We start from the raw sequence: 52297 nt of genomic DNA, 5'->3' as shown, positions 1-52297 counted from the left end.
AAAGTCGTTTGAATGATTTCTTCTTGGTCTACGTGCCATAAAATACTCCATATATTGATGTTTATAACATCATTTGAGGAGCAGAGTATCACTTATAGGAGTTGTTCAAATTTCCGGATCCATCTCTCTATGCTGGTTTTATATGTGGCACATCTGGACGCTCAACACCTTGATGGTCAAAAAACTTATACACCATTGCCGCCAACTTGATAAACGCCTGTTCAAACGTATCTGCCCAAACATCTAAACGATAGTCATGATAATGCTCTTGGTATAATTTACCACCATCTTCTACTTTATTGAGATGTGAGCCAGTCTCTAAATAAATCACTAATTTCCCCATCATCTTCATCATTATATGCACCGTGATAAACATTTTGGCAATGTCCCCATGTATTCCAGTGCCATGATGGTACACCGCCAGTAACCATCCAAAAAGCTGGGTGTGTATCAATAAAATGATAGGCAGTTAAAAAGTCCGTTGGATTTGCGAGATATGCTTGCTCATTTTCAAAGGCAGTCTGTAAAGCAGATTGTAAATGCTCAAATTTATTTTGATCGGTATAGGAAAACAAACCACTAGAAAGATACTCAGAGGTTTTAAAAAATAGGCAACCATTTTCTTTATCCTCACCAAAATATTGATAAACCTCTGGTGGAATCTGTAAATCTGTCGGTTTGACATGATGGATCTGGTGTTGTACGTCTTTTAAGCTCGCGTGAATTGCTTCCATACGATCGGGGTAAGTGACGACAAGTTTCGTATCTCGCAGTGATAAAATTGCTGGTTCAGTCATTTGGAGTAACTGTTCTAATAACCAGTCTGGTAATTGTTTTAATTCGGTGAGTTGCATTTTTATCCATTCTATTTTTAAACAATTTCAACATATTACATAAGTTTCACAACATAATTTGTGCAAGTTATTTATAGCATTGGCGATATAACGCCCGTACCATCTACTAAATGAAAATGATTATCTGGAATGTTGTAAAGTGCCGTTCTAGATATTTTAAAAAATAGAAAAAATGTGTTTTAACCGGCGGTGTGGGTATCATCCCATTGAGCCATTATAGATTTTTCATCTTGGTTTAGATTTTCAAAAAGCTCGATTTTCCTTTCTTTAGTTTTTCTATATAAGCCTCACATTGAGCAGGCAAACCGAGATGATATTTTAAAGCGCTATCCGCTTTTGCTGTCACATACTCAATATTTTGAATTTCACGCTGCTGAGCAAAAATTTGAATCGCAGGATGTAACTGTTCTGAGCAACTTGCATCATTGCTAAAGTATTTTAACATCTTGGTTTCTGCAAAATAAATTGCAGCAAACAATCGCCCATCCTTAAAAACAATCGCTGATGAAGCATCTAATCTGGTTCCAGACCTACCTTCATAATACAGAGCCTCATCTGTTTTCAGTAAATAGGGCGCTGAGTAATTGTCGAAATTAGATTGAAATTTTAGATAATCATGCTTTAGCAAGGTTTGAAGTTCTGTTTGGATTTTTGGATTCAAAGCAATTTGAGGAATTGATGAAATATCTGAATATTGAATTAGGTCTAGTTTTTGAGCATGAGTAAAAACGGAGAGTGAAAAAAGTAGAAAAAGATAATATTTATTCTTCATATCAAATTTATTATTTTTATGTCCATATTGACTTACTTATGGATTGTTCATTTTATATGGACACTTATGGAGTATCAATAAGGGTAAAACCTTTTTGCATTGTATTCATAAACATTCTCCACAAATGTTTGTTAATTTAATTATAAGCTTTGTAAGCTATTTTATACTTAGCACTAAACGTGCCAACTTTTATTATAGACAATTTACACAGAAAAACAGCACCTTACACATAAAAAATTTTCAACTTTTAAAATTACTGTTTATTTATGTTAAAAAGTGACAATTATTGTCAGTTTAAAATTTTGAATTTAACAAATTTTGTCATTTTTAGAGCAATAGGTCGCATTTTTTATTTTAAAAATAAACCTATCACACATTTATTTGTATTTTTGATATAATTTTCAGCAAATTTAGCTAACGTATAGTAGTTATCTTTTGTGCTGATGTGGCTTCCCTTTTTGAAAAAGTAAGTCAAATGTAGTGAAAGCCACCCATGTTTAAAAAATCTCTCCTAGCCTCTCTTTAAAAAAGAGAGGAACATTCATTATAAAATTGATTTATTGTGCAAACATGCTTTTCAAGCTTCCCCCTTTATCAAAGGGGGATTGAGGGGGATTTAAAAAGATTAAGCCATAGATGGTGCAAGGAGGGGGTTGAAAAAGAGAAGAATACTAACAGCTCTCACCCCAAAATAATCGGCGCATTCCCTAGTTCATTCTGTGTGTCTAGCAACTGGCGGTCATAAAAAGCATCCAAAATTTCACCAATTTCTTTCACACCTGTGATTACCGCTTGCCTATACTGCTGCTGTGCCAAACCCTGCACAATATGTGCACAGACCTCATCCCACACCTGTTGCGTGGTCGCGGTTTTAATGCCACGGTCAATTACAATTTCCACTTTGCGTTCACACAAATTCAGGTACAGTAACACACCGCTGTTTAGTTCAGTATCCCAAATACCTAATTCAGCAAACAACTGACGTGCGCGAGCATGGGTGTCTATTGAATAGGCCAAACGTGACGGTAAGCAGCCTTCAATCACCACTTGAATTTCCCCCACATGCCCATGTTCAGCAGCAGTCACTGCTTCTGCAATGGCATGTTGATCCTGCGCATTAAAAAAACGTTTGCTGGCAGGTAAATAAAAGAAATGCTTCAGCCAACGCTTTACACTCGGACGCACTGTAATGTCCATTTTCGGTTGAGTAATAATTTCTGTTGTATCTGTTGTGGTTACCATGATCCTGATGCTCCTCCCCCACCAAAGCTACCACCGCCGCCGCTATAGCCACCGCCACCCAAACCGCCGCCGCCAAAACCACCACCACGTCCGCCACCACGCCCCGCAGAGGACAAGAAAACTTGGAAAATGGTCTGTGCAATAGCAGTAATGAGTAAAATGAAAATTCCCGCGCCAATCATTAAACTGGTGATTAAGCCTGCACCATTGACCAAACCTGCTACTGTTCCTGCCACGGCGGCGGTTGAAGCACTTAAACGTTTTCCGACAATCAATGAGCCAATCACCCCTGCAATTAAAATAAATAAAGCAGTGCTCAAGGTTTTTTCACGCGCCTGTTGTTCTTGCAAGGCTTGTTCCTGACGCTGTTTTAGTTCTTGCGCCGCCTGTGCAGCAACTTCGGGGTCAAGGTTTAAAATCCGTTCAATTTCTGCCAAGCCAGCATCTATGCCTTGAGCATATTGCGCTTGTTTAAAATACGGCGTAATGCGTTGGTTAATAATCCGACTGACTACAATATCGGGTAGCACGCCCTCTAAACCATAACCTGTTAAAATCTGAATCCGACGGTCATTGACTGCTATTGCCATTAGCAAACCATTGTCTTGCTTGGCAGAACCAAGTTGCCATTGTTCTGCGACCCGCATGGCAAAATCAAAAATATCTTCCTGCCCTGTGGTCGGTACAATCACCACCCCAATTTGTGCTTTGGCTTGTTGATGTAAATTTAAAATTCGCTGACTGATTTGCTGTTTTTCTGTGGCAGTCAGCAGATTGGCTTGATCGACTACGGGCTGATTCAAGGTCGGCAAAGCACGGATAGATTCACCCTCTGCCATATCATTGGCAATTTGCGGTTGCTGAACGGTTGTTTCTACAGGTGCTTGCTGAGTCGTAGATGTAGGCTGGCGTGAATTTGTAAAATCTGGGATGGGGTTGGCACTTTGAGGATGCTGTTGCTGCACAATTTTACCCAGCACTACAGCTTCGGCGGTTTCATCGGTTGCAGTGGCAACTTCACTATATGCCAAGCAGCTGAAACACATCACCATAATGAGCAGCAATATTTGCCCAAGGTTCATGCGGGTCTTGCTGTGCGATTGCAGCATCCAGACATCCTCCTAGGCGTTATTCAAACGAAACTTTCGGTGCGGTTTGTGCGCTTTGCTCGGCACTGAAGTTTGGTTTGGTGTCCATGCCAATCACTTTGGCGGTCATCACTTGCGGGAATTGACGTGCATAGCTGTTAAAGTCTTGCACTGTGCTGATGTAACGGTTACGCGCCACGGCAATACGGTTTTCTGTGCCTTCTAGTTGTACTTGTAAATCACGGAATTGCTCATTGGCTTTTAAGTCTGGATAATTTTCAGACACCGCAATTAAACGTGATAAGGCACTGGTCATTTGCGCCTGTGCTTCCTGATATTTCTGGAATAACGCAGGGTCTTCTAATACCGACTTATCCACTTTTAAGCCTGCGACATTGGCACGTGCCTGAGTGACTTCAGTCAAGACTTGTTCTTCATGTTTGGCATAGCCTTTGACCACATTCACCAAGTTTGGCACTAAATCGGCACGGCGTTGATATTGGTTTTGGACTTCTGACCAAGAAGCAGTCACGGCTTCATCTTTTACTTGTAAGGTGTTATAGCCGCAGCCGCTTAATGTCAAAGTACTGGTTAAAGCCACTGCGAACATGGTTTTTTTTGTGAAATTCATAAATTAACCTCTAAATTTTCTTTGTATTTGTTTGAAATGATTTCATTCTAACGTGAAATTCCGACGTGTTTGTGTATTTTGTTTAATCGCAGTGTATTACCAGAATGCTTACAGCAAATTGAATTGATATTGATGTTCATTCTCTTTGGCCAAATATGGTTCAGGAATGAGGGATATATTCCGCAAGAGGATGAGGGGATTTTATCCACTACAAAAGGTTGTTTTCATAAATTATTTTTGAATCTCTGCAAAGGAAATTCCTTCTCCCAGAGGAAGAAGGAAGTTTCAATATCCATTTAAATATGAATATAACGATCATTTCTTGATTTATGGAAGATATCTATTAAAAAAAGGACTGAATTCCTTAAAAATCAGCCCTTTCAACATCTAAGCAAAAGAAACTCGTTTAGACCTCTAAATAATCTAAAATACCTTCTGCTGCCTGACGACCTTCCCAAATTGCAGTCACGACCAAATCAGAACCACGCACCATATCGCCTCCTGCAAAAATTTTCGGGTTAGACGTTTGGAACTTAAATGTTTGCTGTTCTGCTGCCACTACACGACCTGAACCATCTACCCCAATATTGGCAGAGGCAAACCAATCTGCAGGGCTGGCACGGAAACCAAAAGCAAGCAATACCGCATCGGCAGCTAAAATTTCTTCTGAACCTGGAACAGGCTCTGGGCTGCGACGACCACGACTGTCTGGCTCACCCAATTGCGTGGTGACCACTTTGACACCTGTGACTTTGCCATTTTCACCGACAATTTCAATGGGTTGACGGTTAAATAAGAAGTTCACACCTTCTTCACGGGCATTGGTCACTTCACGGCGTGAACCTGGCATATTGGCTTCATCACGACGATAAGCACAAGTGACTTGCTGCGCACCTTGACGAATTGAAGTACGGTTACAGTCCATGGCAGTATCCCCACCACCCAGTACAATCACTTTTTTGCCTTCAACACTAATGTATTCTGCAGGGTCTTTTTCCCAGCCTTGGCAACGGTTGACATTGGCAATCAAGAAATCCAGCGCATCATAAACACCATCTAAATCTTCACCTGCAAATCCACCTTTCATATAGGTATAAGTGCCCATGCCCATGAATACTGCATCATAATCGGCAAGCAATTGTTCAATCGTGATATCTGTACCAATTTCGGTATTTAAACGGAATTCGACCCCCATGCCAGAAAAAATTTCACGGCGGCGTTTCATCACGTCTTTTTCCATTTTAAATTCTGGAATACCAAAGGTCAGCAAGCCACCAATTTCAGGACGTTTGTCAAAGACTACCGGTTTGACGCCATTACGCACCAAAATATCGGCACAGCCCAAACCTGCAGGGCCTGCACCAATAATCGCAACTTTTTTATCGGTCCATTTCACATGCGACATGTCTGGACGCCAACCCAAGGCAAAAGCAGTATCGTTGATGTACTTTTCGGCATTGCCAATGGTCACTGCACCAAAACCATCATTTAAGGTACATGCGCCTTCACACAAGCGATCTTGTGGACAAACCCGTCCACAAACTTCAGGCAAAGTATTGGTTTGATGACACAATTCTGCTGCCTGAAAAATACGGCCTTCCGAAATCAGTTTAAGCCAGTTCGGAATATAGTTATGCACAGGGCATTTCCATTCACAGTAGGGGTTACCACAGCCCAAACAACGATGGGTCTGATTGGCCGCCACTTCTGCAGTAAATGGTTTATAAATTTCCACAAACTCATTTTTGCGGACATCGAGATCTTTTTTCTCTGGATCTTGGCGTGCTACATCCAGAAATTGAAAGTCATTATGTAGGCGTTCTGCCATGTCTTTCTCCGTAGGTGGATGTGGATAACGCGACATTTACACTGGGTATAAGTCTAAAGTTATCCACATCTGCCGAATGCTGAGTCGTGGATTATTGTGGATCTGCTTGGGTGGTTTTCAACAAAGTCTGCAAGTTGGCAGCTTTTGGTTTTACCAACCAGAATTTACGGCTATAGAAATCAAACTCATGACGGATCTTATACGCCCACGCACTGCCTGTTTCAGCAATGTGTTCATCTAAAATACGTCCTAAGAATGCTTTATGTTCTTCCATCGCTTCAGTCGAAATACGATTCAGCTCAATCAGTTCGTGGTTGTAACGGTCTACAAAGTCATTATCCAAATCCAGTACATAGGCAAATCCACCTGTCATGCCCGCACCAAAGTTGTGTCCCACTTTGCCCAATACCGTGACAATCCCGCCAGTCATATATTCACAGCAGTGGTCGCCTGCCCCTTCAATCACAGCGAAGGCACCTGAGTTACGCACCGCAAAGCGCTCACCTGCCGTACCTGCAGCAAATAATTTACCACCGGTTGCACCATAGAGACAGGTATTACCAATTATCGCTGTGTTTTGAGTTTGGAAAGGCGAACCTTTTGGTGGGAAGATGGAAATTCGTCCCCCCGCCATGCCTTTACCCACATAGTCATTGGCATCACCTTCAAGTTTGATATGCAAACCACCTGCATTCCAAACACCTAAAGATTGTCCCGCAGTACCCGTAAGGTTCAATTTGACAGGATGATGTTCCATGCTCAAGTTACCATAACGACGCGCAATTTCACCTGAAATACGCGCACCAATTGAACGGTCACAGTTGCTCACATTAAAGTAATATTCGCCCCCTGTACCTGCTTCAATTGCAGGCAACATCTCTGCAATCATTTTTTCAGCCAAGATGCCTTTGTCAAATGGCGCATTGCCTTCAACCTGACAGTATTGCGCTTTGCCTTCTGCCGCAGGGTGCGATTCCAACAAGGCGCTTAAATCCAAGTGCGCATGTTTTTCGGTTTCACCCGGTAAAATTTCTAGCAAGTCGGTACGACCAATCAAGTCTTTCAAGCTCGCAACACCCAGTGCAGCTAAACATTCACGGGTTTCTTCCGCAATGAAAGTGAAGAAGTTGATCAGCATTTGTGGTTCACCAATATAGTGTTCCTGACGCAAATGATCTTGCTGCGTTGCTACCCCTGTTGCACAGTTATTTAAGTGACAGATACGCAAGTATTTACAACCTAAGGCAATCATTGGCGTTGAACCAAAACCGAAGCTTTCCGCACCTAAAATTGCCGCTTTCACCACATCTAAACCAGTTTTTAAGCCACCATCGGTTTGCACACGGACTTTGCCACGCAAGTCATTCACACGCAGTGCCTGATGCGCCTCGCTTAAACCCAACTCCCACGGTGAACCTGCATGGTGAATAGAGGACAGTGGCGATGCTGCGGTACCGCCATCATAACCCGAGATGGTAATGAAGTCGGCATAGGCTTTAGCGACACCTGCTGCAATGGTACCCACACCCGGTTCAGACACCAGTTTGACCGATACCATGGCTTGCGGATTGACTTGCTTTAAATCGAAAATCAATTGTGACAAGTCTTCAATCGAATAAATATCGTGGTGCGGTGGTGGTGAAATCAAAGTGACACCCGGCACAGAGTAACGTAAACGGGCAATCAAGCCATTCACTTTACCACCCGGTAACTGACCACCCTCGCCTGGTTTTGCACCCTGTGCCACTTTAATCTGCAAAACTTCTGCAGAGGTTAAGTAAGCAGGTGTGACCCCAAAGCGTCCCGAAGCAATCTGTTTGATTTTCGAGTTACGAATCGTGCCATAACGCGCAGGGTCTTCACCGCCCTCACCTGAGTTTGAACGCCCACCAATGGTGTTCATGGCTATCGCAATGGCTTCATGTGCTTCTGGTGACAACGCACCCAAAGACATGCCCGCAGAGTCGAATCGCGGTAAAATTTGTTCAACCGATTCCACTTGATCTAAGGCAATTGAATGGTCTGTTTTTAACTTGAATAAATCACGAATGGTTGCAATTGGGCGATTATTCACGATTTCTGCATATTCTTTAAAATCTGCATAATTGCCTGAACGCACCGCTTTGTGTAAAGCGTTGATCACATCTGGGTTAAAGGCATGGTATTCCTTGCCAAATACAAATTTCAGCAAACCGCCCTGATCAATTGGTTTACGTGATTTCCATGCAGTATCTGCCAGTTTTTTCTGATCATTTTCCAGATCGGCAAAGGTAGCCCCCTGAATACGGCTTGGCACACCAATAAAGCAAGTATTCACCACTTCAGCAGACAAACCCACCGCTTCAAACAACTGACCACCACGGTAAGAGGCTACAGTTGAAATCCCCATTTTGGACAAGACTTTGAGCAAGCCTTTTTCAATGCCTTTGCGGAAATTGCTTTGCGCATAAACTGGATCGCCCAATAACTCGCCTTTGGCAATCAAATCATTGATCACATCATAAGCCAAATATGGATACACAGCAGTTGCACCAAAACCGAGCAATACTGCAAATTGGTGCGGATCACGGGCAAAACCTGTTTCCACAATAATGTTGGCATCGGTACGTAAACCGACTTGAATTAAGTGGTGATGCACTGCACCAGTCGCCATGACCGCATTGGCAGGCAAGTAACCTTCACGGATTTTTTTATCGGTGAGTACCAATAAAGTTTTACCCTCACGCACCGCTTGTGCAGCAGTTTCACAAATCCGTTGAATCGCAGCTTGTAAACCTTCATTTTCAGCATAGTTCAGATCGATGTCTGCAATTTCATAGCCTTTACGACCCAAAGTGCGAATTTGGTGCATTTTGGAGTTGGTCAACACAGGACTTGAGATAATCAAGCGGTCTGCATGTTCTGGGCCTTGCTCAAATACGTTTTGTTCACGACCCAAACAGGTTTCCAAAGACATCACGATCGATTCACGCAATGGGTCAATCGGTGGATTGGTCACCTGCGCAAACTGCTGACGGAAATAATCCGACACATGACGTACCTGACGTGATAATACTGCCATTGGCGTATCATCACCCATGGAACCAACGGCTTCTTGACCGCTTTCTGCGATTGGACGCAATAATTGATCACGCTCTTCAAAGGTCACCATAAACATTTTTTGTGCAGCTTTTAAGGCATCACCTTTTAAACCCTGATCACACAAATATTCTTCAAGCTCTGGGCTACCTTGTAAACGGATTGAATTTTCACGTAACCATTCACGATAAGGACGCATTCTTTTCAGATGGTTATTTACATCCTGCGTATCGAGCACTTTGCCAGTAAAGGTATCCACCACCAAAATTTGACCAGGACCAACACGTCCTTTAGAAATTACATCTTCAGGCTCATAACCCCACACCCCAATTTCAGAGGCCAAAGTAATGTAGCCATTTTTAGTGATCACCCAACGTGCAGGACGTAAGCCATTACGGTCTAACATACAGATGGCATGACGACCATCCTGAATCACTAAACCTGCAGGGCCATCCCACGCTTCCATATGTTTAGAGTTAAATTCATAGAAAGCGCGTAAATCGGCATCAATGGTTTCGACGTTCTGCCATGCAGGCGGAACCAACATACGCAAGGCACGGAATAAATCCATTCCGCCACCCACCAGAATTTCCAGCATATTGTCTAAGCTTGAGGAGTCTGAACCTGTACGGTTTACAATTGGGTTTAGCTCTGTCAAACCTGGCAATAATGGATTTTCAAATTTTGGGGTACGTGCCATTGCCCAGTTACGGTTGGCGGTAATGGTGTTGATTTCACCATTGTGTGCTAAATAACGGAACGGCTGTGCCAACGGCCAACGTGGCAAAGTGTTGGTCGAGAAGCGCTGATGGAACACCACAATATGTGATGCCAGACGTTCATCGGCAAGGTCGGTATAAAAGTCTGCAATCGCTGCAGGCATCATCAAACCTTTATAGCTGATCACGGTTGAGCATAGCGTGGTCACATAAAAATATGGATCGGCAGTCAATTGCTGCTCGGCACGACGGCGCGCCAAAAATAGTTTGCGGTTAAATTCAACTTCAGTCACACCCAATGGGCAATTGACAATAATTTGCTCAAAAGCAGGCAAAGACTGCATGGCAATTTCGCCCAATACCTCATTATTGGTTGGCACCACACGCCAAGCCAATACTTTACAGCCTTCTGCTTCAATTTCTTTGGTCAGGATATTTTTTGCATGCGCCGCTAAGGCAGGGTCGAGGTTCAGAAATACTGTACCCACTGCAAAAATTTCGCTCAGAGTAATGTCACTTAAGCGTTTTGCTTCTTCGCGGAAAAATTGCTTTGGCATTGCCAACAGCAAACCACATCCATCGCCCGTTTTACCGTCTGCGGCAATACCACCACGGTGGGTCATGCAACTTAAACTATGAATGGCAGTCTTGACGAGATCATGGCTTGCATCACCCTGCATATGGGCAATTAAACCGAAACCACAGTTATCTTTAAACTCATCCGGTTGGTATAAACCTTGAGCGGGAGCTACAGTATTAGGCGATGGCATGTGCATAGCGTACCCTTCTTTTACTTGCCCAATTGGGCCAATTAAACAATCTGTTTTTGCGATTTAACTCAATTTACAACTCTAAACATCAACCTTGGGTAAATGAAATATCACACATTTATTTCAATCAATACCGATTAAAAAGCCTGAGTGACCGATTCATCATTTACGCAACTTTTACACTTTAATGTAGCAGGCAAATTTGACAGTTTCGCACAATCATTGAATCTTTTTTGCGCCAAAATAGGGACAACAACTCAATTCACGCACCAATAAAAGCAAAAACAATGCCAACTTTATTTTTTATTCGCACATGAGCCAAATCTCAGCTTTAACCCTAAAAATGTAAAATCAGATCACATTTTTAAGTCAAATTCGCACTATTTTTGTGCATTTCATTATTTTTATACACCATGCTGCGCCATTTTAGAACGCATTTTTTAGTGAGAAGAATAATTTTTTTAGATCAAATTGGTGCAATTGAGCCAAAATAGCTCAATGCAAATAATAGACAAAAAGGATAGAACAAATAAAGGCAAGCGATGGTTTGAATGACTAAAATGAAGCTAAAATAATATTGGAAGTGTTTATGATTAGTTAAAAGGATCGCGCACTTCAGGTTCAGGTGCATCTGGCTGAGCAGGTGCTGTACCACTTTGTGATTTTTGTACATCAACGACATTACCCTCCTGATCACGGCGGGTAATTGTAGTGCTGGTGGTACTATTTTGCGGTGCAACTGCCTGCGTAGTCGGTGCAGTCGTTGTGGTTGCAGGTGGTCGTGCCAAAGCACTTTCATCTATTTTAGGCACAGCTGCTGGACGTAAATTTACCGCATATAGCTTAGTGCTCAGCCCCATTTCATCCGCCCCTAAATCATTGACATAAGGACGATAGTCAGCAAATTGCACCACAACAGGCTGAATCGTTTCAGGAAATTTGAATGGCAATGCGGTCAAAGTCTGTGCAGCGTCGCGTTTATTGCCAAAACTGCCATATAACATCACATATTGTTCAGCCTGCCCCTCACCGCTTAAACGGATATAAAACAGCTTGCTCCGATCTGTTTGCTTTTTAATAAAACTTTTAATGATGTTTTCATCATTGACCCGAAACAGTTCAATCGTGCTATTATTTTTTTGTTCCTGAATAAATTTAGTACCGCGAAACTCAGCCTCATGCAAACCAGAAGCCGTTAAACGCGTGGTGAGTTCCAAAGGTCTGACTTCTTCTTGCAAGCCACCCAAATAGGTGGTTGCAGCAACCTTCTCGGGTTGAATTTGTAATTCAATTTCAGACTCTGGTTGTTTTTCAATTTCAACCAGTTCTTCACGGTCTGTCACCGCCCAAAAAATCAGTGCCGCCAATAAACACAGCACCGCGCCCAGCAACCAAATTGACTGTTGAATTTTTTGCCAGTGTGTACGCAGTGCTGTCATATGCTGCCTTTTATGCTTGATTGGCTAAAATCGCCTGTTTCATCAATTCTAAGTCAAACTCTTTGGTGATGATGGCTTGACCCAATTGCTTCATGAGCACCAAACGTAATTGACCATTCAGCACTTTTTTATCGTGTGCCATATAAGCCAAAAACTGATCCAGTGGAATTTGCGGACATACTATCGGTAAATTGGCGCGAGAAATGATATTTTTTGTACGCTCTACATCTTCGGCAGAAATCCAGCCCATACGCTGTGATAAATCGGCTGCCATCACCATCCCTGTCGCAACAGCTTCACCATGTAACCATTTACCATAGCCCAAATAAGATTCAATTGCGTGCCCAAAAGTATGCCCAAGATTCAATAAAGCGCGTTCACCTTGCTCTTTTTCATCATTAGCAACAATACGTGCTTTATGTGCACATGAACGATATACCGCTTCTGCCAGTACAGCAGGATCACGCGCCACTAATGCTTCCATGTGCGTTTCAAGCCATTCTAGAAACTCGACATCACCCAAAAGCGCATATTTAATGATTTCGGCTAGGCCTGCAGACAACTCGCGCTCAGGTAAAGTATTCAGTTGCGACATATCGGCCAGCACCACTTGGGGTTGCTGAAACGCGCCAATCATGTTTTTACCCAATGGATGATTAATCCCTGTTTTGCCACCGACACTTGAATCGACCTGCGACAATAAAGTGGTCGGTACTTGAATGAAGTACACTCCACGCTGAAAACTTGCCGAAGCAAAACCTGCCATATCGCCAATCACGCCACCGCCCAAAGCCAGCACCGTACAATCACGGTTAAAACCAGCTTCCAGCAAGGCATCAAAAATAAGAGTGAGATGCTGAATATCTTTGTATTTTTCTCCATCAGGCAAAATACAGGTTGCCACTTTCTTACCAAGTGCTTCAACAGCCGTCACATAATGACTTAAATACAAAGGTGCAACCGTGGTATTGGTCACAATCATGACTTGCTGACCTTTAATATAAGGTGCAAGTAATTCTTGAGGCTGAAGATCACTGCCAATAAAAATTGGGTAACGGCGATCACCGAGTTCAACGTGTAAAGTCTGCATGAAAAAGTCGCTTTCTACCTAAGATATTTGCTCTGAAACAATCGTATTTAAGATTTTTTGCGCCAAATCTCGCGCAGCACCCTGATTGGTTTCAATAATATAATGTGCCACCTCACGATACAACGGATCACGCACTGCAAGCAAATCACGTAATCTTTGTTCGGGGTTTTCGACTTGAAGTAAAGGACGGTTTTTATCGCGATAGGTTCGCTGAAGTTGAATTTCGACAGGGGTATATAGATAAACAACAATACCACGTTGTTTTAAGAAGTCTCGATTCGGGGCTTGAGTCACCGCGCCGCCACCTGTAGCAAGTACAAGTTTATGCCGTGTGGTTAACTCATCAATAACCGCTGTTTCACGACTACGAAACCCTTGTTCACCTTCTTTTTCAAAGATCCAAGGAATCGTAGCGCCAGTTTTGCGTTCAATTTCATGATCACTGTCTAGAAATTCACGCCCTAACAATTCCGCCAAATGGCGTCCTACAGTGGTCTTGCCTGCCCCCATCGGCCCTACCAAATAGATATTTGGTAGGGTGTCAAACTCTTTGCTTAGCAAGGAGTCACCTATAAATTTTGTTTAAATTGAAAATATATTAATGATTTCTTGAAACACTGTCATTAACAATTCGTGGTGTAACAAAAATCAGCAACTCACGTTTGTTGTCCGACTTGATATCTTTACGGAATAAACGTCCGATATAAGGAATATCGCCCAAGAATGGAACTTTGGTTTGTGAGTTAGCCGTTTGTTGCTCAAAAATACCACCCAAGACCACAGTTTCACCATTATCTACCAAAACGTTGGTATTCACCGCGTTCTTGTTAATGGTGAGCTGACCTGTAGGTGTAGGTGCACCTGGTGAGTCACTGGTGATATTTAATTGCATTTGGACTTTACCGTCAGGCGTAATACTTGGGGTCACATCCAAACTTAAAGTCGCATCAATGAATTCTGTGGTAGATACGGCATTGACACCACCACCTTCAGAAGATTGATACGGAATTTGCGTACCCGATGCCACTTTGGCATTTTGCTTATCTGCAGTCAGGACTTTTGGTGTCGAAATCACTTCACCGTAACCATCTGCTTGTAATGCCGACAACTCCAAATCGAGCATAAAGTCAGACAAGCTGATTAAACCAAATGCAATACGGCTGGCACCTGGACTGGTCACACCTAAATCGACATTCAAGTTTTGTGGCCGTTCAATTTCGTACTTCCAACCACCTAAATCATCATTTTTTTCTGGTTCACGTAAGTTCCACAAAGTCGTATCGCTACCACCCACCAACAAGTGGTTATTGTTGGTAATCCCTTGTGACAAGATGCCCCACTTCACCCCCATTTCCTTGGTGAAATCTGTGGTTGCACGAACAATACGTGCTTCAATCATCACCTGCTTCACAGATACATCTAGCAAATCAATCATTTGACGAATCTGATCAATTTTTGCCGATGTATCGTTGATGATTAAGGTATTGGTACGTGGATCTACCGACACTGTACCGCGTGGACTCAACAAGCTACCAACGCTATCGCCTAATGGATCAGTACCTGTATTGGTATTTGAACCACCACGTGATGCATTCTTGCCTTGCGTAATTAGTTTTTCAATATCTGCCGCTTTGGCATAGTTCAATTGAATATATTCAGTTTGTAGTGGCGCCAGTTTCACACTTTGCGCAATCGCTTTGGCTTCTTCTTCTTCGGCTTTAATCAATTCAGAAACAGGTGCAATCCAAATCACGTTGCCATTACGACGCTTATCTAAATTTTTGGTTTTCAGGATAATATCTAAAGCCTGATCCCAAGGTACATCTTTTAAACGTAAGGTAATGTTGCCTTGCACAGTGTCTGCTGCCACCATGTTAATGCCTGTGAAATCAGCCAATAACTGCAATACACGACGCACTTCGATGTCTTGGAAATCCAGTGAAATCTTTTTGCCTGTATAGCTTTGCGCTGCACGTGGTTTAAACGGGTTTTTATCGACAGGGCGTTTTAGGCTAATGGTTAGCTTGTCTTCTGCCTGATATGCCATATATTCATAGCTGCCTGCAGCCTGAATGGTAATCACGCCATTGCTGCCGTCATTGTGTGCATCAATGGTCGATACAGGTGTGGCAAAGTCATTTACATTTAAACGGCGTGCCAAATGTGTTGGTACTTTATTGCCTAAAGTACGCACCACAATTTTGCTGCCTTGCTGCTGCACATCTACAGGAGTATTGCTACCGAGTAGATCAATCACCACCTGACCTTCGCCTTCACCGCCACGCTGGAAACCAATATTGGATACGCCTTGTGCGCTACGTTGAGCAGTCACGGCAGCCACAGGCGTTGCCGTTGTTGAGTTAATTTTTAAAATAAAGGTGTTGCCTTCAACACGCGTGGTAAATGCACCCGCATCGGCCAAGTTCACAGTTAAACGTGAACGCTGTGCATCTGAGCTTACCTCTACAGAGCTGGCTTCTTTGGTCGCGACTGCAACGCTGTTTTGCTTCAGCGTTTGTTGCGCTTTGTCAAAATCTAAAATCAGGCGGGAAGGTTGTTCCAGCTGATATGCAGCAGGTTGAGGTGGCAAACCATTAAACATGACACGAATTTCGGTGCCCTGTCCCGGAATTTGCATGGGTACGATGTTGGTAATGCTGACTTGGGCATTGGCAACTTGCATCACTGCCATTGCGACTGCGCCCATTGAAAACTGACGGAACAAATTGTTCATTGTATTACCATCCCCAAAAATAAAATCTTTCACACTGTTATTCATTTTTATTCCTTTAATTTATGGCGCAGGCCCAATTAAAACTAAACTTCTTGGACGTTCTACATAACCTTCACGACCATCTGGAATAATTTCGATTAAATCAATTTGTGTAGGTGTAATATTCACCACACGACCATGATTTACCCCCATATAGCTACCACGCTGGATACGCTCAATTTCACCGTCAGGTGTTTGAATCAATGCCAAAATTTGACCATTTTGACGCATACTGCCTTTCATAGTCAGTGACTCAAGTGCGTAATTTTCCAGTGGTTGTAACTGGCGAGCAAGGTTCGGATAAACGCGCTTCCCTGCCATAATTTTAAGCTCTGCCGCCAATGAACTTGGCATAAATGGGCTTTTGAGCTGGTGTGCTGCATAGTTAAAGGTTGGTGCAGGCTCAAACACAGGTGCAGGTTCAATGGGTAGTGGTGGCTGATTACGAATTTCAGCCATTTGTGCATTTACCGCATCAATACGCGAATCACAACCAACCATTAATACAGTTGCCAACAGGGCTAACGAAAGCTTTTCAATTTTCATTTTTTACCCCTTTTCGCAGTATTATTTACTCTTTTATTACTCTTCTCGCTATTCGCAGCAGTATCGGTTGCACCGCTTTCCATTGTAGTTTGCGCATCTGCACTGCCCACATAACGATAAGTTTTTGCTTGTGCTTTATAGGTCACTTGCGGAATATCGGTTTTCTTGTCTTTATTTTCAGTCGCCACAATTTCAAAGTCGTGCATGGTCACAATACGTGGCAATGCTGCTGTACCGCTTACGAATGAACCAAAAGCGTGATAATCGCCTGTCGCTTCAATTGAAATTGGCTGCTCAATAAAGAACTCTTGTTTAATTTCGTTCTCTAAACGAATGTTTTTAAACTTCAAGCCTGAATTAACACCTGTTACGTTGATGTCTTCAACTAAGCCTGGAATTTCAGTTTCTTTCGGCAATTGCTCAAGCTGCTGGTTAAAGTTAGCTTCCATTTCTTGTAATTGCGCTTGGTATTGCTGCAAATTACGCAATTTAGAATCTTTTTCACGGAACTCGTTTAATAAATTCTGTTCTTGTGCATGCGCTGCAGCAATGGCATCTAACTTCGGCTTAATTACGACAAAATAGCCTAGTGCCGCAATTAAGAAAATAATGAAAATCCAGCAGGTAATTTTGACCGAAAGTGGCCAACCACCATAGTTATTTGGATCAAGGGTATTAAACTGCTGAAAAAACTTCTCAACGGTCATTTTCTTTTTCGGAGCAACAGCAGCTTCCTGATTTACTTCATCAAATTCATCGAGACTCATTGTGCTGCCCCCGCTGCTGATGTTGAATTAGGATCTGTAGCGGTCACTGGAATTGCGATTTCTTCTAAATCAGAAGTCACCACAAATGTGCCATAACTTTCCTCAACACGAGGAACTACAGAACTTGGTGCTTTATCTTTATTTTCTTCTTTGGCTAAGAATGAATTCATAAATGCATTGCGATACCACGGCGATGCTTCCAAATTACGTAAGAATTCTGCAACCGTATTTGGACTTTCTGCCTTGCCTTCAAAGGTAAATTTATTGCCAGTACGCGTCACTTTAGTCAAATACATATTGCTTGGTGTCACACGCACAAGCTCATCCACCAAACGTACTGCAATTGGACGTTGGCTTTGTAAGCCCTGAATCAGCTTCATACGCTCTACAATTGCATTACGCTGTTCTTGTAAGCCTTCCAAAGATTTTAATTGTACATCTAGGTTTTGGTTGGTACTGATGACCAATTGATTGGCTTGTTCTTGATCTGCCAATTTTGCATTGTAGAAAAACCACGCCAATGCAACGGCCAACACCCCTACAGCAGCTGCTGCAATACAAAATACAATAAATTCTTTTTTACGTTTTTCTCTTAGCTCATCGCGCCAAGGGAGTAAGTTAATCTTTGCCATTAATCAAAACTCCTCATTGCTAAACCACATGCCACCATCAATGACGGCGCATCACTTTCAATTCTTTTAATGTCGATTTGTGGAGAGAAGCCCATTTGTAAGAATGGATTGGCAATGGTCACACGGTAGCCCAGTTTTTGCTGCAACAACTTCGCAAGACCTGGAATATTGGCATTCCCCCCTGCCAATAAAATGTGATCAATTTCGTTAAATTGTGAAGATGAGAAAAAGAACTGCAATGAACGTGCCGCTTGTTGCACCACCGCTTCTAAGAACGGTTCGAGCACCTCTACATCGTAGTCATCTGGCAAGGTACGGCTCTTTTTGGCACGACCCGCTTCTTCATACGATAAACCATAACGGTTTTGAATTTCTTGAGTCAGCTGTTTGCCGCCAAAGGTTTGCTCACGGGTGTAAATAATTTTGTTATTTTGCAGTACCGACAAGGTGGTCATGGTATGACCAATATCCAAAATACCAATGGTGTTCACACCCATTGGCAGGGTATCGGAGAACACTTTAAAGGCATTTTCGATGGCAAAACTTTCGACATCGGCAATTTTGGCTGTCAAGCCGCCCAACTCCAATGCTTCTACTCGTGCTTCTACGTTTTCTAAACGTGTTGCAACCAGTAACACATTGACTCGGTTTGGATTGGCTAAACGGTCTGGTTGGACTTCAAAGTCTAGGCTGACTTCATCTAATGGGAATGGAATATATTGCTCGGCGTCCATACGAATTTGAACTTCACGCTCATCGCTAGTCATATCTGCATCCATTTCAATGATTTTGGTAATCACCATTGAGGTTGGAATTGCTAATGCTGCAGATGTAGATTGCGTGTTTGCTAAGTTCAATGCACGTTCAAGCGCATCCCCGACTGCTTCTGGATTGAGAATGTTTTTTTCAACCACACTGCCTTCTGGAAGTGGGACCAGCGCATAGCTCTCGACCCAGTATCTACCATTCTTCACAGAGAGTTCTAATAACTTAACAGAAGTAGAACTAATATCTACACCTATTAACCCCTTACTTGGCTTACGATATAACCTACGCACAATAGTACCATTCCTATTATTTTTTTATCCCCAAAAAAATTTAACCTACTAATCCGCGCTGGTCTATAATTTTTTACGGATACAATAATTCATCTAACAATCCGTAAATCTACTCGCTATACTGACCAGCAATTAGTTTGCTATTAGCGCTTATTAAAACGCACTTGTTATGAAAAAGCTATCTTGTTCGGGTCGTGTTCATCCATTTTTTTTGATCATAATTATAATTTTGGTCGCAATACCGATGGGTTTCTATGGCATGTATCTCTATATTGCCCCATCTTTGCCAGAAATGACCACCTTAAAAAAAGCGCCATTATTAAAACCATTACAGGTTTATAGTGCCGATAATGAGCTAATTGCTGAGTATGGCGGTAAGCTTTCTGTGCCTGTCGATTATGAACATATTCCTGAAAAATTCATTTTTGCGTTCTTAGCAGCCGAAGATTCTGCCTTTTTTGAACACAGTGGGATTAGCTTCAAAGGCTTGGGGCGCGCGGTGAGCGAGGCGGTAACAGGCTCCAATGTGCAAACTGGTGGCTCAACCATTACCATGCAAGTAGCAAAAAACTATTATCTCAGTCCTGAACGTACCTTAAAGCGTAAACTCACCGAAATCTTTTTAGCGCGTAAAATTGAACAGAACCTGAGCAAAGAAGAAATTTTGACTTTATACGTCAATAAAATCTTTTTGGGTAAAAATGCCTATGGCATCGCGGCAGCTGCCAAAATTTATTACAACAAAAGCTTAGAAGAGCTGACAATTGCACAAATGGCGATGATTGCAGGCTTACCTAAAGCACCTTCACGCTACAATCCAGTGGTGAATCCTGAGCGTGCTTTGGAGCGTCGCAACTGGATTTTGGGACGTATGCTGCAACTGGGCTATATCAACCAAAATGAATACCAAAAAGCCATTGCTGAACCGATTAATTTAGATATGCCAGACCGCAGCATCAGCAATAAACATCCGTATATTGGTGAAATGGTGCGTGCTGAACTGGTCAGTAAATTTGGTGAACAAGCGGTTGATTCGGGCTATAAAGTTTATACCACAGTAGACAGCAAACGTCAGATGTATGCAGAACAGGCGGTGCAAGAAGGCTTAGAAGCCTATGACCGTCGCCACGGTTGGCGTGGTGCAGAGGCACACGACAAACCACTGAATGAGTTTCGTGCTTATGCCAACACCTACCCTGCGCAAGTCAGCAAAGTGCTGAATAACTCTTTTGAAGCGTTAATGCAAGATGGCACAACGGTTACTGTACCGTGGTCAGGCATGTCTTGGGCACGTCCCTATCGCAATGCCAACAGTGTAGGCAATGCGCCAAGTCGTGCGGCACAGATTGTAAAAGTCAAAGATATTGTCCGTTTACGTCCAAATGAAAATAAAACCGCTTGGTCATTAGTACAAGTACCAAAAGTGCAAGGTCAATTGGTGGCAATTAACCCGAATAACGGCGCCATTGAAGCGTTGGTCGGTGGCTATAACTTCTATCAATCCAAGTTCAACCGTACTTTACAAGGTTGGCGTCAACCGGGTTCGACCATTAAACCTTTTGTCTATGCACTGGCTTTAGAGCGCGGTATGACACCACACACCATGGTCAATGACAGTCCAATCACCATTGGCAAATGGACGCCACGTAACTCCGATGGTCGCCATTTAGGCATGATTCCGTTACGACGTGCACTCTATTTATCTCGTAACACGGTTTCGGTACGTTTATTACAAGAAGTCGGTATTGAGCGTACCCGCCAACTGTTCATGGATTTTGGTTTGCAGGAAGATCAAATTCCGCGTAACTACACCATTGCATTGGGTACGCCACAAGTTTTGCCTATTCAAATGGCAACGGGCTATGCCACTTTTGCCAATGGGGGTTACCGTATTCAACCGCACTTCATTAACCGTATTGAAGATGCTTATGGCAAGGTGATTTATCAAGCCAATCCTGAATATGCGTGTATTGCTTGTATTAATGCCAAAGAACAAACGACTGAAAGCGCCGAAGCCACCACGCCAGATGATGAAATAATTGAAGTGACCAATAAAAAACTGGCACAAGCTGAACAGGATCCACAATTATTGGCAGAGCGTAGTCAGTACAAACAGGCACAACGTATTTTAAAATCTAGCTCGGCGTATGATATGTCCAATATTTTACGTGACGTAATTCAACATGGTACTGGACGTGCTGCGCTCAGAATTGGTCGTGGTGATATTGGCGGTAAAACAGGAACCACCAACGATGCAAAAGACGCTTGGTTCGCAGGTTTCAACGGCAAACTGGTGACTGTGGCTTGGGTGGGCTTTGACCAACCAACAACTTTAGGACGTCGTGAATATGGGGGGGTTGCAGCGCTGCCAATTTGGACAGACTTTATGGGCAATGCACTTAAAGGCACACCTGAAGCATGGGTCAGTTTAGACAGCAAAGACAAAGCGCCACAACGTGAACTCAATCAAATGAATGCAGAACAGAAGCAGGATTATCGTGCTTCACCGCCATTGGCACGTCCACTGTATCGACCTGCACCTGTTGCGCCAGCACGTGCGCCTGAGCGAGATTTTGACGATTTACCAGGCGATGAGGTATTAATTCCTGAAAACGCTGCACCGCCTGCCATGCACGCGCCAAACAACAGCCCTGCCAAACCCAATGCAGCCAAACCTGCTCCCGATGCATTAGAAAACTTAATTGATGAAGTCTTATAACCGCAGATAAGCAGTCAGAAAAAATCCCTCATTTACAAAAATGAGGGATTTTTTTATGGGCATTCAGTTTTTGCAAAAGTATGAATTTTACAGAAGCACTCAAACTTATTTTTTCTGAAACAGATAAATTTGATGCTGTGCTGTCACATCAAATTGGGTTTGTTGTTCCAATGCCTGACGGCGCTCTGCTTTGGCTTTATAGGCATAAGGTGTCATAGCAATTAAATGAATTAAATCGCTTTGATTGAGCTGTAATGGTGTTTCCACCACGCTGGCATCAATCAAATCAAAAGTAGTTTGTAATTGGGTGATAAATTTTTCGGGTTCATGTGGCTTTACCTCTTCGAACAACGCTTGACGCATCGCCAATAAATGCTCAGGCGCAGGCGTCACCACCAACAAATAACCTTGTGGTTTTAAAACCCGTAAAATTTCCTGTTGCGGAATTGGGCTAAACAGGCTGGTACATAAATCAATACAATGTTCCAACACAGGCAAAGTTGCCCCTGTCCCCACCACCCAAGTCACTGCGGGATTCAGTTTCGCCGCCACTTGTACGGCATTCTTGGCAATATCCACCCCGACACACTGCAACACTTCGCCTTGCATGGCAGCGGTGTAATAGCCTTCACCACAGCCAATATCCAACAAATTTTCGATGCGTAAGGTGCGAATTTTTTGCACCACTGCCTGTTGCAAGGGCGCATAATGCCCTGCACTTAAAAATGCACGACGTGCCTGCACCGAAGCAGGTGTATCCCCCGGATTTTTACTGTGCTTATGCTGCACCACATGCAAATTGACGTAGCCTTGTTTCGCAACATCATAGCTGTGATTGCTGGCACAACGCCACGTTCGATCATGCAGTTGCAATACCTGACGACACACAGGACACATCAGCAAATTCATCATTTTCTCCAGAGTGAACCACATAAAAAAGTCGGCGAGTGCCGACTTTTAAAATTTTCGGTTGGATAGGCTTAACGTAATTTTAAAGTCATTAAACCTAAAACCACCAGCATAATTGTGATAATCCAGAAACGAATCACCACTTGAGTTTCACGCCAGCCTTTCTTTTCATAGTGGTGATGCAACGGCGCCATTAAGAATACCCGTTTATTGCGCATACGTAGTGAGCCAATTTGCAGGAATACCGAAATCGCTTCAACCACAAACACTCCGCCCATAATCGCAAACACGATTTCCTGACGTACCATCACGGCAATCGTACCCAGCATTGCCCCCAAAGACAGTGCACCGACATCGCCCATAAAGACTTGTGCAGGATGCGCGTTATACCACAGGAAGGCTAAGCCTGCTCCAATCATCGCGGCACAGATTACCACCAACTCAGACGCATATTTCACATAAGGGATATGCAAATAATCAGCAAAACGAACATCCCCCGCCAAGTAGGCAAAGACGCCCAAACCTGCCGCAACCAACACGATTGGCATAATTGCCAAGCCATCTAAACCATCAGTTAGGTTCACCGCATTTGAGGCACCATTAATCACCAAATAGGTAAAGATAATGAAGCCAATACCGAGTGGAATCAACGACAATGGAATGCTGAAATCTTTAAAAAATGGAATCAACACATCCAGCATATCTGCAGTTTGTGCAGGATTTGGCTGTTGGGTTGCAATCACATACAATGCAATACCCGCACCCAATGATGCTACCGAAGTCCAGAAGAATTTTTTACGCGCTGGCAAACCCGCATTGTCTTTGTAGCGAATTTTAATCCAGTCATCTGCCCAGCCTACAGCGCCAAAAATGACCATAACTGCCAGTACAATCCAGACGTAAGGGTTAGATAGATCTGCCCATAATAGAGTCGAAATACCAATGGAAAGCAGGATTAATACCCCGCCCATGGTTGGCGTACCCATTTTTTTGGCATGCCCTTCAGGTGCATAAGAGCTGACTGCTTGACCGTATTTTAATGCTTGTAATTTACGAATCATCACAGGGCCTAGCACCAAACCGATGCCAAGCGCAGTCAATACACTCAGTAATGAACGTAATGTTAAATAGCGAACCACCTGAAACGAGCTGTTATAGCCCGCCAGCTGTTCAAATAACCATAACAGCATTTAAATTTTCTCCATCAATGCAGCCATCAACGTTTCCATATGGGTATAACGAGAACCTTTAAATAGGAAACTCATGGACTGAGGTTGATGTGTTTTTACCAGATCAATTAAAAACGGCAAGGCTTGTTCTTGAGTGACAAAAGCCTGTAATTTTTTTCCATATTGGGTACTGCGCGCACCTTCTTGGGTCGCAGGTGCAAATTCACCGACTGCCACCACAAAGTTGATGCCACGAATAGACACCAAATCACGCCCCAACATATAGTGCTGTTGTGCTGCGCTATTGCCCAGCTCACCAATATCACCAATTACCATAACTCGCACACCTGTTTGCTGTGCAAGGACTTCACCTGCAGCACGCATAGAGGTTGGATTGGCATTATAGGTGTCATCAATGAATAAATGTGTGCCTTGCTGAATAAAGTTCAAACGGCCTTTTGCCCCCTGTGCCTGTTCCAAGCCTGCGACAATATCATCTAAACTCACACCAATTGCCAGTGCAAAAGCAGCAGCAGCCATAGCATTTTGTACATTGTGTTCACCTGCAAATGGCAAATGAATCTGACGCACACCATGCGTGGTATTTAAACAAAAACTTGCCGATTGTGGCTGCAACTGAATGTCTGTCGCAAACACATCACCGCCTTCACCAAAACTTAGACGCTGTTCTGACTGAACCGCTTGCTGAATCTGTTCGGCAAAATCATCGGCAGCAGGGACAATCGCTGTACCTTGCGAGGCAATATGTGCATAAATTTCAGACTTGGCCCGACAAATACCATCACGCCCACCAAACTCACCCAAATGCGCAGTACCAATATTGATAATGCCTGCCACCTGCGGCTGCACCAAGTTTGAGGTGTAATCGATTTCACCTTGATGACTGGCGCCCAATTCCATCACTGCATATTGATGGCTAGCATTCAACTCCAATAACATCATCGGCACACCCAAGTCATTATTCAGGTTGCCACGGGTAATTAAAGTCGGTGCCAAACGTGACAAAATACTACCGAGCATTTCTTTAGTGGTGGTTTTACCGCTACTGCCTGTTAACGCAATCACTTTTAATTGAGGATGTTGCTGACGACGAAATGCGCCCAAGTGTCCTAAAGCTAAACGGGTATCAGGCACGACCAATTGGCAAATATCTGCGTCTACAGGCTGGCTGACAATTGCCATAGAACAGCCCTGAGTCGCTACTTGTGCCACAAAATCATGCGCATCAAAACGCTCACCTTTTAAAGCCAAAAAGGCATCGCCTGCTTCGGCATGACGTGAATCGGTTAAAATACGTTTAATCTCGCCTTGCGGTGCTTGCCCATTGAACCAATAACCCTGTGTTGCCTGTTTGAGTTGTTCGGCAGTCCAAGGTTCTAAAATTGCGGTACTGGTGGTGGAAGTGTGCATACAAATTCCTTATTGGGCAGGATAAGCAGAAGGTGAACAATGCTGTGCATCTATCGCAGATTGCACTTCAACCACATCGTCAAACCAGTGTCTTACCCCATCTATTTCTTGATAGTTTTCATGACCTTTGCCTGCAATCAAGACAATATCGCCTGACTGTGCATGTTTGACTGCATATTTAATCGCTTCACGACGATCATGAATTTCATGGCTCTGTGCCACCGACAAATCGACACCTGCCTGCATATCGGCAAAAATTTGCAAAGGATCTTCTGTACGTGGGTTATCTGAAGTCAAAAGCACAACATTGGCATAGTCCAATACCGCTTGGGTCATCAGTGGGCGCTTACCACGATCCCGATCTCCACCGCAGCCAAACACCGCCCAAAGCTGTGCGCTAACATGGCGTTTTAAGGTTTGCAACACTTGAATTAGGGCGTCTGGCGTGTGTGCATAATCCACCACAAATAAACGCTCTGCATCACGCAACACTTGCATACGCCCCGGTGCGCCTTTGAGTTGTGCAGTCGTGTGTATTAAATCCTGTAATGCAAAACCTGCTTGCTCTGCTGCGATTAAACTCGCGACCAAGTTTTCAACATTAAAATGTCCGAGCAACGGACTTTGCACCACATATTCTGCCGTAGCAGTTTGTAGATGGAAACGTACACCATTCAGACTGTATTCAATCTGCTGTACTTGATAGTCTGCCGCTTGCTGCGTGGAATAAGTCAAAATTTTCGGTTGCGCAGGGTTCTGTTGCGCCGCTTGCAACATGATCCCAGCATATTCATCATCTAAATTGACAATTGCAACTTTTAAACTGGCAAACTGAAACAGCATGGCTTTGGCTGCAGCATACGCCTCTAAAGTACCGTGATAATCCAAATGATCACGGCTCAGGTTGCTATATACCGCAATTTCAATATCGCAGCCATTTAAGCGCCCTTGCTCCAAACCATGTGAACTGGCTTCAATTGCGGCAAATTTTGCCCCCTGTTGTGCATAGCTGTATAAAGCATTTTGCAGTTGTAAGGCATCTAAAGTGGTATGTGTTGAAGCTTCCAAATTAGGCAAAATTCCGTTGCCTGTGGTGCCCATTACCGCACAGCGTTGGGCTTGTAACATTAACAACTCAGCAATTAAGCGGGAAATCGTGGTTTTACCATTGGTGCCCGTGACTGCAAGCATACGCGCTATAGGTACAGGCTGTCGTGCTTGTAAATATTGTTTTTGCCACTGTCCCATGCGCTGACGCACATCTGGCACCACCAAATTATTGGCAACTGCCAGTTCAGTTTCCGAAATCACCGCCAAAGCACCTTGATCTAAAGCTGCTTGTGCAAATTGTGCGGTTTTTTCAGGCTGCGACAAACTGGTCAGGGCAATAAAAATTTGCCCTGCTGTCACATGGCGGCTGTCAAGTTGAAAGCCCTGAAAGTCTTGTATCATCCAATCTGCAACGCGAGAACTGCGATAAATATGTTGAAAGCTGATAGACATGCGTCACCTGTTATTGGATGTTGGGAGTTTCTAAAGGTTTATCTAAAGGTACGTTCATTAAACGTAAAGATTCTTGCATCACACGAGCAAATACAGGCGCTGCCACCAAACCACCATAATACTGTCCTGTTGGATTTTCCACCACGACAACCATGGCTAAACGCGGATCACTGACTGGCGCAACCCCAGCAAACAAGGCACGATATTCAGTCTGTGAATAGCCTTTGCGGTCTGCACGAAGTTTATGCGCTGTTCCCGTTTTACCTGCAACCCGATAGCCTGGAATATTGGCTTGACGTGCCGTACCACCGGGTAACGTTACGGCTTCCATCATCAGTAGAACTTGATCGGCAATTTTAGCATCAACAATTTGTTCGCCTTTAGGCTGTTCTTCTAATTTGTATAAACTCAGCGGCATTTTTACGCCTTTATTGGCAAGCATGGCATAGGCATCTGCCAATTGCAGCACAGTGGCGTTCAAACCATAACCATAAGACATGGTCGCCACTTCCGACACATTCCACTTGCTTGGCGGCAAAATTAAACCTGCACTTTCACCCGGAAATTTCACTGCAGAACGCGCACCAAACCCTAAACGCTTATAAAAAGTCGGTAAGGTTGCATACGGTAAAGATAAAGCAATTTTCGCCACACCCACGTTTGACGATTTTTGGATAATTCCCGCCAAAGTCAGTGAGCCATAATTGTGGGTATCACGAATGGTGTGATTACCCACCCGCATTGAACCACCACTTAAATTGACCACGGTATTCGGTGAATATTTGCCACTTTCCAGTGCCATTGCCACCGTCATAGGCTTCATGGTCGAACCCGGCTCAAAGGAATCCACCGCACCACGGTTACGCATGGCATCTTTATTGGACAAACTTTTTTTGTCATTCGGGTTATACGACGGCCAACTGGTCATCGCCAAAATTTCACCCGTTTTCACATCTACCGCAATTGCTGTGGCTGAACGGGCATTATTTGCCACCCCTGCTGCAGTCAATTCACGATACATAATGTATTGCAAACGTGAGTCGATACTCAGGGTAATATTTTCGCCCGGTTCAACCTCTCTCACCACTTCTGGGTCTTTGACACGGTTACCCTTTTTATCGCGCACGATTTGCTGTTCACCATCCACGCCTGCCAAGCGGGTATTTAGCTGCATTTCCAAGCCTTCAATGCCTGTGCCTTCACTATTGGTTAAACCAATAATTTGTGCATTCGGCTGTGGCTGCGGGTAATAACGCTTATAGTTTTTCTCGGTATATACCCCTTGGAAATTACGTTTTAGAATCAGCTCTGCCTGTTGCGGCGGCACTTCTTTTTGTAAAACCAAATAACGTGAACGCGGACGCTCGTTCATTTTATTTTTCAGTTCTTGGCGATCCATCCCAACTGCATCGGCAAGTTCATCTAAATTCAAGTTTTTATCTGGCAATTGACGCTGCAATTTACGACTGGTCGGATTTTTTTCCAACTCGGCTGTAATTTCTTCAAACAGTTTTTTATTGTCAAAATAATCACGTGGATCAATCACCACTTTCATTACAGGGGTACTAATTGCCAAAGGCACACCGTGGCGATCATAAATCACCCCGCGCATAGCTTTGAGCTTTTCTGTTCTTAAAATATTGGCATTGGCTTTATTTTGTAAAAAGTCATGGTTCACAATTTGCACATAAAAAGCACGTCCCACCAGTGCCACGAACACCAGCAGTACCACAGCCCACATTAAGTAAAAACGCCACATTTCTACATGAATGGCATTTTTTCCAGTTACCGATTGCTGTTTCTTTCGGGTTTGCTTTTTACGCGTATCGACCATGTGCAACTCGCCTTATTGTTGTTCTGAGGTTGTCGGCAAAGAAATCACCACTGTTTGCGGTGCAGGCGGTGAATACATACGCAGTTGCGTCACCGCACGGGTGCCAATTTGTGCAGTTGCACCAAAGGTCTGCTGTTCAATTAACAAACGTCCCCATTCGGCATTTAAGTCATCTCGCTCGCGCATATAAGAACTCAGCTCACGATAATCATGGCGATATTCAAACACTTGAAACACCACCATAATCGCGCTGATAAACACCAGCGCCAATAAAATAAAATAGGCGACCATTTTTTTCAGTCGCACTTGAGATTGATTTTTTTTAACGGTTTCAGTTTTCATTATTGGCCTTTTCAAGCTAATCGTTCTGCAACACGTAGCCATGCGCTGCGTGAGCGTGGATTGGCTTTGACTTCTTCATCACTGGCACGCACACGTGAGATTTTTTTCAATCGACGTGTATCTTGTTGCTGTTGTGGCAAGCCCCAACCTGAATCTTCAGGCAGGCTCGATTCTTTTTGAATAAACTGTTTAATTAAACGATCTTCCAAAGAGTGGAAGCTAATTACAGCCAAACGACCTTCGGGTTTTAATACCTCAACCGCCTGCGGTAAGAAGTTTTCAATATCTTCTAATTCTTTATTAATCGCAATACGAATTGCCTGAAAAGTACGCGTTGCAGCGTGTTTGTTTTTTTCCCACTTCGGATGGGCAACTTTTACAATTTCAGCCAATTGTGCGGTAGTTTCAATATAACCCGCCTGTTTAATGGCTTTGGCAATACGGCGGCTATAACGCTCTTCACCATATTGAAAAATCACATTGGCTAAGGCTTCTTCTTCAATATCCACCAGCCATTCTGCCGCAGTCGGGCCTTGTGAGTTGTCCATACGCATATCAAGCGGGCCATCTTTCATAAAGCTAAAACCGCGTTCTGCCTGATCTAGCTGTGGTGACGACACGCCTAAATCAGCCATCACACCATCGACCTGAGTGACGCCCAAATCATTCAACGCTTGCTGCATATCGGCAAAACTGGCATGAATAATCTGAAAGCGCGAATCTTGCTGCGCCAATTCTGCTGCCACGGCCAAAGCTTGTGGATCTTTATCAAAGGCATAGACTCGTGCCTGCGCATCCAATTTGGATAACAACAAACGCGTGTGTCCACCTCGTCCAAAGGTAGCATCGACATAAATTCCTGTATTGCGATCTGCCAACACGGCATCAACAGTTTCATGAAGTAATACAGAAATATGCGACATAAGGTTCAATCAATACAGCTAAAATGTAACTGCACATTATTACCTTGTTTTGGCAAAGCTCCAAACGTCTTTTTGTAGATAAATATTACTTTCCATAGGGAAAACCGTTTTTGACTTTTTTAAAGCACAAAAAAATCTCCGTAGAGATTTTTTTGTGTGCCAATCCAATAAAAGATTAGCCGAAAATGGATATCTGTTTAACGCTTAGTATTATAAATTTGGTCGAAAATCGCACCATTCACAAAATGTGTTTTTTGTGCATTTTCCCAGCCACCGAACACTTCATCAATCGTGAAGGTTTTTAATTTCGGGAATTGTGCTGCATATTTTGCAAGGACTTTTTCATTACGTGGACGGTAGAAATGCTTAGCCGCCATTTCCTGACCTAAAGGTGAATATAAATAGTTGATATAGCCTGTCGCTAACCATTTATTGCCATTTTTTTCTACTGTGCGGTCTACGATTGCCACCGAAGGTTCAGTCAAAATAGAAATAGATGGATAAACAATATCAAACTTGTCTTTGCCTAAGGTTTTTAAAGTTACAAGGGCTTCATTTTCCCAAGTCAACAACACATCACCAATGCCACGTTCAGCAAATGTAGTCATCGACGCACGTGCTGCCGAATCCATCACTTTTACATTGTGGTACATCTTGCCCACAAATTCTTGCGCTTTGGCCTTAGAGCCGCCCGGCTGCTTTTCTGCATACCCCCAAGCCGATAAATACACCCAACGTGGCAAACCACCTGTTTTCGGGTTAGGGGTAATAATTTGTACGCTTGGTTTGGTTAAGTCATTCCAGTCTTTAATGTTTTTCGGATTGCCTTTACGCACCATAAAGACGATGGTCGAGGTATAAGGCGCAGAGTTATGAGGAAATTCTTTTTGCCAACCTGCTTGGATTTGACCTGACTTTACAATTTCTTCAATGTCATTCGCCAATGCCAAAGTTACGACATCGCCCTTTAAACCATCGACCACAGAACGCGCTTGCTTGCCTGAACCACCATGTGATTGTTTAAAGTTGACGTCTAAACCTGTACGTTTTTTCCAGTACTGACCAAACGACTTGTTAAATTCATCATAAAATTCGCGGGTCGCATCATACGATACATTTAAAAACTGACGATCTGCAGCCTGAGCAGTCGTTGCAGCAAAACCTGTTGCCAATAGCGCAGCAGCCAATAAAGCTTTCAATTGAGTTTTCATTACAGCACACATCACCTTTAATCTGTCGCTCAATATATGCAATGCTCAGGCGCTGCGCAATTTGTAAAAAACATGCAAAAAATGATTAAATTCAAATAATTTAGCTTTAATTAATTGTTTTTAATCAATTTAATTCAAGATGCGGCGTTTATTCCAAATTTATACCTTTTTATGGATTAGATATATAAAAAGTGAATAAAACTTTGATCCGTTTTTAGACTCAACGGTAAAATAAGCGACATCACAGCAATCAAACCCGCTTCAAAACTATTTTATTGTGACTTTTGTAACAATTTTCACGATATCTCCACAGTTGTTTGTTACAACATGTTCTAAATCAAAGATCATCTGAAAAATCGGTATATAGTGAGTAAATGATGATAAAGATCTTATTAAGAGTGTGACGCAAATCTACTTTTGTTATGATTTTTGTGATTAAATATTAAAGTGATTAAAACAATTTATAAATTGTGAGTTCACTCATAAAGGAAAGGGGGAATCAAGATGAAATCTAAACTCATATGCGCAGCATTACTCACTTTAAGCACAGTCAGTCACAGTGCTGTGATCAAGTCTACTGAAAGTAAAACCCATTTAACTGCGGAAAAGGGGTCTTTAATTGAAAAAGCCCTTACCCAACAAAAACAGGCAGACAAGCAAAAGTTTGAATCAAATAATGATTTAAAAGTGCTGACTTCCATTCATGTCGCTCCAACTCAAAATTTCTTTGCCTTGCAAAATCAGCGTTTTAGCCGTTTTGTACAAGCCTTATTCCCGCAAGATAACTCATAACTCCGCATTAAATTCACTGCCTTTGATCCCCTTTTCAAATGCAGTTGAAACGCCCAAGTACAGAATGTTGAATTTAACATTAAGTACTTGGGCTTTTTCGTTATAATGGTTGCAATTTACATTTTGAATTAATTTTTGCTTATGACTGTTCGTACTCGTATCGCGCCTTCTCCTACTGGTTTCCCGCACGTGGGAACAGCGTATATCGCCTTGTTTAACTTATGTTTTGCCAAACAACACGGTGGTGAGTTTATTCTTCGTATTGAAGATACTGACCAACTGCGTTCAACCCCTGAATCTGAAAAAATGATTTTGGATTCATTGCGTTGGTTAGGCTTAAATTGGGCAGAAGGTCCAGATGTCGGCGGCCCGCATGCACCGTATCGTCAGTCTGAACGTATGGATATTTATAAGCAATACGCCTTGCAATTGGTTGAACAAGGACATGCTTTCTATTGCTTCGCTACTAGCGAAGAACTCGATCAAATGCGTGCAGAACAGCAAGCACGTGGTGAAAGCCCGCGCTACGATGGTCGTGGTTTAAACTTGTCTGCAGATGAAGTACAGCGTCGTTTAGCGGCAGGCGAAGCGCATGTCATTCGTATGAAAGTACCAACCGAAGGCGTATGTAAATTTAATGATATGCTGCGCGGTGAAGTGGAAATTCCATGGGCGCAAGTCGATATGCAAATTCTGCTGAAAACAGATGGCTTACCAACTTACCATTTGGCGAATGTGGTCGATGACCATTTGATGCAAATCACCCACGTGATTCGTGGTGAAGAATGGATTCCATCGGCACCGAAACACCAATTGCTTTATCAATATTTTGGTTGGGATATGCCTGTGTTATGCCACATGCCATTGTTGCGTAACCCAGACAAATCAAAATTATCTAAACGTAAAAACCCAACTTCAATCAACTACTACAAAGACATTGGCGTATTACCTGAAGCTTTGCTGAACTATTTAGGTCGCATGGGTTGGTCAATGCCAGATGAAAGTGAAAAATTCACCTTAGCCGAAATGATTGAACACTTTGATATTCAACGTGTTTCACTAGGCGGCCCGATCTTTGATGTGGAAAAACTCAATTGGCTGAATGGTCAATGGATTAAAGCGCTTTCACCTGCTGAGCTGTTAGATACCTTATTGGCTTGGAAAGCAGATCGTGCCAAATTGGAAGAGATTGCTGCCGCGATTCAACCGCGTATTAATTTACTCTCAGAAGCGGTCAATTGGTCTGCACATTACTTCAACCATTTCCCAAGCTTGAGCAAGGAACAGTTTGAAAGTAAAAAACTGTCTGAAGAACAAGTGCGTCAAAGCCTACAATTTGCAATTTGGCGTTTAGAAAGTCTATTTACTTGGAACAACGACACGGTGAGCCAAACCCTAATGGATTTAGCCAACCAAATGGAAATCAAATTGCGTGATTTCATGCCTGCGTTCTTTATTGCAATTGCAGGTTCAACCGCATCTACACCTGTGATGCAAACCATGGTCACCATTGGTCCTGACCTGACCTTTGCGCGTTTGCGTCATGCCTTAGAAGTGGTTGGCGGACCAAGCAAAAAAGAAGTTAAAGTCTGGGAAAAACTGAATGAAAGCATCAAATTGCCGAAAAATGATGCAATTGATCCAGCTTAATTCATTTTTTTGTTGACGTGTGCGCGCAATAGCCCTAATATTGCGCTCACACAGACTGGGGTCATAGCTCAGTTGGTAGAGCGCTACAATGGCATTGTAGAGGTCAGCGGTTCGATCCCGCTTGACTCCACCAAGTTTAAATAAGGCTTTACCTGTGTTGCCTCATCAAGTCCCTATCGTCTAGAGGCCTAGGACATCGCCCTTTCACGGCGGTAACCGGGGTTCGAATCCCCGTAGGGACGCCATATTCAAGATGAATATAAATTCACTTATCTTCATCTTATAATAAAGCTCAAGCAATGACTTGGGCTTTTTTATTGCCCTGTTTTCTGACAGACTGTTTTTGATTTGCCGTACATTTGGTTAGAATAACGATCAGATTAGAATTTTGGAGTTGTAATGCAATACCGATGCCCTAAATGTCAAAGCCCAAAAATCATGCCTGTTGCGCAGGCAGGTCAAACAACACCGCGTCCTGTGGTGCCAAAAAGCTTGGTGATGCTTATTCCAGCGGTATTTGTCTTATTACTTCTTGTCTTGATCAGTATCGCCATGTGGATTTTTGGTGATGGTGCAGGCACAACCTTACAAAGCATTACTGTGGCTGTATTTGTGCTGTGTGTAATTGCAGGTTTCTTGTTTTATCGTGATTTGCCTGATTTCAAAATTTCTATGCAAGCCTTTATGCAGTCACAAAAAAAATGGAAGTGCCGTGAATGTGCACATGAGTGGGAAGTTTAAACCTCACTGGTCTACATCTAGATTAAGAAAAAATGTTGCTAGGTTGATCACAAGACCACATCATCGAGCAAATATAAAAAAACCAGCCTTCTCGGCTGGTTTTTTTAATGAGAACTCAAGTTTTTAGACTTAAGCGCCAATTTTACGGTATTTGCTACGTTTGGTTGCCAGATCATCACCATATTTCTTACGGCGATATTCTTCAAACTCAGTATAGTTACCTGTAAAGAATTCTGGTTGCTCATCTTCGAATGACAAGATGTGCGTTGCAATACGGTCTAGGAACCAACGGTCGTGCGATACCACCATCACTGTACCTGGGAAGACTAAAATTGCATCTTCCAGTGCACGTAAAGTTTCAATATCCAAGTCGTTTGATGGCTCATCCAGCAAGATCACGTTTGCGCCCTGCTGTAGAATTTTTGCCAGTTGTAAACGGTTACGCTCACCACCCGACAATTCACCAACGCGTTTTTGCTGATCCTGACCTTTAAAGTTAAAGCGACCAATATAAGCACGCGATGCAATTTCATAATCGCCCACTTTCAAAATGTCTAAACCGCCAGAAACTTCTTCCCAAACAGTTTTGTCATCATCTAGAGTGTCACGAATCTGACCGACATAAGCCACTTTTACCGAGTCACCTAAAGTCACGCTGCCCGTATCAGGTTGCTGCTCGCCAGTCATCATACGGAATAAAGTCGTTTTACCCGCACCGTTTGGACCGACAATCCCCACAATCGCTGCAGGCGGCACAGTAAAGGAAAGGTTTTCGTAAAGTAAGCGATCACCAAATGACTTGCTGATGTTTTCCACTTCCACCACTTTGTTCCCTAAACGTGGGCCAGGTGGAATATAAATTTCAGAAGTTTCGTTACGCTGTTGGAATTCACGCGAGTTAAGCTCTTCAAAACGCTCCATACGCGCTTTGTTTTTCTTTTGCTGGCCTTTCGCATTGGAACGTACCCATTCCAATTCTTTTTTCAAGGCTTTAGCAAAAGATTCTTCTTGCTTCTGTTCTTGCTCTAAACGGTTATTTTTCTGCTCTAACCATGAAGAGTAGTTACCTTGATATGGAATACCATGTCCACGGTCAAGTTCTAAAATCCATTCTGCAACGTTATCCAAGAAGTAACGGTCGTGGGTAATTGCCACAATCGTACCCGGGAAGTCTTTTAAGAAACGCTCTAACCAAGATACAGATTCTGCATCCAAGTGGTTCGTCGGCTCGTCTAGAAGCAGCATGTCTGGTTTAGACAATAACAAACGGCATAAAGCCACACGACGACGCTCACCACCCGATAATTTGTTAACATCAGCATCCCAAGCTGGCAAATTTAATGCTGCCGCTGCTTGTTCAAGCTGATTGTTCAGGTTGTGTGCATCCCAAGTTTGGATAATCGCTTCTAACTTCTCTTGCTCTTTTGCAAGTTTGTCGAAATCTGCATCTGGATCTGCATATTCTGCAAAAACTTGGTCTAAACGCTCTAAAGCATCTAAAGCTTCACGCACACCATCTTCCACGTTGCCGCGTACATCTTTGCTCGGGTCTAGTGGTGGTTCTTGCTCAAGATAACCAATTTTGATGCCTGGCTGTGCACGAGCTTCACCAGAGAAATCTTTATCTACGCCCGCCATAATACGGAGCAAAGTCGATTTACCTGCACCGTTTAAACCAAGCACACCAATTTTCGCACCTGGGAAAAATGATAAGGAGATGTCTTTCAAGATTTCGCGCTTAGGCGGAACCATTTTCGACACTCGGTTCATCGTATAAATATATTGGGCCACGTAGGACTCCTCAATAGAAAACCAAATCTGGGGCTCAGATGAGCAGCCCCTGCTCTAATGAGCGAAAAAATAATCGGGTATTATACCTGAATACGGAGAAAAAATAAGACACCACAAACATCTTGCATGCTTTGTTACAACTCTAGCGATCAGCGGATAAGCACAGGACTTTTTGCCTGCTATATCAAATTTACAGCTAAATATTGCAGCATTTTTACACTTTCTTTCATATTTAAAAGTGCTAGACTCAAACCAATTTAACTCACGAAGATGAAGTAAACATGACCTATAAAGACGAAACTTTGGCCATTCATGCAGGCTATAGCCCAGAACCAACCACCAAAGCCGTGGCTGTGCCTATTTACCAAACCACTTCTTATGCCTTTGATAATACGCAACATGGTGCCGATTTATTTGATTTAAAAGTACAAGGCAATATTTACACCCGTATTATGAACCCAACCACTGCAGTATTGGAGCAACGTGTTGCAGCACTTGAAGGCGGGATTGGCGCATTGGCTTTAGCATCGGGTATGGCTGCAATTACCTACGCAATTCAGACCATTACCGAAGCAGGCGATAACATTGCTTCAGTATCAACTTTATACGGCGGTACTTACAACTTATTTGCCCACACCTTGCCTAAACAAGGCATTGAAGTACGTTTCTTCGATTATCAACAGCCTGAAAGCTTACGCGACCTGATTGATGACAAAACCAAACTGGTCTTTGTAGAATCCATTGGTAACCCATTGGGCAATATTATTGACCTTGAAGCGATTGCGAAAATTGCGCACGAATACGGCATTCCAGTGGTGGTGGATAACACTGTAGCCACGCCTGTCTTGCAAAAATCATTTGATTTTGGCGCAGACATCATCATTCACTCACTGACCAAATATATTGGTGGTCACGGTACGTCTATTGGCGGCATTATTGTCGATAGCGGTAAATTCCCTTGGGGCAAATATCCTGAACGTTTTAAAGCCTTAAATACACCTGACCCAAGTTACCATGGTGTGAACTATGTAGAAGCCTTAGGCGCTGCAGCATTTATTGCACGTGCACGTGTAGTACCACTACGCAATACAGGTGCAGCGATTAGCCCGCATAACGTATTCCTAATTTTACAAGGTTTAGAAACCTTAAGCCTGCGTATGGAACGCCATACTGAAAACGCGCAAAAAGTAGCGGAATATTTACAGGCACATCCAAAAGTGAAATGGGTCAATTACGCAGGTTTGAAAGATCACCCGCAACATGCGTTGGCACAAAAATATGTGAAAGGTAAACCTTCTGCAATTCTGTCTTTTGGTGTGCAAGATGGCCGTGAAGGCGGAACCCGCTTTATTGATGCACTGCAATTATTCACACGCTTGGTCAATATTGGCGATGCCAAGAGCCTGGCTTGCCACCCTGCAACCACCACTCACCGTCAGTTGAGTGCAGATGAACTCAAAGCGGCTGGTGTGAGTGAAGATATGGTGCGTTTATCCATCGGGATTGAACATGCCGATGACTTAATTGCCGATTTAGAGCAAGCTTTAGCAGCCGTCTAAAAACTCATCAGTTCAAACTTTGTACTGGCATCCTGCTGATTAATTTCAACAGGATGCTTTTTTATTTTAATTTTTCTTTGTATGTCTTTGCATTAGCTTTATTTCATGGTAAAAATAAAGATATACAGCTCACAAAAATAGAGCAATTACTCTAAATTCATTTTTAAATTCAACCACTTATTCCATAGCTTTTTTTGTGCAATCGGCTATCATAAAGCCAAGTAAAACAGTTCAAATTCAGTCTGAAATTTGAATCGTCAATCTCAATAAAAATGACAACTCAGGAATCTAAATCAGGAATATTAGCGTGAAGCCAAAATTAGAGAAACTTTTTCAACAGCGTGTAAATGGTAAAGTTGCCCTTATTACAGGTGCATCGAGTGGTATTGGTTTAACCGTGGCACATAAGCTAGCCGATGCAGGTGCGCATGTGCTTTTGGTGGCACGCACTCAGGAAACGCTCGAACAAGTCAAAGCTGAAATTGAAGCACGTGGTGGCAAGGCTTCAGTTTTCCCTTGTGATCTAAACGATATGGACTCTATTGATGCTGTATCGCAACAAATTCTTGCCTCTGTCGATCATATTGATATTCTAATTAACAACGCAGGCCGCTCAATCCGTCGTGCAGTACATGAGTCGGTTGATCGTTTCCACGACTTTGAACGTACCATGCAGCTCAACTATTTTGGTGCTGTGCGTTTGGTACTCAATATTTTGCCGCAGATGATGCACCGTAAAGATGGTCACATCATCAACATCAGCTCGATTGGTGTATTAGCCAACGCAACGCGTTTCTCGGCTTATGTGGCATCTAAAGCCGCATTGGATGCGTTTAGTCGCTGTCTATCTGCAGAAGCGCATACACACAAAATTGCGATTACTTCGGTGTATATGCCATTGGTTCGTACCCCAATGATCGCACCAACCAAAATTTATAAGTACGTGCCCACCCTTTCACCTGAGCAAGCGGCAGATTTAATTGCTTATGCGATTGTGAAACGTCCGAAGAAAATTGCGACACATTTGGGTCGTTTGGCTTCAATCACTTATGCGATTGCACCAGACATTAACAACAAACTCATGTCGATTGGTTATAACTTATTCCCAAGCTCTACCGCTTCTGTGGGCGAGCAGCAAAAACTGAACTGGGTACAAAAAGCGTATGCGCGCTTGTTCCCAGGTGAACACTGGTAATTTATACACAATTCAAGTTTTGCTTTAGGCGACCTACGGGTCGCCTATTTGTTTTTACAGCTTAGGTTGAACAGCGCACAACAATACAACATCACTTCAACAATTTTTAAATTGTGCAGCCGCAACTTTTCATGTGATTTTAATATTGGTTTAAGAAATAGCATTCAAAATGACATTACAATAATGAAAGGTACAACACATGAAAACTCTGTATCTGTTTAAGCTATTTTGTTTTTCTGCTGCGGGCTTAAGTTTTTATCACTTATATACTGAGCTTACGCGCAATCATGTAGACACATTTCAAGTGATGACACTGACAGGCCTGGTGGTCTTGTTAGTCGAATTGGGCTATCGCAGCCAACTTGCCGTGTCCATGTCGCATTCATCTGGTGCGATGTCCGAAGTTTCTGCCTCTTCTAATTACAGTTATTTCATGTCTAAATTGGCAGCAGGCAGTATTGCCACAAGTTTTGTTCTGCAAGGCTTAATCCGTTAATTACTTATTTAAGATCCACAATCTCAACCATAACAAAACATTCAATTGCACCGCATTTTTATGCTATAACACAGCTGTTTTAAGTATTTTGAATGGATTATGCGAGCACTGGCCCTCATTTTACAGTATGGCTGTTTTGCCTTTGCCTTGTTTCTGAGTTATCAGGTTGCAACGGCGCTTTATCAGCAAGAATATGAACTTTTAGAGGTTGTTGCCGATGTCGGCACGATTTTAATTTGTATTGATTTGGGCGTATTTTTATTTAGCAGCAAAGCCTCACAAGGTTTAAATCTTCAGGAATATGCTCGCCAACTTGAAGCACCACCGTCAAAACTAGTCGCAGTGACTCGTAAACTTGGACATTTGGGAATTATGCTGATTTTGGTGAGTTGGATTGTACCGTTGATTTAAAATCCATCAAAAAATCTGTATATAAAAATGTTCCTGCAAAACAAAAAGCTCCCGAATTTCGGGAGCTTTTTGTTAGAGCAATTCAAAATTACTTCGAACCTTTAATCCCTGCTTGTAACAACAATGCACCTAAACCACCAATTTTATTTTCTTGTGGTTTAGCGGCTTGTGGTTTTTTCGCTTGTGGACGCTCAGTCTGAGGACGTGACTGCTGTGGACGTTTCGCTTGTGGCTTACGCTCTGTACGCTGTTCTTGATCACGACGTGGTGCACGCGCTGCTTTTGCAGGTGCAGCCGAACCTTCAGGACGCATCGATAAATTCACACGGTTACGCTCTACATCAACCTGCAACACACGCACTTGAACAATTTGACCTGGTTTCACCACTTTATGCGGATCAGCCACAAATTCATTGGCCAACTCAGAAATATGCACCAAACCATCCTGATGTACGCCCACATCCACGAAAGCACCAAAGTTGGTCACGTTGGTTACAACACCTTCAAGCTGCATGCCTTCAGTCAACTGCGCCACTTCAGTAATATCTTCACGGAATTTAGCCGTACGGAATTCAGGACGTGGGTCACGACCTGGTTTTTCCAATTCAGACAAAACATCCTGAATAGTTGGTAAGCCGACTTGCTCATCCACAAATTCTTCAGCATTCACCGAACGGATAATTTCAGTATTACCAATAATATCTTTAACCGTGGTCGCTTTGGCAGCCACAATTTTTTCTACTAAACCATAAGATTCAGGGTGCACTGCAGAAGCATCCAAAGGCTCAGAACCTGCCTGAATACGTAAGAAACCTGCTGCTTGTTCAAAAGTACGTTCGCCTAAACGCGGTACGTTTTTCAAAGCTTGGCGATTGTCAAAACGGCCATGTTCTTTACGGTATTCAACAATTTGCTGTGCAATGGCTTTATTCAAACCTGCGATATAACCCAAAATTGCTGAAGATGCCGTGTTGACATCGACACCGACCGAGTTCACACAGTCTTCTACCACAGCTTCTAAGGTTTTTGCTAAACCTGCCTGATTCACGTCATGTTGATACTGACCCACACCGATTGATTTTGGATCAATTTTTACCAACTCTGCCAATGGGTCTTGCAAACGACGTGCAATCGACACTGCACCACGAATCGACACATCTAGTTCTGGCAACTCTTGCGATGCCAATTCAGAAGCTGAATACACAGATGCACCCGCTTCAGATACAGACACACGTGTTAATTTCAAGTCACTGTGCGCCGCCATCATTTCTGCCACAACCGCTTCAGTTTCACGGCTTGCAGTCCCGTTACCAATCGCGATTAAATCAACATTGTGCTCACGGCATAAACGTGCAAGTTCTTCAATCGCGCCTGCTTTGTCTTCTTTAGGTGCAAATGGATAAACCGTGCTATGTGCAACCACATCGCCAGATTGGTTCACCACAGCCAGTTTGACACCTGTACGGATGCCAGGGTCTACGCCCAGCGTACAACGCGCACCTGCAGGTGCAGAGAGCAATAAATGACGCAAGTTTTCTGCAAAGACATCCATCGCTTCAGCTTCGGCAGCCAAACGCTTTTCAGTCAATAATGAATGTTCGATTTGTGGACGCACTTTGCCCAACCAGAACAATTTTGCCGTTTGCTTTAAAAAGTCCTGACGTGCTTGCGGCTGAATTTGATCTAAATTGTATTCAGTTTCAATACGTGCCAAAGGTGCACTGTCTTCACCATCAACTTTTAAACCCAAGACGTTTTCTTGGCGACCACGCAACATCGCCAATAGGCGATGTGAAGGCACTTTGTTGAGGTTTTCTGAAAAATCGAAGTAATCACGGAATTTTTTGCCCACTTCTTTTTTCTCTTCAGAAGCAACCAAGCTTTTTAATACCGCTGTTTTGGCAAAAATTTCTTTTAATTCTGTGGTTAAGGCAATATTTTGTGCCCATTCATCAATCAGAATGTGTTGTACCGCATCTAGCTGACTGTCTGCATCAGGATAGTCTGCATGACTAAAGCCTGCTAAAGCTTCGCTTGGCTCAACCTGTTCTGCAAAAATTTGCGCTGCAATTGGGCCTAAACCTGCTTCTTTAGCTTTAAACGATTTACTGGTGCGTTTTGGACGGTAAGGCGCGTAAATTTCTTCTAAAGCATTTTTGGTTTCAGCAGCGTTAACCCGTGCCAATAAATCATCAGATAATTTATCTTGTTCTTTGAGTGATTCTATTACTTTTTCGCGACGCTCATATAAATCACGTAAATACGATAAACGTGTATCGAGCTGACGTAGCTGCGTGTCATCTAAACCTTGCGTCACTTCTTTACGGTAACGTGCAATAAATGGAACGCTAGCACCTTCATCAATAAGTTTGATGGCAGCTTCTACTTGATTTGGTCGTACGGCAAGTTCTTTTGCTAACTGCTGAACTAAGTCAGTCATCGTGTGTGATCCTACAAGGATAAGTACTAAAAGCCATGATTATAAAGACCAAGACTATAAAATCCACAATTGTTTTATGAATTTTATAAATGGTGGATTTTTGGCGATTTTTGCCAATTCGGCTAAATTTTATAAATCTAAATAAAATTCAGGCTTATGTTAGACTCAAACGGACAAATATGTCAGTTTTTCGCATGGGAATGCTGTATATATTTGGTATCTATGTCTTGATTTTATCTGCAATATTTGTTGCTTTAGAGCATAGGCAATAGATACCAATGAATCGTATACTCAAAGCCAACTCAACTTTTTGTTTACGATGACAATAAAGAATAAAGGAGCACATCATGAGTTTAGTTGTACCTGCTGAAAAAACAGATGCCGTACACAGCGAAACTGACCGCGTTGAACGCATTCTCGTTGTCGATGATGATGTGCGTTTACGTACCCTGTTACAGCGTTTCTTGGAAGATAAGGGTTTTGTGGTCAAAACTGCCCACGATGCGACACAAATGGATCGTTTGTTACAGCGTGAACTGTTCTCTTTAATCGTGCTTGATTTTATGCTGCCTGTTGAAGATGGTTTAAGTATTTGCCGTCGTTTACGTCAATCTAACATCGACACGCCAATTATTATGCTGACGGCTCGCGGCAGTGACTCTGACCGTATTGCAGGACTTGAAGCAGGTGCAGATGATTATTTACCAAAACCGTTTAATCCAAATGAGCTGTTAGCGCGTATTCGTGCTGTATTGCGTCGTCAAGTGCGCGAGGTACCAGGTGCACCAAGTCAGCAAATGGAAGTGGTTGGTTTTGGCCCATGGTCACTAGATTTATCGACCCGTACTTTGACACGTGAAGGTCAGGTCGTGACCCTAACTACAGGTGAATTTGCAGTACTCAAAGCGTTGGTACAACATCCTCGTGAGCCTTTAACCCGTGACAAGTTAATGAATTTGGCGCGTGGTCGTGAATGGGGTGCGATGGAGCGTTCGATTGATGTTCAGGTTTCACGTTTACGTCGTTTAATTGAAGAAAACCCTGCCCGTGCACGTTATATTCAAACGGTTTGGGGTGTCGGTTATGTATTTGTTCCAGATGGTGCGGAATAAGTTGAAAATGATGTGAGGCTTCAGCCTCACATCTTCATGCAATGATCAACATTTATGCACACCGATCATTGTGCTAGATTTAAAGAACAGACATTCCAATAACAAGTATATTCATCATAAAATTTCACTTACTAAATTCGCTTTACAACCTCTGCCACAGGACAAGATGTGAAACTCGAACCCATCGACCCACAAGAATTTACCGACTATGTGGCGTATTCTGAAAAGAAACGTACCCGCTGGGAGCGTTTTCTGGACAAAATCAAACCACGCTCTGCAGCCATGCGCACCACGGTACTGGTGGTTTTTGTGGTGTTGTTTAGCCTGTTTATGTCGTTGTGGTTCTTTTGGCGCACCTTGTATTTACCTGAAATTCAACAACACGCCCGCTATTTAGCGGTTGAACTGGAAATTTTAAACAATCCAGATTTGCGCATTTTTCACAATGAAGCCGAAGTCGATGTCGATGCGTGGCTTAAAAATCGGGTCGGCATTGAATATGTAACCGATCCACGTGAGTTTCCTAATGTACGGGAAAAAGTCATTGCAGAGTTTTTTACCCAACAAATAGAAAAGAAACTGGCAACTGAATTAAAAATGCAGGATGTCACGGTCTATTTCCAGTTCAAACCAAGCCCGCGTATTTGGATTCAAACCCCAGAAATGAATGGCAACTGGGTACGTGAACCCCTTAAAACCTATGCCAACTACAGCCCTGAATTGGTCTTTGGCTGGCTTTTGGGTATTCCACTGTTAGCTGCAGCAATTATTTTAACTCTAGTACGTCAGCTGAATCGTCCTTTGCGTCGTCTGCAAAATGCCGCCAATAGCTACAGTAAAACAGGCAAAGCACCTTATTTAGAAACCAATCACGGTCCGCAGGAAATTCGTGAGGTCAACCAAGCCTTTAATCACATGATTTATACCTTGGAACAGACTGAACGTGACCGTCGTATCATGTTGGCAGGTATTTCACACGACCTGCGCACGCCACTGACACGGATTCGTTTAAGTGCCGAAATGATGCCCGATGATGATTTTTTAAAAGAAGGCTTAATTTACGATGTAGAAGATATGGATGCGATTTTAAATCAATTCATTTCTTATATGCGTGATGGTTCCGATGAAGAATTACAAGAAACCGATTTAAATGTTTTGCTGCAGGAATTGATTATTCAATTTAAACCGTTGGATATTCGCTTTAACGCACAAGAATTACCTTTAATTCAGGCGCGCAGTTTGTCGCTGAAACGTCTGATTGGCAACCTGATTAATAACTCGAAACGCTATGGTGCAGAGCCAATTGAGTTGTCTGCAGAAGTGCTGGATGAACACATTCGGATTAGCGTGGCAGACAACGGTACAGGCATTCCAGAAGACCAAATTGCGGATTTAATGCAGCCTTTTGTACGCGGCAATGAAGCACGTACTGTACAAGGCAGTGGCTTAGGTTTGGCAATTGTAAAACGTATTGTCGATATTCATCAGGGCGAGCTCACCATTCAAAACCGTGAACACGGTGGTCTTGAAGCCATCATTACCCTGCCGTTACAACCTGAAATCGTTGAAGAAAAAAATAATGTTGGCACGCTGGAAAAAATCAAACAAAGTTTGAGTGAACACTTCTAAACGGCTGACGCTTTTGATCTCTATCTGGCTTGCTATATACCAATTTCAGACCAACAGCAAATCGGATGGACGATCAAAGTAAAAAATTCAGATGGTGCATATCAAAATTGTATAAAAATATATCAAACAAATTGTAATATTTACCTTTTGATATATAAATAAACGATTAAATTCAATTATTTATGTATTATTTTATATTTTTATACCACCATTTAGGCAAAAAATTAGACCTTAGCCTAACACCTATGCAAAATACCTTTTTTGATCGGTACAATCGGTATCAGTCTAGTATTTTACGAGAGTTCGCCATGTCTTTAGATCGCATCCGTTTAGCCTCCCTCCACGACAAAGTAATCAGCGCAGAACAAGCTGCTGAATTCGTTCAAGATGGTATGACCGTAGGTATGAGTGGCTTTACTCGTGCGGGTGAAGCAAAAGCTGTTCCACTTGCATTGGTGGCACGCGCTAAAACCAACCCTTTAAAAATTGACTTAATTACTGGCGCAAGTCTTGGTAATGATTTAGACAAGCAATTGACTGAAGCAGGTGTTTTGGCTCGTCGTATGCCGTTCCAAGTAGACAACACCTTGCGTAAAGCAATTAACCAAGGTCAAGTTATGTTCATTGACCAACACTTGTCTGAAACTGTTGAGCAAATGCGTAACAACACGCTAAAACGCCCAGACATCGCGATTGTTGAAGCAGTTGCAATTACTGAAGACAGCTTAATTATTCCAACAACTTCTGTAGGTAACTCTGCAAGCTTTGTTGAATATGCAGATAAAGTCATTATCGAAATCAACACCACTGTAAGCACAGAATTTGAAGGCCTACACGACATTTATATTCCTGAAGCACGTCCAACACGTGGCCCAGTGCCATTAACTCACGTTGAACAACGTATTGGAACCAAAGGTATTCAGTTAGACCCTGCAAAAGTTGTGGGTATTGTATTTAACGATACCTTGCTTGACTCTCCATCTAACGTGACCGATCCAGATGACGAAACTCAAGCAATTGCCGATCACTTGATCGCATTCTTTGAAAACGAAGTAGCTCAAGGTCGTTTACCGAAAAACTTGGCACCTTTACAAGCAGGTATCGGTTCAATTGCAAATGCAGTATTAACAGGCTTCAAACACTCTAACTTTGAAGACTTGGTGATGTACTCAGAAGTACTCCAAGACTGTACGTTTGAATTGATTGATGCAGGCAAAATGAAGTTCGCTTCTGGCTGTTCAATGACCTTGTCTGAAAAATGTGGCGATCGCGTATTTGGTAATCTTGCACACTACAAAGACAAATTCATTTTACGTCCACAAGAAATCTCTAACTTCCCTGAGTTAGTACGTCGTTTAGGCATCATTGGCATTAACACTGCACTTGAGTTTGATATTTACGGTAACGTGAACTCAACCCACGTATGCGGTACCAAAATGATGAACGGTATTGGTGGTTCAGGTGACTTCGCGCGTAACGCACACTTGGCGATTTTCGTGACTAAATCAATTGCGAAAGGCGGTGACATTTCATCTATCGTTCCAATGGCTGCGCACGTAGACCACAACGAACACGACGTTGACATTTTGGTTACTGAGCAAGGTTTAGCAGATTTACGCGGTCTTGCACCACGTGAACGCGCTCGTGCGATTATCGACAACTGTGTACACCCAATGTACCGCAATGCATTGAATGATTACTTTGAGCGTGCATGTGCAAAAGGTGGTCACACTCCTCACCTACTTCGTGAAGCATTATCTTGGCATGCAAACTTCGAAGAACACGGTCACATGTTGACTCCTGCACAACAAGAATCTGCGCAACCAGCATAATTCGCGTGCAATAAAAAACGCCCTGATTTTTCAGGGCGTTTTTTTATGTCTTAAGTTTTTATGTCTTAGATTGTCACAAGGTCATTTGCGACAACGCACTCCATTTTACTCAAATGCCAAAGCTTTAAATTCATCTATAAAATGCTGCCCTAACTGGCGTAAACCATCCACACTGAGTGTGGTTTCAATCACACCCAAAGACACCACATCACGTTGAATTTGCAGCACAGTTTGACCTTGCGGGTTGATATAAAAACGAGAACCCAAAGTTGCAAATTTGCTTGCTAAGTCTAGGTTTTGTTCAGCTCGAACTTGATTCACCACATCTTGCGCGGTAAAACGGTATTGATCATGCAGCAAATTTAAGCTGTTGGATTGCCCATATTCTGCACTTAATGCACAATCATCCAAGACCTGTAAAGGCTGATCAAGATTGGCAAAAGCAGTCGCAGGGAGACTCAGCGCAAGACTGAATAAAATAGGGAGAGAAAATTTTAACATTGGACACCTCGCACATAGGTAAATTACACCTGTGGAGAAACATCCTTTTTTCACCAACTTATATTTTAAGTTCAAAAATCACTCAATACATTGACTTTTTATACCAAGCGACCTAAACGCAGCAAAACTGGAAACTGAATTTCCAAGCCCTGAGCAGGTTGCTGCTGCAACAATTGCTGTAATTCAAGCAAGGGCGTATCAGTATGTTGCTTTAAATAATGCTGCAGTCCCGACCAAGTGTTTAAATAATTCAGCAATTGTGCTGCCGACCAACGATATTTCAGGCAAAGTTCGGGTGTCACGATTTCTTGAAATGGGAAAGGAATCGTGCGATATAAGTCATCAATATAACGACGTTCAGCATCCCAACAACCTTTTAAGGTCTGAAAATACAAGCGTTGAATTGCGGTATTCACCTCAGGATCTACAGCTTGAATCAGACCGTAGCCCACCGCAGCAAATATTCCACTCGGTTTTAGCACCCGATGCACTTCGGCATAAAAGGCATCAAACTTGAACCAGTGAATCGCTTGTGCAACGGTAATTAAATCCACACTCGCATCTGCCAATCCGCTGTCTTGCGCCAAACAAGCGCGATAACGCACATTTTCCCACTGTGGTGCTTGATCCAGCTGTGTCTGACTTAAATCCGTGGCTAAAATCTGCTGAAAATGTGGCGTTAATAACTGGGTAAACTGCCCTGAACCTGCACCGCAGTCCCATGTCAAACCGCGCTCTGGCACATGTTGTAAAATCGTATCGACAATCGCGGTTGAATACTGCGGACGTGCCTGACGATATAAATCGCTGCCCTGCGAAAACAAATCTTTCATGCTGCATTCCCTGACCATGATCGCTTGATTTTAATTCAGCTTGTTTAATACGTATTGTGGACTTTAGATGAAGATGCAAAGCGGGTTTGAATACAAGATTTTATTTTAGACATAAAAAATTTTGCGCATAAAAAAGCCCCAAACATTGTTTGAGGCTTTTTGAATATGGTGGCGAGACCCAGGATCGAACTGGGGACACACGGATTTTCAATCCGTTGCTCTACCGACTGAGCTATCACGCCAATGCCGTGTATTAAGCCGTATCTCGGCTGAATAGTCAATAAAAATCATCACTTTTTTATTTGATCGCATAAATTTTATGCAAAAAAAATCCCTGATGGGATCAGGGATTGAAAACGTTTAACCGTTTTGAATATGGTGGCGAGACCCAGGATCGAACTGGGGACACACGGATTTTCAATCCGTTGCTCTACCGACTGAGCTATCACGCCAATGACGCGTATTAAACAGTTTCAGCTGTAAATCGTCAATAGTCTTTTTCGCTTTTCAGTGCAAATGTTTACTTTTACAGCAATCTCATTCTATTTCTGCTGAAATATCACCCAAAAATTTAAAAATGAGTTCTTTTCCAATTAAATTTTGACAAACTTCCGATACGCGAATGTGGGGCACGGATGCCCCACGTTACCCATCACGACAAGGATGTCGTGTATGGGTAACAAAAGACTTTTGCCTACTTTGGGTCTTGCCAAAGTAGGAAGATGCCTACGCAAAGCTATTTAAACCTTAGCTAAAAATTGTGGCTGTGCAAGCACAAAAAACAATATAGGATTTAGATAAACTTCTTTCACAAATCCGATTAAAACCATACTTCAATCCCCCATCATCCTCTTACGGAAGATATTCCTCATCCCTGAGCCATATATGGCGCAAGAGAAGGGATTTTCGATACTAATTTAATTTTGACCTATACGGATAAACTGAAAAGACAGACACAACGTCAGCTTTTTAAAAACTCACAACTTACCCAAATGCGCCAAACAACGATGAATCGCACCACAACCCGGCTGAAAGTGCTGCACACCTTTGGCTTCTTCCATACGGCACACCTCACTCACCAAACGATCTGCCACACCTCGACCACGGTTTGCAGGATGCACCACAATATATTCAAGCGTACGATGATCATCTTGCCCTGTGCACCAAATCGCACCAATCACTTTAGTATTAAATTCTGCCGTGTAAAGTAGGGTATACTGAGCCAAGTTCTGCTCAAGTTGGCTTACCGCATCTTGCCCATCGCCAAATTCAGGGCTGGTATCATACAGTCGCTCAAGCTGGCTGCGCACTTCGGTATTTTCCAGTGAAGTATAGGCATGTACGGTAATAGGCATTGATTAACCCTCCTGAGCAATCTAATATGCTGAGACTTCGTCACAGCGAAAACATTTTACATCAATCATTTTTGACGTTTTTTGAGGAACGTGTCTATGACCCAACGTATCAGTGAAGTGGTGAGAAATACCAACGAAACTAAAATTCGAGTTCGTGTGAATCTGGACGGTACGGGTCAAGGCACACTCAACACTGGAGTTCCATTTTTAGACCATATGATTGATCAAATCAAGCGACACGGTTTGTTTGATATTGATATTCATTGTGATGGCGACTTGGAAATTGATGATCACCACACTGTAGAAGACTGTGGTATCACGCTTGGACAAGCTTTTGCTCAAGCTTTGGGCGATAAAAAAGGTTTACGACGCTACGGTCACTTTTACGCACCACTTGATGAATCTTTAAGCCGTGTGATTGTCGATTTATCGGGTCGTCCGGGTTTATTTATGGATATTCCATTTACCCGCGCACGTATTGGTACTTTTGATGTGGATTTATTCTCAGAATTCTTCCAAGGCTTTGTCAACCATGCATTAATGACACTGCACATCGACAACCTCAAAGGTAAAAACAGCCACCACCAAATTGAAAGCGTATTTAAAGCATTTGCACGTGCTTTACGCATGGCATGTGAAGTCGATCCGCGTGCTGAAAATACAGTGGCATCAACCAAAGGAACACTCTAATGACCCGAATTGCCCTTCTTGACTATGGCATGGGAAATTTACACTCTGCAGCGAAAGCTTTAGAGCATGTGGGTGCAACGGTAGATGTGACCAATGACCCAAAACTGATTGCACAAGCCGATAAAATTGTGTTTCCAGGTGTGGGTGCTATGCGTGATTGTATGCAAGGCATGCATGAAGCTGGCATTGATGACGTGGTACGCAACGCGGTCTTTAATAAACCTGTACTTGCAATTTGTGTAGGCATGCAGGCGCTGATGCAACATTCCGAAGAAAATGGCGGAGCAGATGCACTGGGCATTTTTGCAGGTACAGTCAAACGCTTTCCTGAAGTAGCAGGTTTAAAAGTGCCACACATGGGTTGGAATCAGGTACATCAACGTGACCCGAGCCACCCTATGTGGAACAACATTGAACAAGATGCGCGTTTTTACTTCGTGCATAGTTTTTATGTTGAACCGCAAGATGAAAAAATCGTGGCCGCGACCTGTGATTATGGTTTAACTTTCTGTACAGCCCTGCATCAAGACAACTTGTTTGCAACGCAGTTCCACCCAGAAAAAAGTCACACTGTTGGTTTGCAGTTACTAAAAAACTTTGTGGAATGGAATATCTAATATTCAGGATGCTTCAATCAATAAAGCCGAGTTAATCTCGGCTTTATTTTTGCGTGAATGTTTTTCACTTTTATTGCACATTGATTTGTGTTTAAAATTAAAGCGTTTTTTATACCTTTTATTCAAAATAAACTAAGAGTCTGTCGATAATTGGTCTATGTTTGCGATGTGAGAGAGATATCTCACAAGATTTTTGAGCAAATATAGGGTATGCGACAGAAAATTCAAAAAATCTAGGAATTACAACAATGAGTCAATATGTAGAAGATTCTGCACTCAGTGCAGCGGGGCGTTTTGGTCGATTATCATTTTTAGCGTGGAACTGTTTGCTCAGCTTGGGGCTTGCAGTACTGATTGCAATTATTGCCGTTGTTGCACCCAATTTATTGCTAGAGCTCGGCTCTGGCTCTATGGGCATCGGCATGATCTTGCTCGTGATCATTTATATCGTTGCGTTCTATTTTAGCTTTATTTTCACCATCCGCCGCTTGCATGACCGCAATCATACTGGCTGGTTATCTTTGCTGATTTTGGTGCCTTTGGTGAATATTATTATGGGTTTATATTTGGTATTTGCACCTGGCGATGATCGTCAAAATAGCTATGGTGCGGTACGTGAAACTGCAGGTTGGGAAAAAGTACTGGCTTGGATTTTTATTGTGCTGATGATTTTGGCGATTATTGGCAGCTTCTTGTCAGGTATATTCAGCAACGTCTAAGCAAAAATATTCCACTTGGTTGATATTTCGAAATAGCCCATCTATTGGGCTATTTTTTCAGGATATTCGCTGCAATCTTTGTCCTGCACAGCATTTTCAATCTTTTAAACTTTGCCAAATTCCGCAAAACGCTTTAGGCTAAAACCGCTTCTTTACCGCTTTGAATGTTATGGATCTCACTCGTCTGCGTACCCTGCCTAGCCCTGATGAAATTCGGCAATTGCCACTGTTTGAAAATATTGCGCGTCAAAATATTGTACTGATTCAAAATCTAGAGCAATGTCTAGCAATTGAAGCTGAACTGAAAACCGCAGCTGTCTTGGGTTTCGATTCTGAATCTAAACCCACGTTTAATGTAGGCGAAGTTTCTACAGGCCCGCATTTAATTCAGCTCGCAACCTTAGAAAAAGCCTATCTATTTCAGCTCAATGATGACATTTGGCAATTTTTGCAGCCAGTTTTTGCCAATCGCGATCAAATTAAAGTAGGTTTTGGGCTGAAAAATGATGCCCATTTATTTCGTAAAAAAGGTATACAACTGAATAGCGTGATTGAACTATCCAAATGTTTTGGCAGTTTTGGTTTTAAAAGTCCGCTTGGGCTTAA

General features: G+C 42.8%; 44 protein-coding genes and 4 tRNA genes (1 of these 48 running past the window's edge). 17 read left to right on the top strand and 31 right to left on the bottom strand.

Going from position 1 to position 52297, the window contains the following annotated elements:
- Window positions 1-127: 127 nt before the first annotated feature.
- The 16 genes from FTT91_RS14785 to FTT91_RS09050 all read right to left on the bottom strand — a co-directional run bounded on the left by FTT91_RS14785 (window position 128) and on the right by FTT91_RS09050 (window position 19287).
- Window positions 128-331, bottom strand: a complete 204-nt coding sequence (locus tag FTT91_RS14785) for a hypothetical protein (RefSeq protein ID WP_257229588.1) — start codon at window positions 329-331, stop codon at window positions 128-130.
- On the bottom strand, window positions 297-854 hold the full coding sequence (locus tag FTT91_RS09120; RefSeq protein ID WP_257229587.1) for a hypothetical protein: 558 nt from the start codon (window positions 852-854) through the stop codon (window positions 297-299). The genes FTT91_RS14785 and FTT91_RS09120 overlap by 35 nt, the downstream gene beginning before the upstream one ends.
- A gap of 235 nt (window positions 855-1089) precedes the next feature.
- Window positions 1090-1626, bottom strand: a complete 537-nt coding sequence (locus FTT91_RS09115; protein WP_180169292.1) for a hypothetical protein — start codon at window positions 1624-1626, stop codon at window positions 1090-1092.
- A 681-nt stretch (window positions 1627-2307) separates the two neighbouring features.
- Window positions 2308-2868, bottom strand: a complete 561-nt coding sequence (locus tag FTT91_RS09110; protein ID WP_180169291.1) for a TPM domain-containing protein — start codon at window positions 2866-2868, stop codon at window positions 2308-2310.
- Entirely contained in the window at window positions 2862-3977 is a 1116-nt protein-coding gene (locus FTT91_RS09105; protein WP_180169290.1) for a TPM domain-containing protein, read from the bottom strand. The genes FTT91_RS09110 and FTT91_RS09105 overlap by 7 nt, the downstream gene beginning before the upstream one ends.
- A gap of 19 nt (window positions 3978-3996) precedes the next feature.
- A complete protein-coding gene (locus FTT91_RS09100; RefSeq protein WP_180169289.1) occupies window positions 3997-4587 on the bottom strand; it encodes a LemA family protein in 591 nt (196 codons plus the stop codon).
- Between the two features lie 406 nt (window positions 4588-4993).
- Window positions 4994-6415, bottom strand: coding sequence for an FAD-dependent oxidoreductase (locus FTT91_RS09095; protein WP_180050951.1), 1422 nt, complete (start codon window positions 6413-6415; stop codon window positions 4994-4996).
- A gap of 91 nt (window positions 6416-6506) precedes the next feature.
- The gene (gltB, locus tag FTT91_RS09090) at window positions 6507-10982 is read right to left on the bottom strand and encodes a glutamate synthase large subunit (RefSeq protein ID WP_180169288.1); all 4476 of its coding nucleotides are present in this window, start codon (window positions 10980-10982) and stop codon (window positions 6507-6509) included.
- 593 nt (window positions 10983-11575) lie between these two features.
- Window positions 11576-12421 carry a hypothetical protein gene (locus tag FTT91_RS09085; protein ID WP_136143922.1) on the bottom strand — a complete coding sequence of 282 codons (846 nt, stop codon included), beginning with the start codon at window positions 12419-12421 and terminating at the stop codon, window positions 11576-11578.
- Between the two features lie 10 nt (window positions 12422-12431).
- On the bottom strand, window positions 12432-13511 hold the full coding sequence (aroB, locus tag FTT91_RS09080; protein ID WP_180169287.1) for a 3-dehydroquinate synthase: 1080 nt from the start codon (window positions 13509-13511) through the stop codon (window positions 12432-12434).
- 18 nt (window positions 13512-13529) lie between these two features.
- Entirely contained in the window at window positions 13530-14072 is a 543-nt protein-coding gene (aroK, locus tag FTT91_RS09075) for a shikimate kinase AroK (RefSeq protein ID WP_004974468.1), read from the bottom strand.
- A gap of 37 nt (window positions 14073-14109) precedes the next feature.
- Window positions 14110-16245 (bottom strand): type IV pilus secretin PilQ, encoded by a 2136-nt coding sequence (locus FTT91_RS09070; protein ID WP_167538857.1) that lies wholly within the window; start codon window positions 16243-16245, stop codon window positions 14110-14112.
- Between the two features lie 60 nt (window positions 16246-16305).
- Complete coding sequence (locus FTT91_RS09065; RefSeq protein ID WP_104852650.1) at window positions 16306-16830, bottom strand: pilus assembly protein PilP; 525 nt, start codon at window positions 16828-16830, stop codon at window positions 16306-16308.
- Window positions 16827-17597 carry a type 4a pilus biogenesis protein PilO gene (locus tag FTT91_RS09060; RefSeq protein ID WP_180169286.1) on the bottom strand — a complete coding sequence of 257 codons (771 nt, stop codon included), beginning with the start codon at window positions 17595-17597 and terminating at the stop codon, window positions 16827-16829. The genes FTT91_RS09065 and FTT91_RS09060 overlap by 4 nt, the downstream gene beginning before the upstream one ends.
- Window positions 17594-18229, bottom strand: coding sequence for a PilN domain-containing protein (locus tag FTT91_RS09055; RefSeq protein WP_104852652.1), 636 nt, complete (start codon window positions 18227-18229; stop codon window positions 17594-17596). Before FTT91_RS09055 ends, FTT91_RS09060 begins: the two co-directional genes overlap by 4 nt.
- Entirely contained in the window at window positions 18229-19287 is a 1059-nt protein-coding gene (locus FTT91_RS09050) for a pilus assembly protein PilM (RefSeq protein ID WP_004974460.1), read from the bottom strand. The genes FTT91_RS09055 and FTT91_RS09050 overlap by 1 nt, the downstream gene beginning before the upstream one ends.
- Window positions 19288-19456: 169 nt before the next feature.
- Between FTT91_RS09050 and ponA the strand changes: the two genes are divergently transcribed.
- The gene (ponA, locus tag FTT91_RS09045; RefSeq protein WP_180169285.1) at window positions 19457-22006 is read left to right on the top strand and encodes a penicillin-binding protein PBP1a; all 2550 of its coding nucleotides are present in this window, start codon (window positions 19457-19459) and stop codon (window positions 22004-22006) included.
- Between the two features lie 105 nt (window positions 22007-22111).
- Here the strand turns inward: ponA and FTT91_RS09040 are convergent, their stop codons facing one another.
- The 8 genes from FTT91_RS09040 to FTT91_RS09005 form a co-directional block, all read right to left on the bottom strand.
- Complete coding sequence (locus tag FTT91_RS09040; RefSeq protein ID WP_180169284.1) at window positions 22112-22915, bottom strand: putative RNA methyltransferase; 804 nt, start codon at window positions 22913-22915, stop codon at window positions 22112-22114.
- A gap of 71 nt (window positions 22916-22986) precedes the next feature.
- Window positions 22987-24105, bottom strand: coding sequence for a phospho-N-acetylmuramoyl-pentapeptide-transferase (gene mraY, locus FTT91_RS09035; RefSeq protein WP_019836136.1), 1119 nt, complete (start codon window positions 24103-24105; stop codon window positions 22987-22989).
- On the bottom strand, window positions 24106-25515 hold the full coding sequence (gene murF / locus FTT91_RS09030; protein WP_180072750.1) for a UDP-N-acetylmuramoyl-tripeptide--D-alanyl-D-alanine ligase: 1410 nt from the start codon (window positions 25513-25515) through the stop codon (window positions 24106-24108).
- 9 nt (window positions 25516-25524) lie between these two features.
- On the bottom strand, window positions 25525-27018 hold the full coding sequence (locus FTT91_RS09025; protein WP_180169283.1) for a UDP-N-acetylmuramoyl-L-alanyl-D-glutamate--2,6-diaminopimelate ligase: 1494 nt from the start codon (window positions 27016-27018) through the stop codon (window positions 25525-25527).
- Between the two features lie 10 nt (window positions 27019-27028).
- Window positions 27029-28852, bottom strand: a complete 1824-nt coding sequence (gene ftsI / locus FTT91_RS09020) for a penicillin-binding protein PBP3 (RefSeq protein WP_131260649.1) — start codon at window positions 28850-28852, stop codon at window positions 27029-27031.
- Between the two features lie 12 nt (window positions 28853-28864).
- Window positions 28865-29194, bottom strand: a complete 330-nt coding sequence (ftsL, locus tag FTT91_RS09015) for a cell division protein FtsL (protein ID WP_136144459.1) — start codon at window positions 29192-29194, stop codon at window positions 28865-28867.
- Window positions 29195-29205: 11 nt separating this feature from the next.
- Window positions 29206-30117, bottom strand: a complete 912-nt coding sequence (gene rsmH / locus FTT91_RS09010; RefSeq protein WP_004974437.1) for a 16S rRNA (cytosine(1402)-N(4))-methyltransferase RsmH — start codon at window positions 30115-30117, stop codon at window positions 29206-29208.
- A 197-nt stretch (window positions 30118-30314) separates the two neighbouring features.
- On the bottom strand, window positions 30315-31328 hold the full coding sequence (locus FTT91_RS09005; protein ID WP_180169282.1) for a sulfate ABC transporter substrate-binding protein: 1014 nt from the start codon (window positions 31326-31328) through the stop codon (window positions 30315-30317).
- Between the two features lie 504 nt (window positions 31329-31832).
- Here FTT91_RS09005 and FTT91_RS09000 point away from each other — a divergent pair.
- From FTT91_RS09000 to FTT91_RS08980, 5 genes are all read left to right on the top strand, one after another.
- Window positions 31833-32120 carry a hypothetical protein gene (locus FTT91_RS09000; RefSeq protein WP_019838212.1) on the top strand — a complete coding sequence of 96 codons (288 nt, stop codon included), beginning with the start codon at window positions 31833-31835 and terminating at the stop codon, window positions 32118-32120.
- Between the two features lie 141 nt (window positions 32121-32261).
- Window positions 32262-33770: a glutamate--tRNA ligase gene (gene gltX, locus FTT91_RS08995; RefSeq protein WP_154320243.1), complete on the top strand. Its 1509-nt coding sequence runs from the start codon at window positions 32262-32264 to the stop codon at window positions 33768-33770.
- 57 nt (window positions 33771-33827) lie between these two features.
- A tRNA-Ala gene (locus tag FTT91_RS08990) sits at window positions 33828-33903 on the top strand.
- 36 nt (window positions 33904-33939) lie between these two features.
- Window positions 33940-34015 (top strand) — tRNA-Glu (locus FTT91_RS08985).
- Between the two features lie 154 nt (window positions 34016-34169).
- A complete protein-coding gene (locus tag FTT91_RS08980; protein WP_004974430.1) occupies window positions 34170-34511 on the top strand; it encodes a hypothetical protein in 342 nt (113 codons plus the stop codon).
- A 129-nt stretch (window positions 34512-34640) separates the two neighbouring features.
- Here FTT91_RS08980 and ettA read toward each other — a convergent pair whose 3' ends face one another.
- On the bottom strand, window positions 34641-36302 hold the full coding sequence (gene ettA / locus FTT91_RS08975; protein ID WP_004974427.1) for an energy-dependent translational throttle protein EttA: 1662 nt from the start codon (window positions 36300-36302) through the stop codon (window positions 34641-34643).
- Window positions 36303-36583: 281 nt separating this feature from the next.
- Here ettA and FTT91_RS08970 point away from each other — a divergent pair, with 281 nt between their 5' ends.
- From FTT91_RS08970 to FTT91_RS08955, 4 genes are all read left to right on the top strand, one after another.
- Window positions 36584-37861 carry an O-acetylhomoserine aminocarboxypropyltransferase/cysteine synthase family protein gene (locus FTT91_RS08970; RefSeq protein ID WP_004974425.1) on the top strand — a complete coding sequence of 426 codons (1278 nt, stop codon included), beginning with the start codon at window positions 36584-36586 and terminating at the stop codon, window positions 37859-37861.
- Between the two features lie 307 nt (window positions 37862-38168).
- Window positions 38169-39056 (top strand): SDR family NAD(P)-dependent oxidoreductase, encoded by an 888-nt coding sequence (locus tag FTT91_RS08965; RefSeq protein ID WP_004974423.1) that lies wholly within the window; start codon window positions 38169-38171, stop codon window positions 39054-39056.
- Between the two features lie 199 nt (window positions 39057-39255).
- Window positions 39256-39552: a hypothetical protein gene (locus FTT91_RS08960; RefSeq protein ID WP_004974421.1), complete on the top strand. Its 297-nt coding sequence runs from the start codon at window positions 39256-39258 to the stop codon at window positions 39550-39552.
- Window positions 39553-39651: 99 nt separating this feature from the next.
- Window positions 39652-39963, top strand: coding sequence for a hypothetical protein (locus tag FTT91_RS08955; RefSeq protein ID WP_019838218.1), 312 nt, complete (start codon window positions 39652-39654; stop codon window positions 39961-39963).
- Window positions 39964-40051: 88 nt separating this feature from the next.
- On the opposite strand, the gene FTT91_RS08950 is transcribed toward FTT91_RS08955, so the two are convergent.
- The gene (locus FTT91_RS08950; RefSeq protein ID WP_096901295.1) at window positions 40052-42403 is read right to left on the bottom strand and encodes a Tex family protein; all 2352 of its coding nucleotides are present in this window, start codon (window positions 42401-42403) and stop codon (window positions 40052-40054) included.
- Between the two features lie 347 nt (window positions 42404-42750).
- On the opposite strand from FTT91_RS08950, the gene ompR reads away from it, so the two are divergent.
- The 3 genes from ompR to FTT91_RS08935 all read left to right on the top strand — a co-directional run bounded on the left by ompR (window position 42751) and on the right by FTT91_RS08935 (window position 46976).
- Entirely contained in the window at window positions 42751-43515 is a 765-nt protein-coding gene (gene ompR, locus FTT91_RS08945; RefSeq protein WP_104852661.1) for a two-component system response regulator OmpR, read from the top strand.
- A gap of 168 nt (window positions 43516-43683) precedes the next feature.
- Window positions 43684-45144, top strand: a complete 1461-nt coding sequence (locus FTT91_RS08940) for an ATP-binding protein (protein ID WP_004974413.1) — start codon at window positions 43684-43686, stop codon at window positions 45142-45144.
- A gap of 308 nt (window positions 45145-45452) precedes the next feature.
- Entirely contained in the window at window positions 45453-46976 is a 1524-nt protein-coding gene (locus tag FTT91_RS08935) for an acetyl-CoA hydrolase/transferase family protein (RefSeq protein ID WP_004974412.1), read from the top strand.
- A gap of 105 nt (window positions 46977-47081) precedes the next feature.
- Here the strand turns inward: FTT91_RS08935 and FTT91_RS08930 are convergent, their stop codons facing one another.
- The 5 genes from FTT91_RS08930 to FTT91_RS08910 form a co-directional block, all read right to left on the bottom strand.
- Complete coding sequence (locus tag FTT91_RS08930; RefSeq protein ID WP_004974410.1) at window positions 47082-47477, bottom strand: hypothetical protein; 396 nt, start codon at window positions 47475-47477, stop codon at window positions 47082-47084.
- A gap of 98 nt (window positions 47478-47575) precedes the next feature.
- The gene (locus tag FTT91_RS08925) at window positions 47576-48310 is read right to left on the bottom strand and encodes a class I SAM-dependent methyltransferase (RefSeq protein WP_180169281.1); all 735 of its coding nucleotides are present in this window, start codon (window positions 48308-48310) and stop codon (window positions 47576-47578) included.
- Between the two features lie 166 nt (window positions 48311-48476).
- Window positions 48477-48552 (bottom strand) — tRNA-Phe (locus FTT91_RS08920).
- A gap of 134 nt (window positions 48553-48686) precedes the next feature.
- Window positions 48687-48762 (bottom strand) — tRNA-Phe (locus FTT91_RS08915).
- 525 nt (window positions 48763-49287) lie between these two features.
- Window positions 49288-49665 carry a GNAT family N-acetyltransferase gene (locus tag FTT91_RS08910; RefSeq protein WP_096902643.1) on the bottom strand — a complete coding sequence of 126 codons (378 nt, stop codon included), beginning with the start codon at window positions 49663-49665 and terminating at the stop codon, window positions 49288-49290.
- 96 nt (window positions 49666-49761) lie between these two features.
- On the opposite strand from FTT91_RS08910, the gene hisB reads away from it, so the two are divergent.
- The 4 genes from hisB to FTT91_RS08890 all read left to right on the top strand — a co-directional run.
- Complete coding sequence (gene hisB / locus FTT91_RS08905; RefSeq protein WP_096902642.1) at window positions 49762-50355, top strand: imidazoleglycerol-phosphate dehydratase HisB; 594 nt, start codon at window positions 49762-49764, stop codon at window positions 50353-50355.
- Window positions 50355-50972: an imidazole glycerol phosphate synthase subunit HisH gene (hisH, locus tag FTT91_RS08900; RefSeq protein ID WP_004974401.1), complete on the top strand. Its 618-nt coding sequence runs from the start codon at window positions 50355-50357 to the stop codon at window positions 50970-50972. Before hisB ends, hisH begins: the two co-directional genes overlap by 1 nt.
- Before the next feature lie 248 nt (window positions 50973-51220).
- Window positions 51221-51691, top strand: a complete 471-nt coding sequence (locus FTT91_RS08895) for a DUF805 domain-containing protein (protein WP_004974398.1) — start codon at window positions 51221-51223, stop codon at window positions 51689-51691.
- 169 nt (window positions 51692-51860) lie between these two features.
- Window positions 51861-52297, top strand: partial view of a hypothetical protein gene (locus tag FTT91_RS08890; protein ID WP_004974396.1) — the 5' portion only. It continues 241 nt past the right edge of the window; only the first 437 of its 678 coding nucleotides appear in the window; it begins with the start codon at window positions 51861-51863; its stop codon lies beyond the right edge, outside the window.

The organism is Acinetobacter sp. YH12021 (genome assembly GCF_013420145.1).
Taxonomy (GTDB): domain Bacteria; phylum Pseudomonadota; class Gammaproteobacteria; order Pseudomonadales; family Moraxellaceae; genus Acinetobacter; species Acinetobacter towneri.
This window is presented reverse-complemented; position numbering and strand designations above follow the sequence as displayed.

Coding starts and splice junctions, on each gene's coding strand:
- FTT91_RS09120 (WP_257229587.1), bottom strand. CDS start 854: ATGCAACTCACCGAATTAAAACAATTACCAGACTGGTTATTAGAACAG.
- FTT91_RS09115 (WP_180169292.1), bottom strand. CDS start 1,626: ATGAAGAATAAATATTATCTTTTTCTACTTTTTTCACTCTCCGTTTTT.
- FTT91_RS09110 (WP_180169291.1), bottom strand. CDS start 2,868: ATGGTAACCACAACAGATACAACAGAAATTATTACTCAACCGAAAATG.
- FTT91_RS09105 (WP_180169290.1), bottom strand. CDS start 3,977: ATGCTGCAATCGCACAGCAAGACCCGCATGAACCTTGGGCAAATATTG.
- FTT91_RS09100 (WP_180169289.1), bottom strand. CDS start 4,587: ATGAATTTCACAAAAAAAACCATGTTCGCAGTGGCTTTAACCAGTACT.
- FTT91_RS09095 (WP_180050951.1), bottom strand. CDS start 6,415: ATGGCAGAACGCCTACATAATGACTTTCAATTTCTGGATGTAGCACGC.
- gltB (WP_180169288.1), bottom strand. CDS start 10,982: ATGCCATCGCCTAATACTGTAGCTCCCGCTCAAGGTTTATACCAACCG.
- FTT91_RS09085 (WP_136143922.1), bottom strand. CDS start 12,421: ATGACAGCACTGCGTACACACTGGCAAAAAATTCAACAGTCAATTTGG.
- aroB (WP_180169287.1), bottom strand. CDS start 13,511: ATGCAGACTTTACACGTTGAACTCGGTGATCGCCGTTACCCAATTTTT.
- FTT91_RS09070 (WP_167538857.1), bottom strand. CDS start 16,245: ATGAACAATTTGTTCCGTCAGTTTTCAATGGGCGCAGTCGCAATGGCA.
- FTT91_RS09065 (WP_104852650.1), bottom strand. CDS start 16,830: ATGAAAATTGAAAAGCTTTCGTTAGCCCTGTTGGCAACTGTATTAATG.
- FTT91_RS09060 (WP_180169286.1), bottom strand. CDS start 17,597: ATGAGTCTCGATGAATTTGATGAAGTAAATCAGGAAGCTGCTGTTGCT.
- FTT91_RS09055 (WP_104852652.1), bottom strand. CDS start 18,229: ATGGCAAAGATTAACTTACTCCCTTGGCGCGATGAGCTAAGAGAAAAA.
- ponA (WP_180169285.1), top strand. CDS start 19,457: ATGAAAAAGCTATCTTGTTCGGGTCGTGTTCATCCATTTTTTTTGATC.
- FTT91_RS09040 (WP_180169284.1), bottom strand. CDS start 22,915: ATGAATTTGCTGATGTGTCCTGTGTGTCGTCAGGTATTGCAACTGCAT.
- mraY (WP_019836136.1), bottom strand. CDS start 24,105: ATGCTGTTATGGTTATTTGAACAGCTGGCGGGCTATAACAGCTCGTTT.
- murF (WP_180072750.1), bottom strand. CDS start 25,515: ATGCACACTTCCACCACCAGTACCGCAATTTTAGAACCTTGGACTGCC.
- FTT91_RS09025 (WP_180169283.1), bottom strand. CDS start 27,018: ATGTCTATCAGCTTTCAACATATTTATCGCAGTTCTCGCGTTGCAGAT.
- ftsI (WP_131260649.1), bottom strand. CDS start 28,852: ATGGTCGATACGCGTAAAAAGCAAACCCGAAAGAAACAGCAATCGGTA.
- ftsL (WP_136144459.1), bottom strand. CDS start 29,194: ATGAAAACTGAAACCGTTAAAAAAAATCAATCTCAAGTGCGACTGAAA.
- rsmH (WP_004974437.1), bottom strand. CDS start 30,117: ATGTCGCATATTTCTGTATTACTTCATGAAACTGTTGATGCCGTGTTG.
- FTT91_RS09005 (WP_180169282.1), bottom strand. CDS start 31,328: ATGAAAACTCAATTGAAAGCTTTATTGGCTGCTGCGCTATTGGCAACA.
- FTT91_RS09000 (WP_019838212.1), top strand. CDS start 31,833: ATGAAATCTAAACTCATATGCGCAGCATTACTCACTTTAAGCACAGTC.
- gltX (WP_154320243.1), top strand. CDS start 32,262: ATGACTGTTCGTACTCGTATCGCGCCTTCTCCTACTGGTTTCCCGCAC.
- FTT91_RS08980 (WP_004974430.1), top strand. CDS start 34,170: ATGCAATACCGATGCCCTAAATGTCAAAGCCCAAAAATCATGCCTGTT.
- FTT91_RS08970 (WP_004974425.1), top strand. CDS start 36,584: ATGACCTATAAAGACGAAACTTTGGCCATTCATGCAGGCTATAGCCCA.
- FTT91_RS08960 (WP_004974421.1), top strand. CDS start 39,256: ATGAAAACTCTGTATCTGTTTAAGCTATTTTGTTTTTCTGCTGCGGGC.
- FTT91_RS08955 (WP_019838218.1), top strand. CDS start 39,652: ATGCGAGCACTGGCCCTCATTTTACAGTATGGCTGTTTTGCCTTTGCC.
- FTT91_RS08950 (WP_096901295.1), bottom strand. CDS start 42,403: ATGACTGACTTAGTTCAGCAGTTAGCAAAAGAACTTGCCGTACGACCA.
- ompR (WP_104852661.1), top strand. CDS start 42,751: ATGAGTTTAGTTGTACCTGCTGAAAAAACAGATGCCGTACACAGCGAA.
- FTT91_RS08935 (WP_004974412.1), top strand. CDS start 45,453: ATGTCTTTAGATCGCATCCGTTTAGCCTCCCTCCACGACAAAGTAATC.
- FTT91_RS08930 (WP_004974410.1), bottom strand. CDS start 47,477: ATGTTAAAATTTTCTCTCCCTATTTTATTCAGTCTTGCGCTGAGTCTC.
- FTT91_RS08925 (WP_180169281.1), bottom strand. CDS start 48,310: ATGAAAGATTTGTTTTCGCAGGGCAGCGATTTATATCGTCAGGCACGT.
- FTT91_RS08910 (WP_096902643.1), bottom strand. CDS start 49,665: ATGCCTATTACCGTACATGCCTATACTTCACTGGAAAATACCGAAGTG.
- hisB (WP_096902642.1), top strand. CDS start 49,762: ATGACCCAACGTATCAGTGAAGTGGTGAGAAATACCAACGAAACTAAA.
- hisH (WP_004974401.1), top strand. CDS start 50,355: ATGACCCGAATTGCCCTTCTTGACTATGGCATGGGAAATTTACACTCT.
- FTT91_RS08895 (WP_004974398.1), top strand. CDS start 51,221: ATGAGTCAATATGTAGAAGATTCTGCACTCAGTGCAGCGGGGCGTTTT.